This window comes from Shewanella litorisediminis (genome assembly GCF_016834455.1).
Taxonomy (GTDB): Bacteria; Pseudomonadota; Gammaproteobacteria; order Enterobacterales; family Shewanellaceae; genus Shewanella; species Shewanella litorisediminis.
The window spans coordinates 2,274,734-2,331,318 of the sequence record NZ_CP069213.1; the positions used below are offsets into that span (position 1 = coordinate 2,274,734).

Sequence of the window (56,585 nt, forward strand, 5' to 3'; positions counted from 1 at the left end):
TCCAATCTCGAGCCCAATATTCAGGTGCACAGGGTCGAATTGATGGGCGATCGCTCGATGACCCTGCGGTATGTGCCTTTCCACAATATTCCACTGGCTGATGATCATAAAGAGGTGTTAAAGCACCTTCACCGCCTGTGGGGCTTTACCGTGGTGCTTGAACAGGAAGAAAGTGATGGCACCATAAAAGAACTGGCGCGCTGTCCCCCAAGGGATGAAGAGGGTCACTCGGTCAAAATATAAAAAAACGCAGCCAGAAGGCTGCGTTTTTTTGCCATTACATGCATTAACCGTGGGGATCCTGATTAATATCTGCTGGCATGGCATCTTTAAGCTTTTGCCACATTTTGCCGCTGTTAATGCCATAGCTTCGCATCAGCGCCGGTACTTCACCGTAGGCGTGCCGCTTGGCCAGCTTTTCAAGCTCGATGTAAAAGTCCATTGCCAACTTTCTGGCCTCTGAGCTTGAAAAATAGTAACGCCCTACCCGGCTATAAAGCCCTTTAAAGCCGTTCAGGATCAGCACATAAAGCGGATTGCCTGACGAAAAGGCCAGAGTGTGATGCAAATCGTAATCAAACTCTGCGTACGCCTCAGCCGAATCTTCCATCCCATGGATCCGCGCAAGAATGTCCACCGCGGTTTCCGGATTATGACGCAGGGCGCCACGGAAATAGATGGCACTGACATTGGTTCGGGCCGATAACAGCTGGTCAACCAATACAGGAAACCCGGCCGGATTCAAATCCGCTATGGTTTCCAGAATATTCAGGCCGGACGTTTCCCAGAAATTGTTTACCCGGGTTGGCTTACCGTGCTGGATGGTGAGCCAACCATCACGTGCCAAACGCTGCAGGACTTCCCTTAATGTGGTACGGGTTACACCGATAAGCTCTGACAGCTCACGCTCGGCAGGAAGTATGGAGCCAGGGGGGAACTTATTTTCCCAAATGGAACGCACTATGTATTTCTCTGCGAAACTCGCAGGACCTTTGGCATTGATTATCATCAGCCCCAATTTCCAGTGGTTTAACCTCGTGTTGGGCACTGATCATACCAGAGCGGCAAAAAATGAAAACCTAAAGCGTGTGCTATTGAACAAGTTGAATTGGCCCAACATCACACTGCTGTTTAAAAAGACATCGAACGGTGTCGTTTATCTGCATTTTTTGTAATTAAGATCAGTTTTTTGCCACCTTCTGTTGTGGTTACCGGATTACTTTAGGTTAAGGTTTAGGCTAGACTGAAGTACGTGTCAGTACCGCTACACCAAACAATAATAAACCTCATTAATTATCAAGCATATGGAGAGGGGAAAATGCCATTGACTCTTGGGCAGTCACTGTTTGCCAACTTTCTGGGTAATTCGCCCAGATGGTACAAGTTCGCGATCCTGTCGTTTTTGGCGATAAATCCGATACTCTTTTACCTGAACCCCTTTATTGCCGGCTGGGTTTTGGTGATCCAATTTATTTTTACCCTGGCCATGGCGCTCAAATGCTATCCCCTGCAGCCTGGTGGTCTGCTGGCCATTGAAGCGGTCATTATCGGTATGACCACACCAACCCAGGTATTGCACGAAATTCAGGCCAACCTGGAAGTACTGCTGCTACTGGTGTTTATGGTGGCTGGCATCTACTTTATGAAACAGCTGCTGCTATACGCCTTCACCAAAATGCTGACCAAGGTACGTTCGAAAATCGTCGTATCCATGTTGTTTTGTATCGCATCGGCGTTTTTGTCAGCCTTCCTCGATGCCCTGACGGTTATCGCCGTGATTATCACTGTCGCTGTGGGTTTCTATTCTATCTACCACAAGGTGGCATCGGGTAAAGACTTCAGCTCAGATCACGACCACACCTCAGAGGCCCCCGAACAGCTCAACGAGAGCGAACTTGAGTCCTTCCGCGGGTTTCTGCGTAACCTCCTGATGCACGCCGGTGTGGGTACTGCCCTCGGTGGTGTGTGCACCATGGTAGGTGAGCCACAAAACCTGATTATCGCAGCCCAGGCAAACTGGCAGTTTGGGGAATTTGCCATTCGCATGTCGCCTGTGACTGTGCCTGTGTTTTTTGCCGGTATCCTGACCTGCTTTGTGGTTGAGAAATTTAAGTGGTTTGGTTACGGTGCCAAGTTGCCGGAAGCCGTACACAAGATCTTGAGCGAATACGACGCATACGAAGATGCCCGCCGCACGCCCAAAGATAAGGTTAAGTTGCTGGTACAGGCTCTGGTTGGGGTTTGGCTGATTGTAGGCCTCGCGTTCCACCTGGCGTCAGTTGGTCTAATTGGTCTGTCGGTAATCATCCTTAACACCGCTTTCAACGGCATTACCGACGAGCATGCGCTGGGTAAGGCCTTCGAGGAAGCCCTGCCTTTTACCGCATTGCTGGCGGTGTTCTTTGCCGTGGTGGGTGTCATTATCGACCAGCAACTGTTTGCGCCTGTGATCCAGTGGGCACTCAGCTACGAAGGCAATGTGCAGCTGGTTATCTTCTACATCGCCAACGGTCTGCTTTCCATGGTCAGTGACAACGTCTTCGTTGGAACTGTGTATATCAACGAAGTGAAAGCCGCACTGCTCAACGGACAAATTACCCGTGATCAGTTTGACCTGCTGGCCGTGGCCATCAACACAGGTACCAACCTGCCTTCTGTGGCGACCCCAAATGGTCAGGCAGCATTCCTGTTTTTGCTGACCTCGGCGCTTGCGCCGCTCATTCGCCTGTCCTACGGCCGAATGGTAATGATGGCGCTGCCTTACACCATAGTTCTGTCTATTGTCGGGATCCTGGCCATTGAATCCGGCTTCCTCACCGATATGACCCAATATTTCTACGACAGCCACCTGATTAACCATCACAGCGCAGCGGAAGCGGCCGGCAATGCGGTAGGTGGACATTAATTCTCTGGATTGACTGAACTTCACTGCTTAAGTAAAGTCAGAAATAGCCCGCACTCTCGTGTGCGGGCTTTTTTATGGACATTCCACTCATGGAGACCCTATGCAAAGCCTGATTTCGTTTGCCCACAGCCGTCTTTCCTGGGGCATTCTCGCCTTAAGCGCTCTCGCTCTGGAATCTGCCGCGCTCTATTTTCAGCACATCATGAAGCTCGATCCCTGCGTCATGTGTATTTATCAGCGAGTGGCCGTATTCGGCCTGCTTGCGGCAGGATTGATTGGCTTAGTGGCACCGGCAAACCGGTTAGTCCGGACCATTGGCGCGCTGCTGTGGGGGATTTCCGCCGCCTGGGGCCTTAAACTTGCGCTTGAGCTGGTTGACATGCAAAACAACCCAAATCCATTCTCGACCTGCTCGTTTTTGCCGGAATTTCCCACTTGGTTGCAATTACATGAGTGGCTGCCCAGCGTATTTATGCCCACCGGCATGTGCAGCGATATTCCCTGGCAGTTCGCCGGAGTCACCATGGGTGAATGGATGATAGTGGCGTTCGCCGTATATCTGCTTGCCTGGGCAGCTTTTATCGTACCGGTACTGAAAAAGTCGGCCTGACAGCCAACTTCATGAGCTTAGCAGGACATTAACAGCATCCTTCAACAAAAACGCCCCGAATGGGGCGTTTTTTCAATCAACATCCTTAAGCGGCCATAGCACGATATGATCTTCAAGGTATCTGACCTTGGTTTCGCATACGGCCTTACCTTTTACTGACATACCTGCCGCATGCATCGCCTCTTTTGAGCCGGTAATAAGCGGGTGCCAGCTGGGCAAATCTCTGCCTTGAAACAAGCGAACGTAGGCGCAGCTGTCCGGTAACCAGGTCAAACTCGCGATATTGTCAGCTGTAATGGCCGCGCAGCCCGGCACAAAGGTAAAGCGCTCGCTGTAATGACGACAACGGCACGCACCCCGATCGAGTAACTTACAGGCCGCATTGGTGTAATACAGCTCATCGGTTTCATCATCGATGATTTTATTGAGACAACATTTACCGCAACCGTCACAAAGTGACTCCCACTCTTCGGGACTCAAGGCTTCAAGACGCTTGGTTTTCCAAAATTCCATCACAGCAGACTACCGGCGTACATTAACAAACGCGGCATTATACCCTATTCACCCAGTTGAAACTTGATGCGATCCGAAAGATGCACCACCGCCAGCGCAAAATAGTCGCTGTCATGCCAACGTTTGAGGGCAAGATAGTTGTCATACACCAGATATACCCGTCCTTTCGGGCCATCGGGCATCACCATCTCAACCTGCATATCTGCCCTTGCCGGCAGATCCGTTCCATCAAAGCGCCTTACGCCAAGGGCCTGCCACTGAGAAAAAGACTTCTTGTTCCCCTTAGCGGCCTGAGAAACATCAAAGTCCGAAGGAATTTTAACCTGACGTCCCCAGGTTTCATCTTCCCGCCAACCGGCCTGCTGAAGTGAGTAAGCGAGCGTGGCAAATACATCGGCGGGATTGCTCCAAATATCGGCTTTTCCGTCATCGTCGCCATCTTTTGCCAAGGACAAAAAATCCTGGGGTAACAGCTGTGGCTGCCCCATATGGCCATCGGGGGTCGCCAGTAAGTTATCTGGCTGCCAGCTGCTGCTGTCGACTATCTTGAGGGCGGCAAAAAACTGCTCACGATAAAACGCTTCCCGGTCTTGCGTGAAGGCCTTTGAAGCGGTAACCGACAGCACGGGGTAAACGCCGGCATCTCGACCATAGCGCGAACCAAGTCCCCACAGAGCGACAATGAAACGGGGCTGAACCCCATATTTTTTGCCAATCCGATTCAGGGTTTCTGCATGCCCCTGATACTGAAATTTCGCTTCGTCTACCAAGGCATCGTTCAGCGTCAGTGGAAGATAAGTATCGAGATTGGTGGAAGGTTCTGCTGCAGGCTCACCCACATCACTTTTTGCGAGCCGAAACTCCTTAATCTTTGGAACAACAGCGTCTAAGGTTTGTGGACGAATTTTGTGCTGGCTGGCGGCCTCGTCTTTGAGTCCAGCCAGATAGTCGGCGAAACTGCCACTCTCGGCGCTTTGCGCCATAACAGTGGCAGACATCAGTGCCAACGCTGACAGGGAAGTACAGAATATTGACTTCACAGTTTCAAACGCCTCCTGATGAGTATGATGAGTCCTTTATCAATCCTCTATGCCTAAATCGCGGCGGTGTTGCGTCAGTAAATTATCTTTGGGTGGCGGCAATTGCAAATAATAGCCTTTTTCAGCGAGTTCGCTGCGCACTTTGTCGATATCGGCAATTCCAAGCTTCTCTTTTCTTTCCAGCGGTAACAGCATCACCAGCAAAGGTGTGCCAAACATCTGTAATAAAGGCTCTGGTACCTGGCTGAAATCATCCCTCTTGGGCACGAATAAATAGGTTTCTTGCTTACGGCTGCTTTTATAAACGGCACATATCATAGGTGGGTCAATTTCCGAAAATATCAAACTTGCCAGTGATTGGGGCACACTATAACATGGGCTCTTTAGAAAAAAATGCAGATCAGCGCGAGACTGATTAATTTCTGGAGCAGATTACGGGGATGCGAAAAGCAAGCCTTGAATTAAAGGGATCTTCTTTTACGCTGTCGGTATTGCATATCAATACCTCTGATTTGGACAGCATCACCTTGGACCTCGACAAAAAGCTGGCGCAAGCACCACAGTTTTTTATTGGGGCCCCTTTGGTACTGAATCTATCCGCCGTCGAAGACGGAAAATTGGATTTGGCAGCACTTCAAAACCTGCTGGTGTCACGCCAGCTGGTGATTGTTGGTGTGACCGGCGCCAATGACGCATTGTCTGAACAGGCCAAGGCCTGTGGACTGGCCTCGGTCAAAGCCGGCAAACAGACACAGATGCCCTCTCCCCCTCCCATGCCCAGAACCACCCGTATCGTGCGGCAAAACGTGCGTTCCGGGCAGCAGATCTACGTTCAAAACGGCGATTTGATCATCTTCGGTGCCGTCGGAAACGGCGCCGAGGTAATTGCCGATGGCAGTATTCATATTTACGGAGCACTCAGGGGCAAGGCGATGGCCGGTGCCAACGGCGCACGGGATGCAGTTATCCTGGCGAGCCACCTGGAGCCCGAACTCATTTCCATCGCGGGTCAATACTGGCTAACTGAGAATTTACAAAAGCACGGTGTTACCGCGAAAAGCGGCTGTGTGCGCCTCGATGGCGACTCACTAACAGTAGAAGCACTGCCATTGTGATGGGGCAGAATTAAGGGATAAAAATTAGCATGGCACAGATTATTGTTGTCACTTCAGGAAAAGGCGGCGTAGGTAAAACCACATCAAGTGCTGCCATTGCCACAGGTTTGGCCCTGCGCGGTCACAAAACCGTGGTGATAGACTTTGATATCGGTCTGCGTAACCTCGACCTTATCATGGGTTGCGAACGCCGGGTGGTTTACGATTTTGTTAACGTTATCAATGGTGAAGCAAATCTTAATCAGGCGATGATCAAAGATAAGCGCAGCGAAAACCTGTTTGTACTGCCCGCTTCCCAAACCCGCGACAAAGATGCCCTCACCCGTGAAGGCGTAGGCCGAGTGCTGGATGACCTTGCCAAAGACTTTGAATACATCGTCTGTGACTCCCCGGCAGGCATCGAAACAGGCGCGCTAATGGCGCTCTATTTCGCCGATATTGCCATTGTCACAACCAACCCGGAAGTGAGTTCAGTACGCGACTCAGACCGGATCCTTGGCATACTGCAAAGCAAATCACGTCGCGCCGAGCAAAATCTGGAACCCATCAAGGAATACCTGCTGCTGACCCGCTACTCCCCAACCCGGGTGAAAAACGGTGAAATGCTGAGCGTGGCCGACGTTGAAGATATTCTGGCCATCGATTTGCTTGGTGTGATCCCCGAGTCTCAGGCTGTACTCAAGGCATCAAACTCTGGTGTACCTGTGATTGTCGACCAGGAAAGTGATGCTGGTCAGGCCTACAGTGATACTGTTGCCCGTTTGTTGGGTGAAGAACTCCCACTTCGCTTCGTCACCGAAGAGAAGAAGGGCCTGTTGAAAAGGATCTTTGGTAGCTGATTATGTCTTTACTCGATTATTTCAGAAGCAACAAAAAAGCCAACTCAGCGTCCCTTGCCAAGGAACGCTTGCAGATCATCGTGGCACACCAACGCACTGAACGCGGCGCACCAGATTATTTTCCTCAAATGAAACAGGAAATTATCGAAGTGATCCGTAAGTACGTTTACATTTCGGAAGAACAGGTTTCTGTGCAACTGGAGCAAAATGACGACAACCTGTCGGTGCTCGAACTGAACGTCACCCTGCCGGAGCGTTAAAGGGGACACATTGTGCCCATCCTTTGGGCAGATGTCTTATCCGGCTAACAAAATGGCAGCCGGTGCCCCAAGAGGCTGAACTCTGTTTAACTGTGTAAAAAAAGCCGCCTTCGGGCGGCTTTTTTATGGTGATTTGCGACTAGCCCAAAGCCAGCAGTCAGGGCTCCAGCACCAGAGTTTGCAGCACCTCTGCAGCGAGTTGTCCACGCCAGCCTTGCAGCAGCAATGGCGTATCCTCAGAATCACTTTGCCAGCGATATTCCAGATACTCGTGGATGTGGCGTTTAGAACAAAAAAGCTCGCTCGGCAGCCCTTCCCTTTCACAAATATCAGTAAGCGCAGCTTTTATGCTTTTGAACGCCTGTTTGTAAGCGGGTTTAAGTGCAATCACATCGATGGCATCTGGTGGATTATCCACATCGGCTTTTTGCAATACCTTCAAGATCTCTTTGCCGTGAATGCGTTTTTCATGCTCGGAGAGATCGTTGATTTTTAACAAATCACTTAAGGAACGGGGTGGCTTTTTCGCGAGGGCAATCAAGGCATGATCTTTAATCACAAAGCCAAGCGCCAGGTCACGGTCAAGCGCGCGCTCCAAGCGCCAGGCAGCCAGAACTTCAAGGTACGCCAATTGCTTTGGGGTCAGTTGAAACGCATTCTTTACCTTGAGGTACGCCGTTGCTGCTTCCGGCTGCTGTAAACGCCCTTCTGTCAAACGGGCACCTTCTTCCAGCACCCAATCGAAGCGCCCGAGCGCTTTGAGCTTTTGTTCAAGCTGGGGATACAACTGATACAGGTAGAAGACATCATTGGCGGCGTACTGCAGCTGGGCATCCGTCAGTGGCCGTTTAATCCAATCGGTGCGGGATTCACCTTTGTCCAGGGTTTGTCCCAAACATTCTTCCACCAGCTTGGCATAGCCAAGTCCATGGCCCATACCGCAGAGCGCCGCGGCAATTTGGGTATCAAACAAGGGGGTGGGTTGTACCCGGCCATAGCGGGCAAACACTTCAAGATCTTCCGAGCAGGAATGCACCAGCTTCAGGATATTTGGGTTGGACAACAGCGCCCAAAAGCCAGATAAATCCTGGATATCCAATGGGTCTATCAGTGCCAGAGTATTTCCATCATATACCTGAATGAGGCCCAGTTTGGCGTAATAGGTACGGGTCCGCACAAATTCGGTGTCAAGTACCAGTAAACGGCTTTGGCTGTATTGGCCGACCAGAGCTGTCAGCGCCTCATCGTCCTTTACGTAGTGAAACTCCAGCAAACCTCTCTCCCCTCATCTTGGCTCGTAGCAATAAAAAACCGGCTTTACGCCGGTTTTTCTATCACGCCTTATTAAGCTCTTCGTTTCTAAGCTCCCGGCGCAATATCTTACCCACGTTGGTCTTAGGTAATTCGTCCCTGAATTCTACCAGCTTGGGAACCTTATAGCCCGTTAAATGATGCTTGCAGTGCTTGATAATATCGCTTTCGGTCAAAGATTTGTCTTTGGCAACCACAAAGACTTTAACCGCTTCACCGCTGGCTTCATTGGGCACACCGATGGCTGCCACTTCAATGACTTTCGGGTGCATGGCAATCACATCTTCCACTTCGTTGGGGAACACGTTAAAGCCGGATACCAGAATCATGTCTTTCTTGCGATCGACGATGTAAAAGAAACCCTGCTCATCCATATAGCCAATATCACCGGTGGCAAGCCAGCCGTCCGCGTCGATAACTTTGGCCGTCTCTTCTGGACGTTGCCAGTAACCTTTCATCACCTGGGGACCTTTGGCAAAAAGCTCACCGGTTTCACCCTGTGCCAGAACCTTGCCTTCATCGTCTCGTACCTGAATTAAGGTCGAAGGTGCAGGGAATCCGATAGAGCCGTTATAACCTTCCAGGTTATAGGGGCAGCAGGTCACCAGCGGAGAGGCTTCTGTCAGACCATAACCTTCCAGCAGTCGGGTTTTGGTGATGTTTTGCCACTTGTCTGCCACAGCGCACTGCACTGCCATACCACCACCAATGGAGAGCTTAAGCCGTGAAAAGTCCAGCTGAGTAAACTCTTCGTTGTTCACCAGGGCATTGAACAGGGTGTTTACCCCGGTTAACGCAGTAAAAGGATACTTGCGCAAGTCCGCTACAAAGGCAGGAATGTCGCGTGGATTGGTGATGAGGAGGTTTTGTGCTCCTTTGTGCAGGAAAAGCAAACAGTTCACTGTTAACGCAAAGATGTGATATAGCGGCAATGCAGTGACCACGAGCTCTTTGCCATCGGCCAGCAGGGGCGCATAGGCACCGTTTGCCTGTAATACGTTGGCAACCACATTGCCATGGCTCAGCATGGCCCCCTTGGAGACGCCTGTAGTACCACCCGTATACTGTAAAAATGCCAGGGATTCTCTGTCGAGCTCTTGTTTAACGTACTGCATGCGCCGGCCTTTTTGCAGCGCACTCCGGAAAGAAATGGCGTGTGGCAAGTCGTACTTGGGCACCAGCTTTTTGATGTACTTCACCACAAAGTTCACCAAGGTGCGCTTGGGTGCGCTCAGCAGATCCCCAAGACCCGTGATAATGACGCTTTCCACCGGCGTTTCGTCAACCACTTCTTCAAGGGTTCGGGCAAAATTGGATACCACCACGATGGTTTTGGCACCGGAATCAATAAGCTGGTGCTTAAGTTCACGGGGCGTGTAAAGCGGATTAACGTTGACCACCACCAGTCCTGCTCGCAGTACACCAAAAAGTGCAATCGGGTATTGCAGCAGGTTGGGCATCATCAGCGCGACCCTGTCGCCCTTCTTGAGGCCAAGCTCGTTTTGCAGGTAGGCAGCAAAGGCGCGGCTGCGCTCTTCGAGTTTACGATAGGTCAGCACAGCACCCATGTTAATAAAGGCAGGTTGATCGGCGTAATCCCTCACTGCCTGCTCAAACATATCGACCAAACTGTCAAATCTGCCCGCATCAATTTCAGCAGGCACATCGTGTGGCAAATGATTAATCCAAGGTTTGTCCACAAAAGTCTCCTAAAACCCCGGGGTAACGGTGACGCTAATCCAGGCGTCAAAGGACCACCGATACGGTTGTTTTAACTTGTTATTATTACTTACGCTCGAAAATCATACGGGCGTTTAAATTTTTGACAATCATCACATAATTGCGCATAAAAGCCCAGCCCCTTTTTAAGGCTTATCCGCAGGTGCTCAGAAAGTGGCGAATGGCATCGGCGGCACCGTCCGGATCCGTCATATGAAGATGGTGATCGCCTTTGATGGTTTGCACTTGCAGCTGCCGATAAAGAGGACGTGCATGCTCCAATGCCTCGTGCAGCTTAGCAAATCCCTGCTCTCCCATCAGTAACAGCGTCGGCATTTCCAGATCCCGGATAAAGGCTTCAGCGTGGGCCGGTGTCAGTCGCAGCGGCGAATCTAGCTTGAGTCTGGGATCGGTTTTGTTATACCAGCCAGGCATTTCCCCATCGCTGCGATACTCAAAATTGCGTGCGAGTATCAATTCACATGCTGCCTTATTAAGCCCGGTCAGTCTGTGTCTTGCTTCGATAACAGCCTCCAGACTGGAATAGGCTTTTGGCTTATCGCCGCCGGCATTTTTAGCGTTTAAGGACCAGTGAGATGCAAAACTGTCTGCCAAACGCTGCTGACACTTTCCTGGCCTCTCTGAAAGTGGCCCCAGCGCCTCTATCAAAACCAGCTTTTCACAGGCATCCGGATGAGCTGCCACATAGGCACTGGCCACTATGCCACCCAATGAATGGCCAATAATGGCTTTGGGGCTATCCCCCCGCGCCTTTAAAAACTGTAATACTGCATGTAAATCAAATAAGTAATCTATCCAATGCAGAGGATAGTGCCCGGCCCTGTGTTCAGACATTCCATGCCCCGGCCAGTCGATAGCCATCAACCTGACGTCATTCAACGAGGCCGCAAGCGGCGCAAAACTCTGGGCGTTATCAAGCCAGCCATGCAGTGCCAGCACCAGTGGCTTGTTTTGTCCTTCAGCCGCAGTTTGTGTGCTGTCTTGCTTTATGCCGTCCCTCGCCATACAGCCATGTTCCCACCCTGCCAACCGAATATGGGGCAAAGGGAACTCCAGCTCGTGAAATACACTCTTCATAAAAAGCTCTCGCTGCGTCATTTCAGCCTCGTACTCTGACCCATCACCAACCTACAGTGAAAAATGCCGACACCGGAGAGGTTCCGGTATCGGCATTCTGTGACATGGGCGCTGATCTAAAAGCGTCTTCAGGGGGGAAGCGCCCTTTCAGCCGTTCAATAAATCAACGCTCTGCAGGTTTGACAAACTTCAGGGTCATACGGTCGCTTTCGCCGATGGCCAGGTAACGTTCTTTATCTTTATCACCCAGACGAAATGAGGGCGGCAGAGTCCAGACGCCATCAGCATAGTCTTTGCTGTCTTTTGGATTCGCGTTCACTTCACTCTTTTCTGCCAACACAAAACCCGCGGCCTTGGCCAAACGTATCACTTCATCTTCTTCCATGTAGCCTGATTTGAGGCTCATGCCTGGGTTGGCTCTGTGCTCAACCACACCGAAAACGCCACCGGGCTTTAATACGTCGAACGCTGAGGCAACCACAGTCTCGGCTTGCCCAGCCATAGCCCAGTTATGCATATTACGGAATGTCAGCACCACGTCGGCACTGCCACTCTCCCCCAATGAGGTTTTATGTGGAGGGTCGAAGGTAACGGTTTTGGCATTGCCCACCTTATCCGCGTGGGTTTCCAGCCAGTCTTCCAGCGCTTTGCCCAAACGAATACGATACGCAGGGCTCTTGGCTTCCGGAGCGGGGCTGGTTTCAAAGTTTGCCGCTATGTACTGACCTTTCTCATTGAGCAATGGCGCCAGGATTTCAGTGTACCAGCCACCACCGGGCCAGAACTCCACCACAGTCAGATTGTCTTTTACCCCGAAAAAGTTCAGCGTCTCAACCGGATGACGATACTGATCGCGCTCAACATTGGCGGGCGTGCGCAAACTGTTGGCTGCCGCTTCTTCCAATGTCATTCCATGTGCCACACCTGTTAATCCGGCCCATGATACCAGGCCCGCCACCAGTAACTTATTCATCATGTTCTCCTTGAAATACCTCGAAATACGCCACAAATACAGACATCGAAGCTAACAAGGCTTCATGAGCATTCCAAGAGGAATTCATATTTTGTTGCAATTAATCAGGGCATTGACCCGGCGCCAACAAAGCCAGAGACACCCTGCCGCCAGCGCCAGCCACAATGCTATCCACAGTGCGGGCGGTATCCAAATCAAGTTGCTCAGGAGCACCGCATCCCCCTGCCCTTCAAGCCCCCAGAGATAAGTCGGACTGTTAAGTGCATTCAGCAGCACAATCAGTGCAATCAGCCTTAGCAGCATAACCAGCCAGGGGGCACTGGCGAGCTTCAGGGGAAGAAAAAACAGCCCTGCAAGAACCAATAAAATTCCCATTGTCAGCACATCGCGGGCGTAAAACAGCAAGACCACCAACACCATCACCCCGAGTAAAGCGAAGGCCGGTCGGATCCCCTTCGGCCAGGTTGCCATCATAAACAGGGTGAGCCCCCATAACGCCGCACCGGCATAACCGCTGAAACCAATGACTACAGGCATGCCACCGCCGGAAAAACACAACCCGGCGCCATTGGGAAACAGTTGTATGTGGCTTACGATCCCACCGGTCACGAGGGTAGCCAGCGCATGGGACAGCTCATGGAAAAAGCTTTCCAGCCACTTAAACGGGATGCCAAGATACGGGATATGGGTAATAAAGGCCGCGAAGGCCAGCTCCAACAGGAATACCCCCCGCCCTGGATGAGAAGCGCCAGCAGAATGTGGGGGAGTGACATTGGAGGTTTTGGCGTCAGGCATAGAGATCTATGCCGACCATGGCACGGATTTGCTCCCGGCGCTCACCATGCTGGGTCAACAAATACTCTGCGATTGCACCACGACTTTTGGGCGTCTCGTCATAGTTAAGCTGTTGATTAGGAACGAATCCACTCTCCCAGGACGCCATCAGCGATTTAGCCTGCGCCCCTGTTACACTGGGAAGCTGTTCGACTGCTTCATCGGCATTTGGCGACAACGCAGCAGGCAAAGTGCGTGGCGTCAGGGCGCTTGCCCCAAAAAACGCAATCTGTGCAGCGTTAATCACCATATCAGCGAGTCCTCAGTTTATTCGCGGCCTGGCAGTTTCTTCCAGGCCACTGTATCGCGAAGATACACGGGTGCCAAATCATCCACACTGGTGTGCAGTCCTTCGGCGATACCCCGTTTTGCCAGTATCAGCATAGCCTCAGCGGCGGGAAACTTCACCTCGGTGCTGAGCTCAAGGCCATGGCCCAGAGCCAGAAGCTCAGGATAGGCATCAAACCCCGTACCACAGGCAAGCCTTACACCATCAGATACCTTCACCATGGAAGGCGGCAATACGGCTTCTTCGCCCACCAGGGTCGCCACGCCATCCTGCATCCGGTACTCGCCCACATACACTTCCGACATGCGCGCATCAATGGCACAGAGCACCCGGGTTTCACCGCTCTTTTCCATCGCTTCCTGTGCCATGGCAGCCAGGGTTGAAATACCAATCACCGGCAACTCACGGCCAAGTGCCAGCCCCTGAGTCATGCTGGTGCAGATGCGAATACCGGTGAAGCTGCCGGGGCCTCGGCCGTAGGCAATGATGTTGACATCGGCGATGCTGAGCCCGGCCTCGGTCAAGAGCCCATCAATCATCGGCAGCAGGCGCTGGCTGTGCTCACGGGGGGCATCGGCCATATCGGCGTAAGTTGCACCTTTGGCTAAAAGCGCGGCGGAGCACGCTTCGGTACAGGTATCGAGCGCGAGGATCACCGGATTATCCGGCAGTGCAATAGGCTGCGTCATGGGTTATGAGTTTCCAAAATCGTTGGCCACGGCAGGGTGGCCCTATCGGCAATTGGGGTGATTTTACCCGATAACACGCCGACCATAAAACGGCTAACGTCAGCAGTCGGATTAAATTCAGTCAATTGCCGCCAAAAAGGCACATGCCGCGTCCAAATCACGGGTGCGGGCCATTGGCGGCAACGACTGCAAAAACGCCTGGCCATAGGGCCGATTAACCAAACGGTTATCACAAATAACCAGTACGCCGCGATCGGTTTCATCGCGGATAAGCCGGCCAGCCCCCTGTTTCAGCGCAATCACCGCCTGGGGCAGCGAAATTTCCAGGAAGGGATCGCCTCCTCTGGCCTCAACGCGGCTCGCGCGTGCTTTATAGAGACTGTCATCGGGCGAGGCAAAGGGCAGCTTATCGATAATCACACACGACAATAGCTTGCCACGCACGTCTACCCCTTCCCAAAAGCTGCCGGTGCCAAGCAGCACGGCTTCACCCAATTGCCTGAATTTGGATAGCAATTGCTGCTTTCCCCCCTGCCCCTGCACCAACAGCGGATAGTGGCAGCGGCCGACCAGAGCGCGCGCCACCGCCTCCATCATCCGGTGGCTGGTAAAAAGGATAAAAGTGCGCCCCTTGGCGGCTTTAATCAGCTTTAAGCACACCTCCGTAAGCTGGCGCACCATGGCATCCTGATTGACCACACTGCCAAGACGGCGGGGCACACATAACAGGGATTGCCTTGGATAATCAAAGGGACTGTCCAGCAGCACCTCTTTGCAGATGGCTGATTTGGCACTGACAGCTTTGGATTGAGTGCGAAGGGACTTAGCACGGTCGACTGTTGAAGGTGGTGCAGCAGTCAGCCCAAGCTCCCGGGTAAAATACTGAAGACTTCGTTCAACCTGCAGGGTAGCCGAAGTGAACACCCAGGCGGTATCGGCACCAAAGAGTGCGCTGCAGGCCTTGGCGATATCGATGGGGGAAATGCGCAGCATCAGGTGGCGCTCACCGATATCGATGCCATAGGCTGAGCCCGGATCATCACAGTCCACAAATCGTTCAAGCTTGTGCTTGAGCTCCGGCAGCTTGACGGCAAAATCATCGAGCGGCTCGCTGCGGCCAACATTGGCAAGCAGCAAGGCTTCAAGCGCGGATAACTCAGCAAGCAGCTCGCCTGCCGCCATCGCCGCCGCCTTATCTTTAAGCAGCTGCCTGAAATCACTGCTGCCTGCATCCACCAGGCAATTTTGCCAGGCATCCAACTTTACCCGGGCGCGCTGTGGCAGCAACTTAAGCCCCTGGGTATCACCAAGCTCCCCTTCTGTGAGCCGCTCTATACCATCAAGCAGACGGCGCAAACTGCCGGTGGAAAGCTGCGAGCCGAAGTACTGGACAGCGATATCCGGCAGCAGATGCGCTTCATCGAAAATCACCGCATCCACATCGGGCAAAAGCTCTGCAAAGCCAGTGTCCTTCAAAACCCTGTCAGCAAAAAACAGGTGATGGTTCACCACAATCAAGCGGGCATTCATGGCGCGGGCGCGGGCTTTGCGGGTAAAACAGTCCTCATAAAAGGCACAGCGCTGGCCGGTGCAACTATCCTGGGTGCTGGCCACCAGACTGATGGCGCGGGCATCTTCAGCAACTCCGGTGAGGTTGCCAAGGTCACCATCTTCGGTGGTTTGCGCAAACTGATTGAGCTTAAGTAAATCATCCAACAGCTTCTCGTCGTGACTGAAAGCGGCATCCATCTGCGCCGCCATCAGCCGCTGGCACAAATAGTTACTTCGGCCTTTTAACAGGCTGACCGGCACCTTGAGCTTAAGCATCTCAAGCAGTGCGGGCAGGTCTTTATAAAAGAGCTGCTCCTGCAAATTTTTACTGCCAGTACTGATAATCACCTGCTTACCACTTAAGAGCGCAGGCACAAGATAGGCAAAGGTTTTTCCAACCCCTGTACCGGCCTCAAGCACCAGCTTATGGGTGTTAATCAAGCAGGATGCCACTTCCTCAGCCATCTGCTGCTGCACCTCACGGCGCCGATACCCCCGAATAAAACGCGACAACAGCCCACCCTCATCGAAGACGGCCTGGGTGCGTACTATCAGGTTGTTGGCTGCGGACTTGGAAGACAAACTTGCTCCGGCAATTGGGTCATTAACCTTTTGGTTTTGTGCATTATGCCGATTTCACTGCCCGTCACAAGGGCAGCATAGAACACGCTTCAAATCAGACCTATATCACATGAATATTCATGCAAAGCTGAACTTTTTTAATATTGACAAAAAACGGCCTTGCAAAGCGCCCGGAAAGCCATTAGTGTAAAAAGCGTCCGATAAATTCGGCCAAACAGCAAATGTAACGAGCGCACGGCGCCAGACACAGGATTAACGACACATGTTCCAGCTTTCGACTGCCAAGCACCATCACCACCATCATAAGCGGTAGCCTTCGGAAGCTCACTGCCGAAGGTGCATTCCTTCTGGCGGTCATGATCTAAAGTTTCAGGACAACCCCCGGAAGGAATTCCGGGGGTTTTTCTTTGCACCAAAGTTTTTGATTTTAAACATTACTTTAGATACCAGGATATTTCGCCATGACTGCCAGACTGAGAATCGCCATCCAAAAATCCGGACGTTTGTCCACCGAGTCCCAGCAGCTGCTGAAAAGCTGTGGGGTAAAATTCAATGTGAATGAACAGCGACTTATCGCCCATGCCGACAATATGCCGGTAGATATTTTACGGGTGCGGGATGATGACATCCCCGGGCTGGTAATGGACGGTGTAGTCGATTTGGGCATTGTCGGCGAAAACGTGCTGGAAGAAGAGCAGCTTGAGCGCGAGTGCCTCGGCAACGCCTCCGATGTCGTTAAGCTCAGACAACTGGACTTCGGTGCCTGTCGCCTGTCACTCGCCGTACCAACGGAATTTGTCTATGGCGACGCAAGCTCACTGGAAGGCCTCAGGATAGCTACCTCCTACCCCAACCTGCTTCGACGATTTATGCAAAATAAGGGCATATCCTATCAAGACTGCCAATTAAAAGGCTCAGTGGAAGTTGCTCCGCGCGCAGGCCTTGCCGATGGCATTTGCGATCTGGTGTCTACCGGCGCCACCCTCGAAGCCAACGGCCTGTATGAAACCGAAGTTATTTTCCGCTCCATGGCCTGTATCATTCAATCCACCACGCCACAAAGCGACGCTAAACAGGCGCTTATCAATAAAATCCTCTCCCGGGTCAATGGTGTTATCCGCGCCCGTGAGAGCAAATACATCCTGCTGCACGCCCCAACTGAAACGCTGGAGCAAATCGTCGCCCTGCTGCCCGGCGCCGAAAACCCTACGGTGCTGCCACTCAATGACGAAACAAATCGCGTTGCCATTCACGCAGTCAGCACCGAAGACCTGTTCTGGGACACCATGGAAGAACTGACAGCACTCGGTGCCAGTTCGATTCTGGTGATGCCAATCGAAAAGATGATGGGGTAAGCGATGGAAACCTTGGTCTGGAACACCTTAAGCGATGATGCCAAGCGACGGGCGCTATCTCGCTCACCTCTGGTGGGTGACGACAGCCTGGCGGCATCGGTGAGTGACATTCTCGAAAACGTAAAACGCCGCGGCGACAGCGCCCTGATTGAGTACGCAGCGCGCTTCGATAATACCGAAATCGACACGCTGGCACTGGGTGCAGACGTTATCGCCGCAGCCTGCGAGCGGGTCAGTCCAGAGCTTAAAGACGCCATCAACGCCGCCCGCGCCAACATAGCCCGCTTTCACAGCGCGCAGCAGTTCAGTGAAATCAGCCTGGAAACCCAGTCAGGTGTCCGCTGCGAGCTTAAAAGCGAAGCCATTGAAAAGGTGGGACTCTATATTCCCGGCGGCAGCGCGCCTCTTATCAGTTCAGTGCTGATGCTGGCGGTGCCTGCGGCTATCGCAGGCTGCAACAAGCGGGTACTGGTCAGCCCGCCACCCATTGATGACGCCATCCTCTATGCAGCCCGCGTGTGCGGCATTACCGACGTATTCCAGATAGGTGGCGCCCAGGCGATTGCGGCGCTCGCCTACGGCACTGAGAGTGTGCCTCGGGTGGATAAAATTTTTGGCCCGGGCAACCGTTATGTAACTGAAGCCAAGGCCCAGGTGGCGCGGGATACCCAGGCAGCTGTCACCATCGATATGCCAGCGGGGCCTTCCGAAGTGCTGGTGATTGCCGATGATGCCGCAAACCCCGAGTTTATTGCCGCCGACCTCTTGTCTCAGGCCGAGCACGGCAGTGACTCCCAGGTGATTTTTGTTACCGACTCCAGCGCCCAGGCCGCGGCAGTGGAAGCGGCGCTTGGGCGCCAACTTGCCTTGCTGCCACGCAGAGAAACCGCAGAAGGCGCGCTCTCATGCAGCCGCATTATTATTACTGACACCCTGGATAAGGCGGCAATGGTGTCAAACCTCTATGCCCCAGAGCACCTGATTATTCAAACCAGGGAGCCAAGGGCGTTGCTGCCACGAATTCGTGCGGCAGGGTCAGTCTTTTTGGGCGCCTATACACCGGAATCGGTTGGCGATTATGCCTCCGGGACCAACCACGTGCTGCCCACCTATGGGTACAGCAAAACCGTTTCCAGCTTGTCGCTGGCCGATTTTTGCCGCCGCTTTACGGTGCAGGAATTAAGCGCCGAAGGACTTAAGGGGCTGGGTCAAACCGTGATGACACTGGCTGCGGCCGAATCTCTGGATGCCCACAAAAATGCCGTAAAAGTTCGGCTTGATGCCATCGCACAAGAGGAGAACCGCCAATGACATCTCAGGTAAATGCAGTACCAGCGGATAGCCTGGCTGCTCGCCTTGCCCGCCGCGAGCTTTTAAACCTCGAACCCTACCAGAGCGCTCGGCGCATCGGCGGCAGCGGCGAAATGTGGGTGAACGCCAACGAGTCGCCCTTTAACCGCACCGGCATTAATGGCGCCAACCGCTACCCGGAGTGCCAACCACCGGGGCTGATTGCCGCCTATTCTGCCTACGCCGGAGTTACGCCCAATGAGCTGGTATGCGGCCGGGGCGCCGATGAGGCCATTGAACTGCTTATCCGCACCTTTTGTGTGCCCGGCAAAGACAGCATAGGGATTTTCAGCCCGACCTATGGCATGTACGCCATCAGCGCAGCCACCTTTAATGTGGCGGTCAATACCCTGCCCCTGGCAGAAGATTTCAGCCTGCCCGGGGACATCTCATCCTTAAGTGGCAGCAAATTGGTGTTTGTCTGCAACCCCAATAACCCAACCGGCACCCTGCTGCCCCTTTGTGAAATTGCGCGGGTGGCAAAAACCTTCCCCAATGCGCTGGTAGTGGTGGATGAAGCCTATATCGAATTTGCCCGCAATGCCGACGGCTCACCCGCCCAAAGTGCCACAGGTCTGATGGCAGAATTTGAGAATCTGGTGGTGCTGCGCACCCTCTCCAAGGCCTTTGGCCTGGCGGGGGCTCGCTGCGGTTTTTTGCTGGCGAGGCCTTCGGTATGCGAGCTGGTGATGCGGGTGATTGCGCCCTATCCAGTGCCTGTGCCTGTGTCTGTAATCGCCGAAAAAGCCCTTTCGCCAGAGGGCATAGCCCAAATGCGCGCCGATGTGGTACTTCTTAATAAGCAGGGCGCGAGACTCACGGCAGCGCTCAGCGACGCAGGCCTTACCGTCCTGCCAAGCGGCGGCAACTATGTGCTCGCTTTTAGCAGCAAGATTGAAAATCTGGCTGCCAGCCTTACCAGCGCAGGCATAGTCGCCAGGCGCTACAGCCACCCAAGGCTTAAAGATGCCATCCGCATCAGCTACACCAGCGAGCAAGAAACGGATTCCATTATCGAGGCCATCGGCCGTATCGACAGCAAATAATCATAAGGACATAGTACCCATGACCCAGAAAATGCTTTTTATCGACCGTGATGGCACTTTGATTGAAGAGCCGGTAACGGATAAACAGGTCGATAGCCTCAGTAAACTGGTGTTTGAGCCGAACGCTATTCCCGCGCTGCTGCAGCTGCAAAAAGCCGGTTATCGGCTGATCATGGTCAGTAATCAGGACGGCCTCGGCACCCCATCCTTCCCTCAGGAAGATTTTGATGCGCCGCACAACCTGATGATGCAGGTATTTGAGAGTCAGGGCGTTAAGTTTGATGAGGTGCTGATTTGCCCGCACTTCAACGATGAAAACTGCAGCTGCCGCAAACCCAAGCTCGGGTTGGTTAAATCCTTCCTCACCGAAGGACGGGTAGATTTCACGGCCTCGGCGGTGATTGGCGATCGCGACACCGATGTGGAGCTTGGCAATGCCATGGGCATCAAGAGCTTTAAATATCAGCGTGAAACCCTCGGCTGGAATGCCATCGCTGACGCCCTGCTGTCCAAAGGTCGCTGCGCTACCGTGGTGCGCACCACCCGCGAAACCGACATCCGGGTTACTGTTGATCTAGATACCCCGGGCAGTAATCAAATCGACACCGGCATCGGCTTTTTCGACCACATGCTGGATCAAATTGCCACCCACGGCAATTTCAGCCTCAACCTCAAGGTAGATGGCGACCTTGAAATTGACGATCACCACAGCGTCGAAGACACGGCGCTGGCCTTGGGTGATGCCCTGCGCCAGGCTCTCGGTGACAAGCGCGGCATCGGCCGTTTCGGCTTTGCCCTGCCCATGGATGAAGCCTCGGGCCAGTGTTTGATGGATATCTCGGGTCGGCCTTTTATCAAGTTTGATGCCACATTCAGCCGCGATACCGTGGGGGAAATGGCCACCGAAATGGTACCGCACTTCTTCCGCTCATTTGCCGATGGCCTGCGCTGTACCTTACACATTGGCTGCGAAGGCGATAACGATCACCATAAGGTGGAGGCCCTGTTCAAGGTGCTGGGGCGCACCCTGCGTCAGGCCGTTGCCATCGAGGGTGATGCCCTGCCATCCTCAAAGGGCGTGCTTTGATGAGAGAAGGAATGCTTTGATGATAGAGTACGGTATATCGGCCGAATCTGCGGCCGAAGCGGCCGCAAGCGCTGATTTGGTGATAATAGACACCGGCTGCGCCAATCTAAGCTCGGTGAAGTTTGCCTTCGAACGCCTTGGCGCCAGAGTGCTGGTGAGCCGCGACAGCGAAGTACTTCGCGCCGCGCCCCGGCTGGTGCTGCCGGGCGTTGGCACAGCTGCCGCCGCCATGGATGCCCTCAGAGCCAGAGAGCTTGATAAACTTATCCCAACCCTGCGCCAGCCGGTGCTCGGTGTATGCCTTGGGATGCAGCTTTTGATGACCCGCTCCCACGAGCGCGGCGCCAAGGGCGAAGATATTGATTGCCTGGATATTATCCCCGGGGAAATCCGTGAGTTGGATGCAGGCAGCCAACCTTTACCCCACATGGGCTGGAATCAGCTTAAGGTATCCAGCCACCCGCTCTTTGCCGGCATTGAGCCTGGCGAGTGGGTGTACTTTGTGCACTCCTTCTGCGCGGGCGTATCCCCTGCCACCATCGCCAGCTGCGAATACGGCGAAATCTTCAGCGCGGCCATCGCCAGAGACAATTTTATGGGGGTGCAGTTCCATCCGGAAAAAAGCGCCGCCACCGGCGCCAAAATCCTGAAAAACTTTTTGGGACTCACACTGGCCGATTTGGGACTTAATGTGAATACGCAAGTGCAAGCACCTGTTGGCACCTTGGAGCAATCATGATCATTCCTGCTATTGACCTTATTGATGGTCAGGTGGTGCGCCTGTTTCAGGGCGATTACGCCAAAAAGACCGAATTTTCGCTGGACCCCAAAGCCCAGCTACAGACATATCAGCAAGATGGCGCAGCGCTCTTGCATCTGGTGGATTTGACCGGCGCCAAAGACCCGGAAAAACGGCAAACGGCGTTAATTAAAGAGATGGCCGCCAGTCTGTCCACACCGCTGCAGGTTGGCGGCGGCATTCGCAGCGCCGCCGATGTGGATGCCCTGCTGGACGCAGGCGTTGCCCGGGTTGTGATCGGCTCGTTGGCGGTCAAGTCACCTGAGGTGGTGCTGAGCCTTTTTGATAAATATGGCGGCGATGCCATCTGTCTTGCCCTCGATGTGAATATCGATGCCGACGGCAACAAGATGGTGGCCGTTCACGGCTGGCAACAGGGCGGCGGAAAGTCGCTGGAATCCCTGGTGGATACCTTTATGCCCGCAGGCCTTAAACATGCGCTGGTGACTGATATCAGCCGCGACGGCACCATGACCGGCGCCAATACCGCGCTTTACCGTGAACTGGCTGAGCGTTTTGGCGATGTGCAGTGGCAGGCAAGCGGTGGCGTCGCCACCCTCGAAGATGTAAAAGCCGTCAAGGCATCCGGTGCCAGCGGCATCATTATCGGTAAGGCGCTGCTCACTGGCGTCTTTACCGCAAAGGAGGCAATTGCATGTTGGCCAAACGCATAGTGCCTTGCCTGGATGTGAAAGATGGCAAAGTGGTTAAAGGGGTGCAGTTTCGTAACCACGAAATTGTGGGCGACATAGTGCCCCTTGCCGCCCGCTACGCTGAAGAAGGCGCCGATGAGCTGGTGTTTTACGATATCAGTGCCAGCGCCAAAGGCGCCGTGGTCGATAAATCCTGGGTAAGCCGTATCGCCGAGCGTATCGACATCCCCTTTTGTGTGGCAGGCGGTATTAAAACCGCCGCCCAGGCACGGGAAATCCTTGCCTTCGGCGCCGATAAGATTTCCATCAACTCACCTGCACTGTCGGATCCCAGTCTTATTCGCAGGCTGCACGATGAATTCGGTCGTCAATGTGTGGTGGTGGGTATCGACAGCTTTTACGATATCGAGAGCGGTAATTACACCGTAAAGCAATATACCGGCGATGAAGCCGCCACCAAAGATACCCGCTGGCATACCCTGGATTGGGTTGAAGAAGTGCAGCGCCAGGGCTGCGGCGAGATAGTGCTGAACGTGATGAATCAGGATGGCGTGCGCCAGGGCTATGATATTGAGCAGCTTTTAAAGGTGCGCACCGTCTGCGACGTCCCCCTTATCGCCTCTGGCGGCGCCGGCACCATGGCACACTTTGCCGAGGTATTTACCGATGCACGGGTCGATGCGGCGCTAGCTGCCAGCGTGTTTCACAAAGGCATTATCAATATTGGTGAGCTTAAACAATTCCTTGCGTCACAGGGAATTGCCATCAGGTTAACGGAGTAATGGCACATGGCTGACGAAACCCTTTTAAACCGTCTCGATTGGGACAAACAGGATGGGCTTATTCCCGCCATCGTGCAAAACCATCTGAGTGGCAAGGTGCTGATGCAAGGCTATATGGACAAGGCTGCGCTGGAACAAACCCTGCAAACCGGCATGGTCACCTTTTTCAGTCGCAGCAAACAGCGGCTGTGGACCAAGGGCGAGTCGTCCGGCAATGTGCTCAGTCTTGTCAGCATTGCTGCCGATTGTGATAACGACAGCCTCTTGGTACAGGTTCTGCCCAAGGGCCCCACCTGTCACACTGGCACTGAGTCCTGCTGGCAGGATGGCAGCCACAGCTTTATTGCCGGACTCGAGAGCTTAATTCAGGGCAGGAAAAAAGCCTGTGACGCGGGCGAAGGTGGCAGCAGCTACACGGCGTCACTCTTTGCCAGTGGCACCAAACGTATGGCGCAAAAAGTGGGTGAAGAAGGCCTGGAAACGGCGCTCGCCGCCGCAATCCACGATAAAAAAGAGCTGGTTGATGAAGCGTCGGATCTGCTGTTTCACCTGATGGTACTCTTGGAAGATCAGGGACTGTCACTTGCTGACATCAGCCATAATCTCTACGAGCGCCATCAGGCCCGTAAGTAACATTCAGACCAGGTAACCTGATGAGATAGTAAGTAAAAATGGGGCCATGGCCCCATTTTTATACCGCTTACTCACGATTTAATCGTTACGCTGCTTATGCTGCTTTTCACGGTACATTTGGGTGTCGGCCTGCTTAAGCAGCACATCCAGCTCCAGGGGACTCTGCCCGTCAAATCGGGCACAACCGCAGCTGAATTCGATTTGATAACCGATAGCACGGCTGATGTTATGGGCGGCCAGCGTCTGCCTGAGGCGATGAATAATGCCAATGGCCGGTGACAGCATTTTATCGTGGCTGATCACCGCCGCAAACTCATCCCCGCCAAGCCTTGCGACCACGTCATATTCTCGAAATGATTCCAACAGCAGACCGGCAAAAGCCTTTAATGCCTCATTGCCTTCCTGATGACCGAATCTATCGTTGATGTCTTTGAAATGGTCAAGGTCAAAAAACATCAGTGTCGCATCCTGCTGATAACGCTCACATTTGAGCAAGCACTGCCGACCGAGTCTCTCAAACCCACGAAGATTGGATAACCCAGTCAGAGGATCGAGCGTCGCCGTTTGATGAGACTCCAGTTCCGACACCACCATCTGACCGAGATCCTGCAGATCTTTTAAAGACTCTTCATCAAAGTGCCTCGGCCGTGTGTCCAGAATACAGAGGGTACCAACCCTGAAACCATTACTCAGGGTTAACGGGTATCCCGCATAAAAGCGGATGTGCGGCGTTTCGGTTACCAGGGGGTTATCAACAAATCTGGGATCTTCGAAGGTATCCTCAACAACAAAGATATCTGACTGCAGAATCGTATGGCTGCAAAAAGAGATGTCTCTCGCGGTTTGACAGGCATCCAAACCTACGCAGGACTTGAACCACTGGCGGTCTTTATCCACCAAACTGATAAGACAGATGGGCACGTCGAAAAGACGCCTTGCCAAACGGGTTATCCTGTCGAAACGCTCTTCCGTTTTGGTGTCCAGTATCTCCAATCGATACAGGGCGTTGAGCCTCTCGGTCTCGTCGACCGGGATGGACGCTTTCAGCATGTTAAACTCTCAGCGGGTGCGTATTGCTTGATTATAGCCAGCAGCAACACGCATGAATACCCTCTGTTATCAATCGTAAATCGAAGGCTCACCGGGAGGCCGGGTCCGCAGCAACTTCAAAAACCACATGTATTGCTCTGGATAAGCGCTAATCACCTGCTCCACCGCACGATTAAGGGCCAGGGCTTCGTTTTCCTTGCCCCTCATGGTGTCTTCTTCAATGGCTGGCAGCACGGTTAGTTCAAATCGATGTGCCTTGTCATCGTATCCAATAACCACAGGCATTACCTGCGCATTGCCCGCCGCAGCGAGACGCCCGACCACCGGTAAGGTTGCCTTGGTCGTGGCGAAAAGCGGGGCAAACACACTTTGATCCGGCCCCAAGTCCTCATCCGGCAGATAGAAAAAGCTGTTACCCTGGCGCATTTCACTGATAAGCACCCTAAGACCAGCTTCACGCATGTAAACATGTCCGCCCAGCCGACTGCGAATGCGATTGGAAAACCAGTTAAACAGCTCGTTTCTGTGAGCCTTGGCCATGGTGACCATGGGTAAATCGAGATTCAATCGAAGGCCGGCATAATCGATGCCCCACACATGGGGCATGATAAATATCACCGGCTGACCGGCTTCCCTGGCCGCTTGAACATGCTCAAAGCCGTGAAGATTCACCCGACGGCGCAAATGTTCTTTACTGCCAAACAAGAGTTCTGCCTGACCAATGAGGATCATGACGAAATGCGCGACGTTTTCACGGACAAGGGCGTCTACTTCAGCCTCTGATTTGTCAGGAAAACAAGTACGTATATTAGCCTTAGCAACTCTGATGGGCTTCTTGGCAATGGAGAGTACCAACTTGGACAAGGCTCTGGCAAAAGGGTCACGCAACCACGCTGGCAAGGCCCCGAAAAAGAGCAAAACGCCAATGGCAATCCAGGTTCCCCAAAGTTTGGGATGCAGCAGTCCCCAGTAAAATCGTCTGTCGAAATAACGCATCGTCTTAACTTAGAATCTCTTTAAACCACACAAACAGGAAAGCCACTCAGATGAGTGGCCTTCCCTAAGTGTATTCCGGTGTTACTTTTCGGAGTTGGATGACTCGACGCGGCTTTTCAGCTTCTGGCCGGGGCGGAATGTCACCACACGACGGGCAGAAATCGGGATATCCTCACCGGTTTTTGGGTTGCGGCCAGGTCGTTGGTTTTTGTCCCTGAGGTCAAAATTACCAAAACCGGACAGCTTGACCTGCTCACCACTTTCGAGAGCGCTTCGGATTTCTTCGAAAAACGTCTCTACCATCTCTTTCGCGACCCGCTTGTTAATGCCAAGCGTTTCAAAAAGATGCTCTGCCATTTCGGCTTTGGTAAGTGCCATACTTTAATCCCTCAACGATGCGTTGAACTCGGACTTGAGCGCTGAAACCACAGTATCTACTGCTTCTGCGATCTCTTTTTCTTCAAGTGTGCGAGTGTTGTCTTGTAACGTCAGTGCAATTGCCAGGCTCTTTTTACCAGGCTCAACACCTTTACCCTGGTATACATCGAACAAGTTTACGCCAACCAACTGATTTTCGCCAACTTTTCTTATAACTTTTATCACATCTGCCGCAGCAACGCTTTCATCAACGACCAATGCGATATCCCGGCGGTTAGCGGGGAACTTGGAAATCACCTGAGCTTCCGGCAATTTCGCATGTAACACTGCATCCAGTTCCAGCTCAAATACGATGGTTTTACCATTGAGCCCAAATGGCTTCTCAAGGCTTGGATGGACGGCACCTATATAACCGATGACGCGATCATTCCTTAGAATTTCAGCACATTGGCCTGGGTGAAGCGCCGAATGTGTCGCTCTTCTAAAACTAAATTCGGATCCTGAAACTGTCAAGCCAATAATTGCCTCCAAATCGCCCTTAAGATCGAAGAAATCAACGGTTTTGCTCTCCATTGACCAATGTTCTTCGTTCTGAAGGCCTGCAATCACGGCGCCCAGCATAGGTTGCTGCCTCACGCCGGATTCTGCACTGGCATCAGGCACAAAGCGCAATCCTGTCTCAAACAGGCGCACACGGCCCTGCTGACGCGCCTGGTTGTAGCCAACTGCGGTGAGCAATCCGGTGAACATAGACAGACGCATGGCAGACATTTCACTGGAAATCGGGTTAGGCAGGATCATTGCCTGTTCACCCGGATGCACCAATTGCTGCAACTTGGGATCCACGAAACTGTAAGTCACTGCTTCCTGGAAGCCGCGGGCAACCAGGAAGCTACGCACTTTCTTCAGGCTGATATCGGCTTCCTGATGGGTTGACATCCGCAAGTGAGCCATGGGCGCCTTGTTGGGGATGTTGTTGTAACCGTAGATACGGGCAACTTCTTCAATCAGGTCTTCTTCGATGGCCATGTCGAAACGATAGGTCGCGGTGGTCACCTGCCACTCGCCCTCACCTGCTGTTACGGCAAAGCCCAGGCGGGTCAGGATTTCAACGACGTCACTGTCGGGTACATGGTGACCAAGGATTTTGTCGAGCTTACTGCGACGCAGCAGGATCTCTTTGGCTTTTGGCAGATGCTCATCGGATTTGGCTTCAACCACAGCGCCAGCTTCACCGCCACAGATATCCAGCACCAAACGGGAGGCACGGTCCATCACCTTATGCTGCAGCTCTGGGTCTACACCGCGCTCAAATCGGTGTGATGAGTCTGTGTGCAGGCCAAGTTTACGGGCTTTACCCATGATGGCCAAAGGAGCAAAGAAGGCACACTCGAGCAGGATGTCCTGGGTGGTTTCACCCACACCTGAGAACTCGCCACCAAACACACCGGCAAGTGCCAGAGGCTTGCTGTTGTCGGCAATCACCAGGGTGTCGTTTGGTACTGTGATCTCACTGCCGTCCAGCAGAGTGAGCTTTTCTTCACCATCGCCCAAACGCACTTCAATCTTGCCGTCGATTTTGGCGAGATCAAAGGCGTGCATCGGCTGACCAAATTCAATCAACACATAATTGGTGATATCCACGATAGGATCGATTGAACGGATGCCACTGCGGCGCAGCTTTTCTTTCATCCATTCAGGCGTCGGTGCTTTTACGTTCACATTACGCACGATACGGCCAAGATATCTTGGGCAGGCAGCAGGGGCTGACAGCTGAATATCGATAGTGTCGTCAATGCTGGCCACTGCAGGAGCCCAGCTTGGCTCTGTCACTTCGGCGCGGTTAAGCACGCCCACTTCGCGGGCAAGGCCTGCCATACCGAGGCAGTCGGCACGGTTGGAAGTCAGGTCAACATCAATAACGGCATCGTTCAGGTCGAGGTATTCACGGATATCTGTGCCAATGGGCGCATCCAGTGGCAATTCAATAATGCCATCGCTTTCGATATCGATACCCAGCTCGCTGTAGGAACACAGCATGCCTTCAGAAGGCTGGCCACGGAGCTTGGCTTTTTTGATTTTGAAGTCACCGGGCAGCACGGCGCCCACAGTGGCTACGGCCACTTTAAGACCCAAACGGCAGTTTGGCGCACCGCAAACGATGTCGAGCAGGGCGTCACCACCCACATTTACCTTGGTTACGCGCAGCTTGTCGGCATCGGGATGCTGACCACATTCCACTACTTCGCCCACAAACACGCCGCTGAAGTCGGCTGCGACCGCATCGATGCCGTCCACTTCCAGGCCAGCCATGGTGATTTGATGGCTCAAGTCTTCACGGCTGATGGCAGGATTCACCCATTCACGAAGCCAGGATTCACTGAATTTCATTACTAATTTGCTCCGTTATTTGAATTGCTTAAGGAAACGCAGGTCGTTTTCGAAGAATGCGCGCAAATCGTTTACGCCGTAACGCAGCATGGTCAAACGCTCAACACCCATACCAAAAGCAAAACCGGAATATTTCTCAGGGTCGATACCCACGCTGCGCAGTACGTTGGGGTGTACCATGCCGCAGCCAAGCACTTCGAGCCACTTGCCATTTTTGCCCATCACATCCACTTCCGCCGAAGGCTCGGTGAATGGGAAATAAGATGGACGGAAACGTACCTGCAGGTCTTCTTCAAAGAAGTTGCGCAGGAAGTCGTGCAGAATGCCTTTAAGCTCTGCAAAGTTCACGTTTTCATCTACCAGCAGACCTTCTACCTGATGGAACATCGGGGTATGGGTCATGTCATAGTCGTTACGGTATACGCGGCCTGGAGAGATGATCCGAAGCGGCGGCTTTTCCGTTTCCATGGTACGAATTTGCACGCCCGATGTTTGGGTGCGCAGCATAACCTTGGGATTGAAATAAAAGGTATCGTGATCGGCACGGGCTGGGTGGTGCTCGGAAATGTTCAGTGCATCGAAGTTGTGGAAGTCATCTTCGATTTCTGGACCATGCTTCACCGTAAAACCCAGCTCGCCAAAGAAGGATTCGATTCGTTCAATAGTACGGGTCACTGGGTGCAGGCCGCCATTGTCCAGAGTGCGCCCCGGCAGCGTTACGTCGATTTGCTCTGCGGCCAGTTTGGTTTCCAGTTCACGGGCTTTAAACAGTTCCATCTGTTCACCGAGTTTCGCCTGAACGCTCTGCTTGGCATCATTTACTGCCTGACCGAACTTGGGCTTCTCTTCTGCGCTCAGGGTGCCCATCAGTTTCATTAAGTCGGTGATCCGGCCTTTTTTGCCGAGATAGTCCACCCGGATATCGTCCAGAACCTTCAGATCTGTCGCCTGTTCGATGGCGGCCAGAGCCTGTTCCACAATCTCTGTTAATTGCTGCATCTTCTCTTCCACTGCTCTCGTACCTGCCGTTTTGTGCAGGCTGTTCACGACATGTCGACGTGCTTGCCGCGTAAATTTGTCAAAATAAACAAAAGAGTGAAATTTTACGGCAGGCATCTTTATTTGACTAGGGATAAATCTGCCGAAATGTTGAAAAACCCCCGCCATTTCCGCTGCATTTTCCAGCACATTCGAGGAATTTTCATACGAGGTTCGTATTTTCCCTACAGGGTGACTGGCGGGGCATGTTGACGAGATGTAAAATTGTCGCTGTGCTCTATGCTGAGAATACATAACAGGGGCAACGCCCTGAACAAAAAGTATTCATTTACAAGCATAATTCGGCTGCAATAATAAAGTTCGGTCATCAAGAACCGATAAACATAGGGTCACATGCAGCCCCGCTCCGAGGTAATTCATGAAAGAAGTGAAGTTTCGCTGGGTAGATCAATATCTCATCCACATGACTCTCAAAACCAAGTTTGCCATTTTGGCCATTGTCCCGGTGCTGATGGTGCTGTCACTGGCACTGGTACTCAACATCAAATTCAACGAGACCTTGCTCGAAACCCACTTGGCACAAAGCCGTAACCACACCAATGATGTCAATCAACTGGTGTCGCAGGCGCTCAACTATATTCCGGCTGAGCAGCAAGGGGCATTTTTGCAAAGTCTTTCCGGTAACACTCAGGTAGTGCCCGTCAGTAATTTGGGCAACAAGGCCCAGCAGTTGGCCCGCAGTGGCGGCGGCAGCGACGAAGCCAATTCCAGCGGCCGTTACCAATCTGTCAGTGCCATCAGTGACAAGCAATTGGTCGCGGTCAGCACACTCGATGCCAAGGCGGTATCGCTGGAATCCGGTAACGACACTTGGTTTGTCATGGGTGCTATTGCGCTGGTGCTCTTTATCATCTTTATTTTCAGCTACTACATCTCCACCTTTGTTGGTGGCGCACTTTATACCACGGTAATGGCCCTCAAACGTGCCGCCGATGGCGACCTGACAGGCAGGCTCAACTTCTTCCAGGTAAAAGATGAGTTCAGTATTCTGGCCATCAGCATTGACTCCCTGGTTGAACGTCAACATAACCTGGTGAAAAACATCAACGACGCCACCCGCCAAATCCGTACCGTGGTGGAGTCATTCCGCACCAATGCCCGGGACGGTCAGGCCCTCGCTGCAAGTCAACGTGCTCATCTCGATTCTCTCGCCACCGCCATGGAGCAAATGACCGCTGCTGTGCGGGAAGTGGCCAGCAATGCCGAGCACTCTTCCCAGGAGACTCAGGAAGCCAATCAGCAAGTGGCTGCTGGCTCCAAGGATATTGCAACCACAGTCAGTGCCATCGGACAGCTGTCCAGCGAAATCGCCAGAGCATCCGATGCGGTAACCGTACTCAATGAAAACGCGAGCCGCATCGATGAGGTGGTCACTACCATTAACGCCATTTCCGAGCAAACCAATCTGCTGGCGCTTAACGCCGCCATTGAAGCGGCCCGCGCCGGTGAGCAGGGACGTGGTTTTGCCGTGGTGGCCGATGAAGTGCGTACCCTCGCTGGCCGCACTCAGGCCGCCACCGTGGAAATCAAGTCCATGATTGAGGCGCTGCAGTCCGGCTCCCGTAACCTGACGCAGGTCATGGCGCGTACCGTCGAACAGGCCGAAGAAGGCAAAAAGCACGTGATAAAAACCGGCGAAGATCTCGACAGCATCGCCCACCACAGTGCCAAGGTATTTGAAATGAGTGTGCTGATTGCCACCTCAGCCGAAGAGCAATCTGCGGTTGCCAACGAAATTGCCGGCAACCTGATGGAAATCCGTAACCAGTCCCACGATGTGGAGCAATCTGCAAACCAATCGGTGTCAGGCTGTGATGAACTCCACGCCACGGCCGAAAAGCTGGACAAGCTTTTGGTCGGCTTAAAACTCTGACAAACGAAAAGGCACCCTCCCGGGTGCCTTTTAACTTTAAGCTAATGGCAAATAACAAATTATCCGTTAGACTGGCTGCTGAGAGTGTCATTTTCAGCCCAAAGGATCCGGCCTGCCATGAATCGTTCCAAGGCCTATGTATCAAATACATTGCACCCAAGATGGCGTAATAGTTTGCCGTTTCGGGTGGGATTACTGCAAAGCCTGATAGCCACACTGCTTTTGCTGGCCACCCTGTGGATTCTTCTTGGCAGCCAAAAAGAAGAACGACTGACACAGGAAATGAATCTCAACCTCTCTCAGGGACAGTTGATCCAGGCCAGGTTGCGGGATTTGACGGCCCAGCTCGACACCCTGGTGGTCGCCATTGCCGACGTTGCAGGCACCCAAAGAAACGATATTGCCACCATTGAAAGAACCATTCCCAGCCTGCTCTCGTTGCCCAACCACAAAGAAGTGGTCGCAAGTGGTGGGATCTGGCCAGAGAAAGGTCATCCGCTTGGACAGGAAACCGAGATCAGAAGCCTTTTCTGGGTCAGAGACTTGCTTGGTCAATTACGTAAGAACGAGGGTTACAACCAAAGCAGCGGTCATTACTTCGATGAACTCTGGTACAAGCCCATTAGACTGTTTCCGGCCGGCCGGGTGTTCTGGTCCCCTTCCTACATAGACCCCCATACCCAAGAGTCCATGGTCACCGCATCAGTGCCCATCTGGCAGGAGCATGAATTCCAGGGCGTGGCGACCATCGATGTGAGCCTTTCGAGCCTCAGCAGCTATCTTGCCGAGTCCCGCAAGGAATTGGGGGGCTATGTCATCCTCCTGGATCAGTTTAATCAGGTATTGTCGGCCCCTCTGGCCGGCGCCGAGCAAAGTTTACCCGGACATGCGACCTTGCCCGACTTGGTCGCACTCGCCCGGCGCTATCCTCAGCTGTCGGCATTGCTCGCTTTAGTGGACGATGCCGACAGACAATTCATCAATGACGCGCAGACACATCAGGTCATCACTCAGGAACAGCTTTTGACCATGGTCCCCGGCAACTTCCCCCAGGGGAAAAAAATGTACGAGGCCATCATCAACACCAGCGCCCTTGCCATGCCCCAATCACCTGCATTATTGGGAACCCTGGCCATCGACGCTGACCCGCTGATTGCAGCGCCGACACTGGTGTCTGTGTATCGGATGCCAGGCACATTTTGGAAGGTCATTACGGTAACACCCAAAAGCTCGTTTAAAAATGAAGCCTTACTTCTGGTTGAGCGCGCAGGCTTTTATTTGCTGCTGGCACAGGTGGTGGCACTGCTGCTGATGATTTATGTACAACATTGGCTTTATATCAAACCGCTTGCACGCTTGGTGTCTGCGTTAAAAGCGGAAGATGCAGCCCATCTGGAGCTGCAAGCGAGTCAGCGTGAGGATGAAATCGGGGTTTTGGCCAGCGCGCTTGTCGCCCGCACCCGCCAGCTGGAAATCGCCATGGCAAGTCTCGATGCATCAAATCTGGCGCTGGAGCAACAGCTGGAAGTTCAGCAGGAGGCGCAGCAGGATTTACTCGCCCACAAGGAACAGCTCAGTGCCCTGCTGAAGTCTTCCCCCAACCTCATTTTTATCAAGGATACGGCCGGACGCTACCTGATGGTGAACGATAAGTTTTGTGAAACCATAGGTCTTGACCGACACAGGATCCTGGGGGCAACCGACAGGCAGCTATTTTCATCCGATCTTGCCCAGATCTATGGCGAGAGCGATCAGCGGGTAATGAGCCAGGATGCTCCCCTGCAATTCGAAGAGACACTGCCGACACGTTTGGGAGAAGTTCGTTTTCAAATGACCAAGTTTGCCATCCGGGATGACGACGACAATCTCAGGGGAACCGGAGCCATCGCCTTTGATATTCAAAATCGCAAGCGCATTGAAAACGAACTGTTGGAGCGAACGGCGGCACTCGAACGCAGTCTTAGCCTCTGCGGCAGTGAAAACGCCAAAATCCAACAACAACTGCAGCAGGCAGAATTCGAGCTTTCACAAAAAACACAGAGCATGGAAGATACCAAAGCCAAAGACGAGGCGTGGGTTATCGAGAGGCGGTTATTTAAAAACTGGCTCAGGGACTTGGTAAGCCTGATAGCCCGTGAGCAGGAAATCCTGCTGGCGAAGGCTTGCACTCTGGATGCTGCGCCCATGGAAAAGCTAAAGGATGCGCTGAGTGAACACGCTGAGCGGCTAAGATTACTTGAACTCTTAACCGGCAAACATAAGCCCAGCCAACGCGTTGTTCCCATGGATGTGCTGCAGCAATTGACGCAGCTGTTTCAATCGGAAATTGCAGGACGTGACATCCAAATTCAGCTGGAGGGGGGGCGTAAATTCAGCGTGCGCCTTGAAACATGGCAGTTAACGCTGTTGATATTCAGCTTATTAAAACTCCTGTGCACTCAAGTCGATAACACACCACAGGGCAACATTGTCAGGGTGTGTGTCGACGAGACAGGACATGATTGCCGCATTCGGTTCGACCGACAGGGGGTGAGCCCTGAACTTATCACGCCCGAACTTAACGCACTTAGCGCTTGGCTTGAACGCCAGTATGGTGGCTCACTGACGCTGTGTCATTCGCTGACCGTGGCCACCATAGTGGATTGCAGGTTACCCATTGGCGATTAGCGACTCACATCAACAACGTAGTGCCCCTGAAGCCAGTTACGGCCGATAAGCAGTTTATGGCTCATCTGGCTTCTGTCTTTTAAGTTTACCTTCACCTTGAACTCTTTACCGGGCTCACCGAGGGTGAGCTCTACCATATAGCGAACTTCACTTCCCTGAGCATTTCGAATGAGAGACGTCTCTGTGATACGGCTATGGATCCGCCGCGTTTCGCCTTTTTCATTACCCGTGGTAAAGCTTATCCGCTTGCCAACGTTGGCCTCCATGTCGGTGGGGTTTTCGTCTTCAATTTGGATGTCGATTGCATGCAGACTGTTTTCGACGGCACCGGTATCGATGCGGGTATCGAAGGTGATATCACCTTCCACCAAGTGGATGGGCGCACGCTCACCGATAACGTTTTTCTCGGCAACATCGACCAGGTAGTGGCCTTCCAGCCAATTGCGTCCCAGCAGCAGTTTGTAATCCATGTGCCCACGATCTCTGAGGTTCACCCTTATGTTGCGCAGGTCCTGCTCGTATTGCAGCTCAAGTTCGACTGTATAACGGCTCTCTGTACCCTGAGAGTTGGACACTGTGGTGACCTTGACTATCCTGGCCTCAATAGTTTTGCTGACTCCACCCCGTCCTTCTGTGGTGAAGCGTACCCGTTTTCCGATGTTGTCTTTCATCGATTCCGCTTCGCCGCCGAGCACCTCGATATCAACGGCATGGATTGAACTGATAGAGGCGCCGGTATCCACCCGGGCAACAAAGTTTAGCCCTGAGCCGGGCTGATGAATGTCTACACTCTGCCCCACGACAGGTTTGCCTGAAGAAGCGCAAGATAACAATAACAACGAAACTGCAATCCAAGCTCTAAACATAAACAACATCCTGAAAAACAATTAATTACATATGGTTACTGCCAAAACTGAACCTAAAGTACCATAACGTAAGCGCGGGAGATTGCCAATTAAAAACGGGGTGTTCAGCGATTTTGAGACAGCCAAACCCTGGCGGTTTGACCCTCATCCAAGTGGAAGACACGTACGGGACATGGCATAAATAAGCCAATGAGTTCGCCCATACGGCGAAAGGAAGGACGATTGGTAAGAATGGCAATACGCCTGAAGTCATCGAGATGGAAGAGCCCAAGCAGCACGTCTTGCCAGAGCGACAACAGACGCACACCGCGGCATCCATCATCAATTTCGTACCACACCCGCACCGAGGCATGATCTTTCAGCGCTTGTTCGAGCGCGGGTATCAAAACGCTGCTGTAGTCATCCGCCTCAATCATCCCTGATGCCTCAACAGCAATGGTATCGTGTTCAAATCCTGGTTTGAGTCTTATCATGTTCACCCCATCACAGTGTGAACCACGACGGCGCTTCAGGCGGTCAGCTTGACAATTTCCTGGTCGAATAAGTTTTTGATAAGCCCAGAAAAGTCAGCAATAAAGTGCGTTTGTTCCGGCGTGGCTTTTTTATTTCCAACATGGGCCAGGATTTCTTCGAGATCGTAAACGATGGCGTCGATTTCCCGGATGACCATATTACGTTGGGCAAAACTCAATTCGGGATTTTGACCGCAGACCATGATTATCTGCGCGGACAACTGCTCTTCAAAGAGCTCCATCACTGTCTCATCAGCCAACCCCTTTCCCTCGGGCGCTTCGAAAAGCCCCAAGTTTTCAGTCAGGTACTGTATGAGATGCACGTAACCTTCTTTATCAGTGACCATGTCAAATCCCGTATTGCATTTCTGTCGGGCCCGGGCCCGCATTTTTATTATGGAACAAGTTGCATTCTTCTTCCTTAAAGCATGCGAATCCTGTTATTTCTCAAGTGTTAGCACGAATGAAACCGGCACAGCACTGCTGATGGCCGACAACCCTGCCACTTCACGCAGCTTTTCAATACCTGCGGTTAATCCAAAATTGGCTGCATTGACGATTAACATGGCACTGCTGCTGACCATCAGGGTGTTATCAGACACCCGTGCCACTGTCACTTCGACGTTGAGCTTATCGGTTTTACCATGCAATTCCAAAGTCGCCGGAATTTCCGCTTTCGTGATATCGCCAGGCTTCAGGGCGCTAACCAGTGATGGTTCTATCTTGGCAGAAAGCGTTAACGAGGGAAATTGTTCCACTTCAAATAACATGCTTTTCATGCGCTCATCACGAATTTCAATACCAGTATCGACAGACGCCAGCGGAATACTGAGGCTGAAATCACCTTGTTCAGACAGTTTACCTTCAAGGGTTTTAAATTTGTGCACTTCAGCAACATCACCCTTCTTCACTGAAATAAAGCTGACATTGGAATTGGCGGCATTCAATTGCCAATCGGCCATGGCACCCGATGCAGATACCAGCAGGGCTGCGCCCAACAAAGTACGGATAAACATCACTTGTCTCCTTGTGTTTCGTTGCGTTCAGGCCATTCCTGAATTGCTAAATTAGTGACAACACAAACAATAAACCAAACGGCCACTATAACTCTAGCTGCAAATTCCCATCGGGGTTGTCAATTGGCTGAAATATCTGCTTGTTAAAGTTCAGATACTTTGGTCAATTGCCTATAAGGGCGACATGTCAGGGGCAGCGTATTGGTGCAGTCACATGACTTAAAGACGAGAGAGGATTTGGCTGGTTGAGCCGCGATAATGATAGGGATGCGTTTGTCCATTACCGCGCCATCAATACTCACCGAAGACGTGCCCTGAAAAAAGGCCAGAAAGTCAGTTTTACCCTTACCCAAGGCCAAAGGGGCTTTCTGGCAGATAATGTGAGCCTGTTTCGTTCAAATCACGGAGCCAACCGCTCAATGGCCCAACCCTCAGCTGATTTTTCATAGATAAAGCGGTCGTGTAGTCTGTGTTCTCCTCCCTGCCAGAATTCTATGCTGGAAGGACGCACCAGATAGCCTCCCCAGAAGGACGGTAAAGGCACCTCCCCCGCGGAAAATTTCTGCTTCATTTCCATAAACTTGGCTTCCAGTACCTGCCGTGCACTGAGTTTGGATGACTGGGCAGACACCCAGGCAGCAATTTGGCTCTCTTTTGGACGGGTGACAAAGTACTTAAGCACCTCTGCCGTTGAAAGGGGTTCGGCAATGCCTGTCACAGCGACCTGTCGCTCCAATGGATGCCAGGGAAACAGCAGACTGATGTGGGCATTTTGCTTCAGCTGAGTGGCCTTACGGCTGCCCAAATTGGTAAAGAACACAAAACCCTGTTCATCAAAGCGCTTGAGCAGCACTATCCGTTGATAGGGTTGCCCCTGGTCGTCGACTGTCGCCACACACATGGCAGTCGGGTCGGTAAGTTCAGCCGCCTTGGCCTGCTCCATCCAGCGTTCAAAGAGTGCCATGGGGTCTTCGGGCAATTCGCTGCGCCTGAGGCCGCCTTTAGTGTATTCACGGCGAATGTCGCTAAGATCTGTCATGGTAAATCCTTATTGGCCCAGTATCGTTTGAGGCATTCTAGCCGCTTGACGCGCAACAAAAAAGCCGACTGTGATGTCGGCTTTTGTTTTTATGCGGCCAAAAGATGGCGCATTGGCTATGCCCGTTTATTAGTTTGGCCCATTAAACATTCCATGGCCGCAATTTTACATTGGCTCTGGGATCAGCACTTCATGACAGAGCTGCTGATAGTGACTGAAGTCCACGTTATACCCCTGCGCCATGGATAACGCACAGCTTCCCAGACACAGGTGCGCCGGGTAATTTTCGGTATGGCGCCTGGCGTTGAAGCCAATCTCATCCCAACTGCCCGGGTTGAGTATCCCCAGCAAGCGGGAGAAAATTTGCCGATACTCCCCCTCCAGTGGCAAGTTGGTTTCAAAGCTCACGTAAGAGCTGTTTTCCTGCGGCGTAATATGAATGGTCATGTAGCGATCGCCACGGATGCCATTGATGGAATAGCCAAAAGGCTCAAACAAAAAGTCATCAAACACAAAGCCCGGCAACATGGCTTCCAGTTGCAGCAGGCTGCGGATTTCAGCTGCGCTCTGATGTTCACCGCGTAAGTAATCAGCGGCCTCACCACGAATGTGGTACATCAAAAGCTCACTGGTATGGTCATCTGCGGCCGCTTCGTAGGGCTTGTTGCTGGTGAAAATGTAATGATGATGGGAATCCAGATGCCCTATTCTGAAGGCATCTCCGGGCAAGAGCGCACGGATGGCGGTCAAATCGTCAGTAAAGGCACTGCTTTGCAAGTGGGAAAGGTACTCGTTTTTACGTTGGTAGCTGGCAAACGCAATCTTGTCGGCACCGACTTCAGAAATAAAACGAACAACCGCTTTGGCGAGTGTTGTGGTGCCGCAGGTCAGCATCAGGAATCTGTCGTTCCAGACAAACAAACTCGATTCGCTGAGCAAGTAGGCATCGCAGTGTTCATTGTTGATACTGGAGAGAATTTCTGCATTGGCGCAGGCTACCATCTCGTTCCAGAATTCACGCCCCAGTGCTCTGAGTGAGCCGAATCCGGGGGTGACTATAACTTCTATTTTTTTTTCTGAACCTTCAAAAAACATTTTTCTCTACCTGAGGGCCGGGAGGGCTTGCACCCTGGTTCCCCGGCCTGGCTTCACCTTGCCTTAGTATGGGTTAAAAATCTTCCAGGTAGGTGTACCCCTTGAGGCCAACCTGGAGTTCTTCGAGGATCATCGCGCGCTCGTCTTCTGCAATGTGAGAGTTCACCAGTTCCTCGTAAGTGCGCATAAAGGACACGGCATCGAGGTTCACATAACGCAGTACATCGGCCACGGTATCACCGGCAAGCACAGACTCAATATTGGTCTGGCCTTCTTCGTCGATACGCACCACAGCGGAGTTGGTATCACCGAAGAGGTTGTGCAGGTCGCCGAGGATTTCCTGATAAGCACCCACCAGGAAGAAACCAATGAGATATGGGTCTTCAGCAGACCAGTTTGGCACCGGCAGTGTGGTTTCAATGCCCTGACCGTCTACGTATTGATCAACAATACCGTCAGAGTCGCAGGTGATGTCCAGCATCACAGCGCGACGTTCAGGCACCTTGTCCAGGCCCGACAGCGGCAACACAGGGAATACCTGGTCGATACCCCAGGCATCCGGCAACGACTGGAACAGAGAAAAGTTCACAAAGAATCTGTCAGCCAGCTTCTCGTTCAGTTCATCGATGATCGGGCGCTGATAACGGTTACGGGCATTCATCAACCCCTGCAACTCATGGCACACCGCCAGGTTACACTGCTCGGCCCAGGCACGGTCTTCAAGACTCAGCTGTCCCAGTGCAAACAGCGACTGGGCTTCGGCCAGATCAGACTGGGTGTCGTGGAAGATTTCAATCAGGGCGCGCTGGTCGAGGCGTGAGCTGATTTCGTTCCAGCTGCGCCACATGTTGTGCAGCAGCTGAGGCGCGTCTTCTTCCGGCGCAGGAATGTCTTCCGGGCTGTAGGACTCTGTGCCAATCACATCGGTGATGAGCACCGCGTGGTGGGCAGTCAGGTAACGGCCAGACTCAGAAATAATGCGCGGCATTGGCTGCTCGTTCTGGTTACACACGTCGGTGAGCACAGACACGATATTGTTGGCGTATTCGGCCAGCGCATAGTTCATGGAGTTGTTTGACTGGCTGCGGGTACCATCGTAATCCACGGCCAGGCCGCCGCCCACGTCAAAGCAGTTCACCTTGGCACCCAGCTTACGCAGTTCACAGTAAAAACGTGCGGCTTCACCCACGCCGTGGCGAATGTCACGAATGTTGGCGATTTGCGAGCCCAGGTGGAAGTGCAGCAGCTGCAAAGATTCCAGCATGTCTTCGTCTTTCAGACGTTCGACCACTTTCAGGATTTGTGCGGCAGACAGACCGAACTTCGACTTTTCACCGCCGCTCGCCTGCCACTTGCCCTTGCCCTGGAAGGCCAAACGGGCACGCAGACCCAAACGTGGTGTCACACCCAGCTTCTTGGACTCATCCAGCACCATCTGCAGCTCGGACATTTTCTCGAGCACTATGTACACGCTGTGGCCGAGCTTCTCACCAATCAGCGCCAGACGAATATATTCTTTATCTTTGTAACCGTTACACACGATAACAGAGCTGGCCTTTTGGGCCATGGCGAGTACAGCCATCAGCTCTGGCTTACTGCCGGCCTCAAGACCCAGCTGCGGTACGGTTTTACTGACCTGGCTCGCGAGAATTTCTTCCACCACGGTTTGCTGCTGGTTTACCTTAATGGGGTACACCAACAGGTAATCAGATTGATAGTCGTATTTCTGAATGGCCTGGTTGAACATCTGGCACAGGTGGTCGACTCTGTGGTGCAGAATTTGCGGGAAACGCACCAGTACAGGCAAGCTTACGCCGGCTTTTACCATATCCTTGGCAAGCGCGTTCAATCCTATTTTGAAGGTGGGATTCTTAGGATCCGGGGAGACTGTCACCTCACCCTCGTCGCTGATCCCATAAAAACCCTGACTCCAGTGGGCAACGTTGTACCCGGCGCGGGCGTCGTCAATTGACCATTCGTTCATCTCAATTGTGCCTATTAATAGTGAGATATTAAGCGGTCACGGTCATCGCTGACCGGATCGCCTGTTCGACGTATTTTGGCAAGGCAAAGCTTGCCTGATGCAAAGCCGGCGTGTAGTAACGGGTACTGATCCCAGCCTCGTTGAAACGCGCCTCGAGGGTTGCAAGGTCAAGCTTGCGTGCCTCTGGATTGTCGGTGGCCCAGGCAAATGCCATGGCTCCACCAATGTACGTTGGGACTGCGGCCATGTAAAACCAGCATTCCCGGGTATAAGTGCTCATGCGGCGCACCGTATCCTGCAGGGACTCTACCTGCATAAAGGGCACCCCATTTTGGGCGACAAAGATGCCGTTTTCATTAAGACATCTTTTGCAACCCGCATAAAAATCTGAACTGAACAGCACTTCGCCTGGACCCACAGGGTCAGTACAGTCAGAGATAATCACATCAAAACGCTCGTTGCAGCTGGCAACAAAGTCAATACCATCAGCAATAACCAGTTCGACACGGGGATCGTCGTACGCGCCGGCAGAGTGATTGGGCAGCCAGGTTTTACACATGTCCACCACGGCGCCATCAATCTCCACCATCACGATACGCTCAATCCCCCTGTGTTTCACCACTTCGCGCAGCATACCGCCATCGCCACCGCCGATGATGAGCAGGCTTTTTACCCGGCCATGTGCCAATACCGGCACGTGGGTCAGCATTTCGTGATAGACAAACTCATCGGCTTCGGTGGTTTGAATGGCGCCATTAAGTGCCATCACCCGGCCAAAGCGGGCATTTTCAAAAATCGATAAATGCCATTGACTGGTTTTTTGCTCAAAGAGCACCTTGTCTATCTCGAAATATTGACCATAGCCGCTATGCAGCGTCTCGAAATATAGCTTGTTGTCTTGCATTGTTCTGTATCCGATTGCGTCGGTAAGAAAAGTGTAGAATACCCATACCCTTGCACTCCAATGGAAAGACGGGATGGGAAGCCGTAAGGTCTTGTCAGACCGGCTTATTTGGGACTATTGGCCTCTTCACGGCCAGAATTGATGCGGATAAGGGTAAGGTGTTTCACATCTGTGTCGATGGCCACCAGGTCCTGAGTCAGGCAAGAAGCCAGCTTGAGGCAATGTGCAGAAAGCAAATGATAGTGCATTAGCCAACTCCCCCTTCCATTAAGCCGTACCCCTTGCGTTATTAGGATGTGCAAGGTGACACGGTCTTTGACTCATCCAAAATACCCAGACCGATAAAGTGACCTGTAAACAGGCGATAACCTTTGGGAAGAACCCCAAAAACGGCGCAATTAAACCCTGCATACTTCAAGAATGCAAGCAAGAATTCGCATTTGTTCAATGAGTTGCAAGATATACTACAAAGCGAACTTTACCTCTCAAAGGGGGTTTACAAAAATGGGCAGAATATCAAGCAGTAACACAACTTTTTGATTCACCATTTCTGTGAGTGTGTTCAATATTTTTAAATAGCAGAATCGTGTTTTTAGACACCCAAAAACCTTGATAAAAACGCGGTATTTGCCCGTCGAGGACCAGCTGAGCAAATCCTGTCCCAGTAGCGGTCTAAACTGAGGTTAATCGGCTCGGTTTGGGGTATAATCCTCGCCGTAATGCCCATTCATCTGAAATCAGGTACTCAATGATCCAATTAGGAAAGACTTGCCGGTTGGCGGTTGTTAAACAAGTTAATTTTGGTTTTTATCTCAACGCCGGTGACTTTGGCCAGGTGCTGTTACCCAATAAATTTGCACCGGACAACCTGCAAGTAGGCGATGAGCTCGACGTATTCCTGTACCTGGACTCTGAAGACACTCCCATTGCCACCACTCAAAAGCCGTTGGCCCAAGTGGGTGAGTTTGCCAATCTTAAAATAGTGTCAGTGAGCCGGGTCGGCGCATTCCTCGATTGGGGACTGGACAAAGACTTGCTGCTGCCCTTTGCCGAACAGACCCGTCCACCGGAAGAAGGCAAGTATCAGTTGGTGCACCTGCACATCAACCGCGCCGACGACAGAATAGTCGCCTCTGCAAAGCTGGATAAGTTTCTGGACAAGACGCCAGCTTCTTACAAGCCAGGCCAGGAAGTGAAACTGACCATCGCCGGACGCACAGACCTGGGTTATAAGGCAATTATCAACAACAGCCACTGGGGTCTTATCCATCAAAGCGATGTGTTCAAGCCACTGTGTGCGGGCAATAAGCTCAAGGGTTACATCAAGCAGGTACGCCACGACGGTAAAATCGATCTGGTGCTCAACAAAGGTACCCGAGATGAGTTGGATGCCCACTCCGGCGTTATCCTGAAAAAACTGCAGGCCGCCGGTGGATTTTTGCCATTGGGTGACAAGACTGATGCCGACGTGATTTACGCTGAGCTGGGCATGAGCAAAAAAGCCTTTAAAAAGAGCATTGGAGGCCTCTTTAAAGAGGGCAAACTCCGAATAGCCGACGACGGACTCTATCTGAGCTGATGGATATAAAACGGTGGCCTTGCCACCGTTTTTTTATTGGCGAATTGGTAACAAAGTACGTTGCCTATGGGCACAAGCAGCCGGCTCTGATATAACAGATTCAGGAAGTTAAAGGAGTTTTCAATGTTGCTTGATGCCATCGAAGCCAGAATTATCGGCTGTTTATTGGAAAAAGAAGTTACCACACCGGATCAATATCCCCTTTCCCTCAATGCCCTCACCCTGGCTTGCAATCAAAAAAGCAGCCGGGATCCCGTGATGGACCTGTCTGAAACACAGGTGCAGGCAGGCATTGATGAACTCGCCAAAAAACGCTTGATAAGCGAACAATCCGGCTTTGGCAGCCGCGTCGTAAAATATAAGCACCGGTTTTGTAATACTGAGTTTTCTGATCTTCAGCTTTCCAGTGCGCAGGTTGCCGTAGTCAGTCTGTTGCTGCTCAGGGGCCCCCAGACTCCCGGCGAGCTGAGAACCCGTGCCGGACGACAGCATGAGTTCAAAGACATCGGCGAAGTCGAAGCTACCCTCACGGCACTGGCATCGAGGGAATCGCCATTGGTGGTTCAACTCCCCAGAGATCCAGGTAAACGGGAATCAAGATTCAGTCTGACGATAGTCGAATCCTCTGAGAGTCCGGCGTTGGTTCCCTCCCAAGTCGACGAAAGAGACGATAGCCGCATTGCTGCCCTTGAAGAGCGAGTCGCGCAATTGGAAGCGCACCTGGATGCACTCTTAAATCAAACACACTAATCAGTGATAACAGGACGTTAGCATGTCTCAACCTCAGCTTGCCCATCCGGGACCTTTGATGCATGTCTGGCTAATCGCCAGACAGGAAGTCATTAAAGGTTTTTTCAATCTTCGGGGTCTGATAGCCCTGGTCGCTTATTGCCTGGTATGGGGACTTATTCTCTACTACCCCATCCGCAGCGCCGCCAAATACCTTGCCGATCCCCATATGCGCCAAATGTTGACGGAAATGCTCGGCATGGTCAGTCCTAAGCATTTGCTCTCATGGGATGTCCCTGAGCTGTCACTATTTTGGGTCATTAGCCTCTACTGGTTCCCGCTGTTTGCCATTTTGAGCAGTGCAGATCAGTTTGCCTCAGACAAAAGCCGCAAAACCTTCCGCTTTTTGGTACAGCGCACCGGCCGGGATGCCTTATTTTTTGGCCGTGTGTTCGGGCAATTATTATTGCAAAGTGCCTATATCATCACTGCCGGATTGGCCACGCTGATACTGACGCTGTTTCGTGAGCCGGAACTCGCAGCCACTGCGATTTCTGACGGTGTTCTGGTACTGTTGAACCTGCTGATTGTTATCACCCCCTACATAGCACTGATGGCCTTGCTGTCGCTTTATGCCAACAGTGCCCGCCAGGCAACCCTGTTCGCCGTGCTGGTATGGTGCGTGCTCAAAATTCTTGCGGCCCTTGCCGCCTATTACCTGCCTTCGCTGCCAAGCCTGGATTGGCTGTTGCCGGGGAGCCAGATTGACTTGATAGTGGATAACACACCGCTCGGTGCCCTGCTCCACGCGCCACTGCCCTTGATTCAAGCTGCGGTGCTGCTCGCCTTGGGCTTGATATACATGAAAAGGAGCGCACTGTGAGCCTTTTAGTATCCCGAAACCTGACCAAACGTTACGGCAGTAAAATTGCGCTGGATGCTGTATCGCTGCAAGTAGAAGCCGGCGCCCCTGTTGCGCTGGTTGGCCCAAACGGCGCCGGTAAAACAACCCTGATGAGTCTGATGTGTGGTTACATCCAGCCTGACGGTGGCAGCCTCGAAATCCTTGGTCACCCTCCCGGCAGCCGTCAATTGCTGGGAAAAGTCTGCGCCCTGCCGCAGGATGCCTTGCTGGATCCCAACTTCAGCGTGGGCGAGCAGCTGACCTTTTTTGCATCGCTGCAAGGATTCTCAGGCAAAGAAGCCCGCAGGGAGGCTGAGCGGGTATTGGAGCTCGTTCAACTGAGAGAAGCGACGCCTCACAAACCCACAGCCCTCAGCCATGGCATGGGCAAGCGTGTCGCCATAGCACAGGCCTTGATAGGCACCCCTCAACTGGTGCTTTTGGATGAACCCACCGCCGGATTGGATCCGGCAAACGCCCGAGCCGTGAGGGAATTGATAGCCCATACCAGCGAACAAACCACATTCCTGATTTCATCACACAACCTCGAAGAACTTGAGCGTCTGTGTGACACTGTGCTGTATCTGGATAAAGGCAAACTCAGTCAGTCCCTGTCGATGAAGTCACAGACTACTGAGCGCTTTTTGACGTTAAGCCTCCAAGAGGTTGCAGCGGAAGGACTCGGTGACAAGCTGAGCACACTGCCAGGGGTTCAAAGCGTGAAACGTCAGCATAACGGCCGTGAATTTATTATCGGCTTTGAGCCAACGTCACAAGAGTACGGTCTTGAAAAGGCGGCGCTGGACTTACTGGCAACAGAAGGCATTCGGTATCGGCAACTGCTGAATGGCAAGAGTTTGGAAGACAAACTCTTTTCCTGAACGCCCTATATGAAAAAGCACCCTTTGAGGGTGCTTTTTCATACTTTTCTGCGGCTACTGAGAATGACAAACCTACAACGCCGCTGTCACTTACTGCACCACATCAATAAGCTAACCGGCCCCGGATTGAATCAGCCCTAATTCGGCGCCAAAGACAACGACAGACTCAGCGATTCTGAAAGTCCAGCCTGCCCGCAACGCTGCCGGCCCAAACAATCAGTCCACACAAACAGGCCATGCACCCGCTCCAAGTAAACAGAGTCTCTTGCGACGCCTTGTCTTGGCTGCATCAGGTATCATCCATGAGCGTCCCGTTAATCATAATGGCGACACTTTCCCGCACTCACAGCCAGATCTTACTCCAGATAGAGGCGCGCACGACAATTTCAGCAACAAGCACAATGGCAAAAGCTAAATTCGAGGCAACAAAAAAGCCGTGGCATTGGCCACGGCTTTTATACATCTCTTGGGAGAATTAACCGATTACGGTTACGTTCTCAGCCTGAGGACCTTTCTGACCCTGGGTCACGGTGAAAGACACCTTCTGACCTTCGTCCAGAGTCTTGAAACCGTCAGTGTTGATGGCGCGGAAGTGAACAAACACATCTGGGCCAGCTTCCTGAGCGATAAAACCAAAGCCTTTATCAGCGTTGAACCACTTAACTACACCAGTCACTTGAGACATATCGGTATCCTGTAACATTAAATATTTAAACAATTGCCAATTATGGCGGTGGAGCGGGAAAAGCCGGTATTACTTAATGTTTACAGGACAAACTGGTCGTGCGGAACACAAAATAAATCCAACCTTCAAGCTTCATCGACTATACTCCATCCTAGACATAAGTCAACAAACCTTTGTGTCTGGCGCTCTGATTTTTTACTTAAATTTCTGTAATTTGGCGTCAGCGCTGTTCAAATACCGTACAGACAGCGTCTAAAGACTCAGCCAAGCCATTATATTTTCAAGTTTTACAGCATCCGGCGCTGTAAGTTGATCCGAAAATCCAGCTCGCAACTGAATGGCTCGCTCGCAAGCTGCCTGCGCGCCTCCGGGGTGAATTTCCAGGCGTAGGGTGTCATCTCCAGAAACGCGAGTATCAGCTCTGGCGTGTCCATATCAAGCTGCCATTGCAAGCGCTCTGAGCTCACCAGTTCAAATCCATCGATTTGCTCTTCTTTATCCTCGTGCAGCCTGGGCGTGTCGTAGATGCGCTTCTTAACAGCAAAGTGGTGCATGGGGCCTGCGGAGGCTGTCAGTAAATAGCCGCCCGGTTTGACCAAACGCTTCAGTTCCTCTGCTTTTGACGGCGCGTAAATTCGCATTATCAGATCGAAAAAAGCCGTTTCAAAGGGTGTTTCAAAGCTGCTTGCCACGCAAAAATGAATTTGCTGATATCTTTTGGCGGCCGATTTCAGCGCCGCACGGGAGATGTCGAGTCCATAGAACTGGGGCTGAATACCAGCCTTTGCCAATCCCTGCTGCAAACGATGGGTGTAATAGCCTTCACCGCATCCCAGATCCAGGATCCTGTTGGGTTTTACAGGTAACCCAAGCACCAGTTCGCCCAATCTGTCACTCAGCTTTTGATAGGCGCCCGATTCCAAAAACAGGCGTCGCGCCTTCATCATCTCTTTATTGTCACCGGGATCTTTTGAACGCTTTTTCTGCACCGGCAACAGATTGATATAGCCCTCTTTTGCCCTATCGAACCCATGTCCCTTTGGGCACACCATGGTCGCCTCGCCGGCACACAAAGGCGCTTTACACAAAGGGCAAAGATAAGTCGGCTGAACGTTCAGGGGCACCATTAATCTTCCTCTGCGATGGCCAGCACCATGGCATTAACCTCTGGCGTGGATAAGAGTTCATAGCATTCAAGCAATCGCTTGAGTTTATCTATGTCGTGTCCAAAATCGTTGGCGCTGTTGCCAAGTTTTGGACGCTCCTGCGATTGAGCGTACTGACGAAGTAACCATTGCCGACGTTGACTCAGCATAGGTTCTATTCGCATAGCTTCGGCCGCAAGCCCTGGATGACTGTCAACTCCAGAAAGATAGGAAACCAGTTCAAGCCTCGCCTGTTCAAGCTCGGTAATCAATAACGCCAGAGCTGCACTGCTGGCGTCATATTCAGGCTCCCTGGCAAGAACTGCTTTGGCATTTTGAAGCACCAAGGGGTCTTCGCACAGGTGCAAATCAGTTTCGAGGGCCACCAGGCTGAATTCCCCCTCGCTTCCCAAACGAAAACCCATCAGCGCAGGCTCATTGGGATCCAATGTCAGAGTGATAAGTAAGCCTCTTCGAAGCCGTTCCAACAAACGTGCAGGGGTGCGGCTGCTGTTGGCGTAGACTCTGAGTCCCTGACCAGGGCCCCGACGCAGTTGTCCGGTTGTTGTTTGGCTCACCACATCTTCCGCAAGAGACTTAAGATCGCTTCCCGAACACAGACCCGATTGTTCAGTCTTCGCAGTATTCAATAGGGGGTAAGGACTTAGGCTGAAACCTGCCTGTAATCTCAGTAAAATCTCAGCTTCGGCTCCCGCTCTGGTCACCACAACCTCGATGAGCGGCGCACGCATCGCCTGCATCAGTACAAAATCACTGACGTCATGGGTGAGGCTTAGTAAAAAACGCGAAGACTGTTGCCCCGGTTCGATGCTCAGGAGTTCCGGCAGCCGATAATATTGATTGAACATGAGAAAATCCTTCCAATGGTGGGATATTTTACCTCCGTATCTCATCCATGGTCATCCGCAATTTACATAAGGCTCCCAACAAATCGCCCTGGCTGACGTATATTTATCCAACAAGGCGGTCTGAAAACCGCTAAGAGATGAATATGGCGCGTCAAGTGATAAGATAAGCGCTTATATTGTCACGGACAGAGCTAATTTCCCGATGGAAAACTATATTCAGCCCACTATTTTTTGGCACGATTATGAAACGTTCGGAGCCAGCCCGGCCAAGGACAGGCCAGCACAATTTGCCGGTATCAGAACCGATCTGGACCTGAATATTATCGAAGAGCCTGTCACCTTTTACTGCCGTTTAAGCCCCGATTACTTGCCCTCACCCGAGGCCATTCTTATCACCGGCATTACACCGCAACTGGCAAATCGACAGGGTATACCCGAAACCGAATTTATGGGCCGTATTCAGGCCATTTTCAGTCGCCCCAATACCTGTGTTGCAGGCTACAATTCGCTGCGCTTCGATGATGAGGTCAGTCGCTACGGTTTCTATCGCAACTTTATTGACCCCTATGCCCGTGAGTGGCAACAGGGCAATTCCCGCTGGGATATCATCGACTTGGTGCGCGCCTGTTATGCACTGCGCCCAGAAGGGATCAACTGGCCCGAAAAAGAAGACGGCAGCCCCAGCTTTAAACTCGAGCATCTGACTGCAGCCAATGGCCTGGGGCACGACAAGGCCCACGACGCCATGTCCGATGTCTATGCCACTATCGCACTGGCGCGGCTTATCAAGGAAAAGCAGCCCAAGCTTTATGACTACTATTTCCGTTTAAGGCGCAAACAAGCCGTCGCCGAGCAAATTGACGTGCTCGCCATGCAGCCCCTGGTACACATCAGTTCAAAGATTCCGGCAACCCAAGGCTGTGCCACCCTGATAGCTCCGGTCGCGCATCATATGCGCAATAAAAATGCGGTCATTTGCGTGAATCTCGCCATGGACATTCAGCCACTTATCGATTTGGATGTGGATGCGCTGCGTGCAAGGCTTTATACCAAACGGGAAGATCTAGCCAGTGATGAGCTGCCGGTGCCGGTTAAGCAAATTCATTTGAACAAGTGCCCCTTTATCGCCACAGCCAAAACCCTGGAAGATGCCAATGCCGAGCGCCTGGGTATAGACAAAGCATTTGCCCGGGAACAATACAAGCGATTGAAACAGCATCCGGAAATTCGCGAAAAGCTCACTGCACTGTTTGAGGATGAACCACAACAGCAAAGTGCGGATCCCGATTATATGCTTTACAGTGGCGGATTCTTCAGCCCTGCTGACCGCGCCAAGATGGATATTATCCGCGCCACGGCCCCGGAGCATTTGGCGGCTCTTGAGCTGCAATTCGATGATTCTCGCCTGCCGGAAATGCTGTTTCGTTATCGGGCGCGCAACTACCCGCTCACCTTGTCCTATGATGAAAACCTGCGGTGGCGCGAGTTTTGCCAAGGTCGCCTCAACGACCCTGACTATGTTATCCGGCTGGAAAACCTGTTGGAAGAAACCGCCAAGGATGAAAAAAAGCAAAAACTACTTGGGGCTTTATGCCAATATCTGCAGTCACTTTAAGATCAACTCACCTGAATTTGGGAGTCGCCTCCCATTTTCGCTGTAACAGAATGACTAAACTGTCAGTCAGCAAAATTAACAATGAAGGAAAACGGCCATGCAAGACAGATTTGTCCGCCGGATTAACGAATTACCCAAGGCTCTGGCCGATGCGCTTATCCCTATGCTGGGAGAGCAGTTCTGCGGTCATTTGGACGCCCTGCAGGTAAAGAATCTTTGCGATATCTCAGGCCTCGACAGTCATGGGCTGGGACTCGCTCTGCTGCCTGTTGCAGCGGCGCTTGCGAAACCACCGGTGAGTGACTTCTACGTGGGCGCCATTGCCGTGGGCAGCGGTGGTGATTTTTACATGGGCGGCAATCTCGAGCTTCAGGGCGAAGCCCTGTTCCACTCTGTTCACGCCGAACAAAGTGCCATCAGCCATGCCTGGCTTTCAGGCGAGACCCAAATAAGCGACATCATAGTCAACGCCAGCCCCTGTGGGCACTGCCGCCAGTTTATGAATGAGCTTGTTGAAGGACAGGCGATCCGCATTCACCTGCCCGGACAAGACACAGCGCCATTGAACCACTATCTGCCCTATGCCTTTGGTCCAGCGGATTTGAATATCAGTACGCCGTTGCTGACCAAGCAACAAACCGAGCTTGAACTCGAAAGCGACGATCCCTTGCTGATAGAAGCGCTTGATCATGCAGGTTTATCTTACGCGCCTTACAGCCAGTGCCACGCCGCTGTTGTGCTTCAAACAGCTGATGGCGCAAGCTTCTGCGGCCGCTACGCCGAAAATGCCGCGTTCAACCCATCCATGTTGCCAATGCAAATGGCCTTGTCGGCCCTTGTCAGACACAACAGAGATTTCAGCGATATCAAGCGCGCCGTGCTGCTGGAGTCCTCACTGGGTAAGATTTCCCTGGTGGGCGCCACCATGGATGCCCTCCATGCTGTTGTGGCAGTTGAGCTCGAACACTTGGTGGTGGACCCGGTATAAACCTGGTTCAATCGCTGTGAAAAAGCCCGCATTAAGCGGGCTTTCTGTTTTATCCGGTAAGGCTACTTCACTGAACTAACTGACGGTGGATTAAACCTCGATTTATTTTCGGCTTTTTTCCAGCCTCGCCATCAGGCTTGAGGTATCCCAGCGGTTGCCACCCATGCCCTGCACTTCTGAGTAGAACTGATCCACCAGGGCCGTCAGCGGCAGATGTGAGCCATTGCGGCGGGCTTCTTCAAGGGCAATACCCAAATCTTTGCGCATCCAGTCAATGGCAAAGCCAAAGTTGTACTCGCCAGCCCACATGGACTTGTAGCGGTTTTCCATCTGCCAGCTTTGGGCGGCCCCTTTGCTGATGACTTCAACCACTTTTTCGCCATCAAGGCCGGCGCTGCGGGCAAAATGCAGTGCTTCGGCAAGCCCCTGCACCACACCGGCGATACAAATTTGGTTCACCATCTTGGTGAGCTGACCGGCACCAGTTTCGCCCAGCCGCTCGGCGCAGCGGGCATAGCTCATGATGACGTCTTTTACCTGATTAAACACAGCTTCGTCACCGCCTGCCATCACAGTCAGTACGCCGTTTTCGGCGCCAGCCTGGCCACCTGATACGGGCGCATCAATAAAGCCGAAACCTTGAGCGCTCAGTGCTGCACCAATCTCACGGGCGATGTCAGCAGAAGCCGTAGTGTGGTCAACCAGCACGGCACCGGCCTTAAGGCCGTGGATGACACCGTCATCACCGAGCACAACCAGGTGCAAATCTTTATCGTTGCCCACGCAGGTAAATACGATGTCCTGATCCTCAGCCGCGAGCTTTGGTGTCGCCGCCATGGCGCCGCCAAACTGCTTCACCCAGGCTTCAGCCTTGGCGGTTGTGCGGTTATACACAGTCACCTGGTGACCGGCCTTAACCAAATGTCCGGCCATGGGATATCCCATCACCCCCAGTCCGAGAAATGCCACTTTTGCCATTGTTCTTCCTTTCGTGTCTCGCGCTCAGCGTGTTTTGAATAATGATTTTACTGCCGGGTACAGGCGTTGATGTCGCTTCGACAATTGCAGATAGCGCGCGACATTGGCGGGCTCAGGCTCAAAACGACCGGCCGATTTTGCCATATTTTGCCTGGCGCTGGCGAGGTTTGGATAGTCGCCCATGGCAACGGCGGCGCACATGGCCGCGCCCAAGCCTGAGCCTTCCCGCACGGTTAAACGCTCTGTGGGGCAATTAAAGATATCGGCGGCAAGCTGCATCACCAGATCCGACTGGCTGCCACCGCCGCTCACCCTAATAACTTTTATCGGCATTCCCGCCTTTGCCACGAGCCGCCTGCTACCGCGCTCAAGGGTCATGAGCACCCCTTCAATCAAGGCACGGTAGAGGTGAGCCCGGGTGTGCTCCGGACGAAAACCTGCCACTATGCCGCTGGCTTCGGGGCCGGGGTAAATTACCCCCTGGGCCCAATAGGGGCAAAGCATTAACCCATCTGCACCGGCAGGGATGTCGGCGATAGCTTTCATCACATAGGCTTCAGGACTGAGCCCCAAGGCTTTGGCCTCCGCTTTATCGCTGGCACCAAATTCATCCAGCGCCCACGACAGTAACCAAAAACCGCGCTCAAGCTGCACCTCGGGCATAAAACTACCCGATTCGAGCCCCGGGAAAGCCGGCGCATAGCGAAACACTTCAAAATACCGCTTAGAGCCCAATGTCACTGTCGCGGCGCTGCCAAGGCTCAATGAGAGCACGCCGGACTCGCCAGCCCCATTGGCATAGGCTTCACAGGCCTTGTCCGCCCCGGCACTGACCAGCGCGGTGCTAGGCTTAAGGCCGGTAAGCTCGGCAAAACCTTCTGTGATAGTGCCGATGTGCCTTGCAGCATCAATGAGTGGCAGCATCTGCGATGGTCTGCAACCAAGGGCTTGCCAACGCCAGCTGCTGGGCGAGGCAAAGGTGTGCTTTCGGTAGTCAAAGGGCAGATAGGCCACCTGAGACGCGGTCGAGTCCTGCAATGTTCCGCCCAAGCGGCTCAGCAGATAACCACTCAGGAGACCAATTTTGTCAGAACTATCAACTTTGCCGGGAGAAAGCTCACGGATCAGATTAACTTTGGCGGCCCGGCGCAAATACTCGATGCGCCCTGTCATACCGCTTACCCAAAAGCCGAGCCGATAAAACCAGCTCATAGGCGACAGCATCCCTTCCACCATGCGTCTGTCAGACCACATAAACACATCCGATTTGGCCTTGCCGCGATTATCCATCAGCAGGGTGCAGGCCCTTTGGGTGCTGAGGGTGACGGCAACAATTTGCTCTGGACTCAAGCCGTGTTCAGCAAAGAGCTTGCGACAGGCAACCACCAATTGGCCGTAGCAGTAATCACCGTCCTGCACTGCGGCTTTAGCGCCCTGCCCGGTTTTACAGTTCTCATTGGGAACAGACGCTGAGGCAATGGAATTACCACAACGGTCAAACACCAGAGCGCGGGTGCTTTGGGTACCATAATCAAGGGCGAGGTAATAGGCGGTTTGAGACATAAGTGCTGTGCCCTTTTGCGGGCATATGGTTGATTTTATGAGTGGCCTGAACGCGAGCGTTCGTACTCAGGCCACGAGACAGGCAAACTTCAGGGCGTAACGTGAGCCGCCATTTCGGTACCGATTTTCTTACGCATTTCCATTAGCCTTATCGCCGATTCGCGAAGCGCCTTATCTTCTTCACTTTGTGGGATCCACTCAGGCACAGGTGTTGGGTTACCGGCATCATCCACCGCCACCATGATCACAATGCAGTGAGTCGTAAGCTGACGCTCAGAGACCTTGGGGTCCCCTGCCCGCACATCAATCCCTATGTGCATTGAGCTGTTGCCGGTGTATATCACCTTGGCGCTGACCTCAACAATATTGCCCACATGGATGGGTTTGACGAAGCGAATGCCACCGGCGTAGGCCGTAATGCAATATTTGCCGCTCCACCCTGCGGCGCAGGCGTAAGCGGCAAGGTCAATCCACTTCATCACGGCGCCGCCGTGAACCTTACCACCGAAATTTACATCGGCTGGCTCTGCGAGAAAACGTAAGGTCAGGTGCCTGTCTTGTCCGGCCATTGTGTAACCCTATCTTGTTAAAGTGATTTAAGCTTACGCCAAAAGCGTGAGCGCGTGAATGCACCCGGAAAAAGAAAAGGCGCCAGAACAAATAGTCATGGCGCCTTAATCGGGCAGTCAAAGTACCCGGGTCACATCTTTTTCAGCAGCAATGAGCCGTTGGTACCACCAAAGCCGAACGAGTTACACAGGGCATACTCGAAGCTGGTCTGACGGGCTTCGTGGGGCACGAAATCGAGATCGCAGCCTTCATCCGGGTTATCCAGGTTGATGGTAGGCGGTACGGCACCGTCTTTGAGCGCCAGAATGGTGAAAATGGCTTCAACTGCACCGGCAGCGCCAAGCAGGTGGCCTGTCATCGACTTGGTGGAGCTCACCATCAGCTTGTAGGCGTGATCACCAAATACCGACTTCACCGCAGCCGCTTCGGCCTTGTCGCCGGCAGGTGTCGAGGTGCCGTGGGCATTGATGTAGCCAATGGACTCCAGCGCCAGACCACTGTCTTTCAGGGCGTTGGTCATGGCAAGCGCCGCACCGGCGCCATCTTCCGGGGGTGACGTCATGTGGAAAGCATCACCACTCATACCAAAACCAACCAGTTCGGCGTAAATCTTGGCGCCACGGGCCTTGGCATGCTCGTACTCTTCCATCACCAGCACACCGGCGCCGTCACCAATTACAAAGCCATCTCGGTCACGATCCCATGGGCGGCTGGCCGCTTGTGGGTCGTCGTTACGGGTCGACAGTGCCTTGGCGGCGTTGAAACCACCCACTCCCAGCGGACAGGTCACGTCTTCGGCACCACCGGCAACCATCACGTCTGCATCACCGTAAGCGATGGTACGTGCGGCAAAACCGATATTGTGCACGCCTGTGGTACAGGCGGTGGTCACGGCGAAGTTGGGGCCGCGCATGCCGTACATGATAGAGAGGTGGCCGGCAATCATGTTGATGATGGTGCTGGGTACGAAGAAGGGAGAAATCTTACGTGGGCCACCGGCCATGAGCGCCGAATGCCCTGCTTCAATCAGCCACATACCGCCCATACCGGCACCGATTGCTGTACCGACGCGGGTGGGATCTTCTTTGTCCATCTCCAGACCCGAATCACGGAGAGCCTGAATACCAGCGGCCATGCCGTACTGGATAAAGAGGTCCATCTTACGGGCATCTTTTTTGGACAGATATTGCTCAACGTCAAAATCTTTTACCGACGCGCTGAAGCGGGTCGCAAATTCACTGGCGTCAAATTTGGTGATGGGAGCCACACCACTCTGACCGGCGAGCAGCGCCTTCCAGGTGGAATCAACATCATTACCGACCGGGGTTACCAGTCCCAGACCGGTTATCACTACGCGACGTTTTGTCACAGGAGTCACCTTTTATAACTGTATTTGAGGCCGTAAAGCCCAAATTGCGCCGGATTGTGCCTGATAGCAACGAAAATGAAGGCTGGTACAACCAGCGGGAAATTCCGGCGCCCAAACAAAAACAGGCGGCCTAATTAGCCGCCTGTTTTCTGGAATTCAGTATTACTGATTCTTGGAAACGTAGTCGATCGCTGCCTGAACAGTGGTGATCTTCTCAGCTTCTTCATCAGGGATCTCGGTGTCAAACTCTTCTTCCAGAGCCATTACCAACTCAACAGTGTCCAGAGAATCGGCACCCAGATCGTCTACGAAAGAGGCAGATGGTTTAACGTCTTCTTCTTTAACGCCCAGTTGCTCAACGATGATTTTCTTTACACGTTCTTCGATGTTGCTCATTAGTTTTCTTTCCTATTCAAATTACGCACTTGCGTAAGATTGCGAGTAGTTTATTCGATCTGGCTGACATTGCAAGTCCCGATTTTGTGGTCTAACCACAAAACCAAATCTTATCAGCAGCTAACTACCCAAACGCGACAGTTCCCTGCCATTCGCCCTTAAACCATGTACATTCCGCCGTTTACATGCAGGGTTTCACCCGTGATGTAAGCGGCGGCGTCCGAGGCCAAGAATAGGACAGCATTGGCAATTTCCTGCGCCTGTCCCAATCTTTCCATCGGCACCTGCGACATGATGCCTTGCTGCTGCTCAGGCGTCAGCTCGTCGGTCATGTCAGTCTGGATAAATCCAGGAGCAATAGCATTAACCGTAATTTGACGAGATGCAACCTCTCTGGCGAGAGATTTTGTAAATCCAATCAAACCGGCTTTTGCTGCTGAGTAGTTTACCT

At 52.6% G+C, this 56,585-nt stretch carries 58 protein-coding genes (2 of these 58 running past the window's edge); 23 read left to right on the top strand and 35 right to left on the bottom strand.

Going from position 1 to position 56,585, the window contains the following annotated elements; translation table 11 throughout:
- Window positions 1-243, top strand: the 3' portion of a protein-coding gene (locus JQC75_RS09840; RefSeq protein WP_203323951.1) for a SpoVR family protein. 1,281 nt of this gene lie to the left of the window's left edge; only the last 243 of its 1,524 coding nucleotides appear in the window; its start codon lies off the left edge, out of view; it ends in the stop codon at window positions 241-243.
- A 43-nt stretch (window positions 244-286) separates the two neighbouring features.
- Here the strand turns inward: JQC75_RS09840 and fadR are convergent, their stop codons facing one another.
- Window positions 287-1,009 carry a fatty acid metabolism transcriptional regulator FadR gene (gene fadR / locus JQC75_RS09845; RefSeq protein ID WP_203323952.1) on the bottom strand — a complete coding sequence of 241 codons (723 nt, stop codon included), beginning with the start codon at window positions 1,007-1,009 and terminating at the stop codon, window positions 287-289.
- Between the two features lie 309 nt (window positions 1,010-1,318).
- On the opposite strand from fadR, the gene nhaB reads away from it, so the two are divergent.
- Complete coding sequence (gene nhaB / locus JQC75_RS09850; protein ID WP_203323953.1) at window positions 1,319-2,905, top strand: sodium/proton antiporter NhaB; 1,587 nt, start codon at window positions 1,319-1,321, stop codon at window positions 2,903-2,905.
- Window positions 2,906-3,005: 100 nt separating this feature from the next.
- Complete coding sequence (gene dsbB / locus JQC75_RS09855) at window positions 3,006-3,515, top strand: disulfide bond formation protein DsbB (protein WP_203323954.1); 510 nt, start codon at window positions 3,006-3,008, stop codon at window positions 3,513-3,515.
- A 72-nt stretch (window positions 3,516-3,587) separates the two neighbouring features.
- Here dsbB and JQC75_RS09860 read toward each other — a convergent pair whose 3' ends face one another.
- Genes JQC75_RS09860 through JQC75_RS09870 form a run of 3 tightly spaced genes read right to left on the bottom strand, consistent with a single transcriptional unit; the run spans window position 3,588 to window position 5,386 of the window.
- Entirely contained in the window at window positions 3,588-4,028 is a 441-nt protein-coding gene (locus JQC75_RS09860) for a YcgN family cysteine cluster protein (protein ID WP_203323955.1), read from the bottom strand.
- A 44-nt stretch (window positions 4,029-4,072) separates the two neighbouring features.
- Window positions 4,073-5,068 carry a lytic murein transglycosylase gene (locus JQC75_RS09865; protein ID WP_203323956.1) on the bottom strand — a complete coding sequence of 332 codons (996 nt, stop codon included), beginning with the start codon at window positions 5,066-5,068 and terminating at the stop codon, window positions 4,073-4,075.
- Window positions 5,069-5,107: 39 nt separating this feature from the next.
- On the bottom strand, window positions 5,108-5,386 hold the full coding sequence (locus JQC75_RS09870) for a YcgL domain-containing protein (RefSeq protein WP_203327191.1): 279 nt from the start codon (window positions 5,384-5,386) through the stop codon (window positions 5,108-5,110).
- A 122-nt stretch (window positions 5,387-5,508) separates the two neighbouring features.
- Here JQC75_RS09870 and minC point away from each other — a divergent pair, with 122 nt between their 5' ends.
- Genes minC through minE form a run of 3 tightly spaced genes read left to right on the top strand, consistent with a single transcriptional unit; the run spans window position 5,509 to window position 7,282 of the window.
- Window positions 5,509-6,183, top strand: a complete 675-nt coding sequence (minC, locus tag JQC75_RS09875) for a septum site-determining protein MinC (RefSeq protein ID WP_203323957.1) — start codon at window positions 5,509-5,511, stop codon at window positions 6,181-6,183.
- A gap of 29 nt (window positions 6,184-6,212) precedes the next feature.
- A complete protein-coding gene (gene minD, locus JQC75_RS09880; RefSeq protein WP_011760044.1) occupies window positions 6,213-7,022 on the top strand; it encodes a septum site-determining protein MinD in 810 nt (269 codons plus the stop codon).
- A gap of 2 nt (window positions 7,023-7,024) precedes the next feature.
- Complete coding sequence (gene minE, locus JQC75_RS09885) at window positions 7,025-7,282, top strand: cell division topological specificity factor MinE (protein WP_203323958.1); 258 nt, start codon at window positions 7,025-7,027, stop codon at window positions 7,280-7,282.
- Window positions 7,283-7,439: 157 nt separating this feature from the next.
- Here minE and rnd read toward each other — a convergent pair whose 3' ends face one another.
- The 8 genes from rnd to JQC75_RS09925 all read right to left on the bottom strand — a co-directional run bounded on the left by rnd (window position 7,440) and on the right by JQC75_RS09925 (window position 16,328).
- Entirely contained in the window at window positions 7,440-8,555 is a 1,116-nt protein-coding gene (rnd, locus tag JQC75_RS09890) for a ribonuclease D (RefSeq protein WP_203323959.1), read from the bottom strand.
- A gap of 61 nt (window positions 8,556-8,616) precedes the next feature.
- Window positions 8,617-10,293, bottom strand: a complete 1,677-nt coding sequence (gene fadD, locus JQC75_RS09895; RefSeq protein ID WP_203323960.1) for a long-chain-fatty-acid--CoA ligase FadD — start codon at window positions 10,291-10,293, stop codon at window positions 8,617-8,619.
- Between the two features lie 172 nt (window positions 10,294-10,465).
- Window positions 10,466-11,410 carry an alpha/beta fold hydrolase gene (locus JQC75_RS09900; RefSeq protein WP_203323961.1) on the bottom strand — a complete coding sequence of 315 codons (945 nt, stop codon included), beginning with the start codon at window positions 11,408-11,410 and terminating at the stop codon, window positions 10,466-10,468.
- Window positions 11,411-11,573: 163 nt separating this feature from the next.
- A complete protein-coding gene (locus JQC75_RS09905) occupies window positions 11,574-12,386 on the bottom strand; it encodes a class I SAM-dependent methyltransferase (RefSeq protein WP_203323962.1) in 813 nt (270 codons plus the stop codon).
- 81 nt (window positions 12,387-12,467) lie between these two features.
- Window positions 12,468-13,178, bottom strand: coding sequence for a M50 family metallopeptidase (locus tag JQC75_RS09910; RefSeq protein ID WP_203323963.1), 711 nt, complete (start codon window positions 13,176-13,178; stop codon window positions 12,468-12,470).
- Complete coding sequence (locus JQC75_RS09915; RefSeq protein ID WP_203323964.1) at window positions 13,171-13,467, bottom strand: hypothetical protein; 297 nt, start codon at window positions 13,465-13,467, stop codon at window positions 13,171-13,173. Before JQC75_RS09915 ends, JQC75_RS09910 begins: the two co-directional genes overlap by 8 nt.
- 17 nt (window positions 13,468-13,484) lie before the next feature.
- Complete coding sequence (tsaB, locus tag JQC75_RS09920; protein ID WP_203323965.1) at window positions 13,485-14,195, bottom strand: tRNA (adenosine(37)-N6)-threonylcarbamoyltransferase complex dimerization subunit type 1 TsaB; 711 nt, start codon at window positions 14,193-14,195, stop codon at window positions 13,485-13,487.
- 117 nt (window positions 14,196-14,312) lie between these two features.
- The gene (locus JQC75_RS09925) at window positions 14,313-16,328 is read right to left on the bottom strand and encodes a DNA repair helicase YoaA (RefSeq protein ID WP_380798265.1); all 2,016 of its coding nucleotides are present in this window, start codon (window positions 16,326-16,328) and stop codon (window positions 14,313-14,315) included.
- A 461-nt stretch (window positions 16,329-16,789) separates the two neighbouring features.
- Here JQC75_RS09925 and hisG point away from each other — a divergent pair, with 461 nt between their 5' ends.
- The 8 genes from hisG to hisIE are packed head-to-tail and all read left to right on the top strand — an operon-like array spanning window position 16,790 to window position 24,033.
- The gene (hisG, locus tag JQC75_RS09930; protein WP_203323966.1) at window positions 16,790-17,683 is read left to right on the top strand and encodes an ATP phosphoribosyltransferase; all 894 of its coding nucleotides are present in this window, start codon (window positions 16,790-16,792) and stop codon (window positions 17,681-17,683) included.
- Window positions 17,684-17,686: 3 nt separating this feature from the next.
- Window positions 17,687-18,994 carry a histidinol dehydrogenase gene (gene hisD, locus JQC75_RS09935; RefSeq protein ID WP_203323967.1) on the top strand — a complete coding sequence of 436 codons (1,308 nt, stop codon included), beginning with the start codon at window positions 17,687-17,689 and terminating at the stop codon, window positions 18,992-18,994.
- Window positions 18,991-20,079 carry a histidinol-phosphate transaminase gene (gene hisC, locus JQC75_RS09940; protein ID WP_203323968.1) on the top strand — a complete coding sequence of 363 codons (1,089 nt, stop codon included), beginning with the start codon at window positions 18,991-18,993 and terminating at the stop codon, window positions 20,077-20,079. The genes hisD and hisC overlap by 4 nt, the downstream gene beginning before the upstream one ends.
- Window positions 20,080-20,098: 19 nt before the next feature.
- Window positions 20,099-21,166: a bifunctional histidinol-phosphatase/imidazoleglycerol-phosphate dehydratase HisB gene (hisB, locus tag JQC75_RS09945; RefSeq protein ID WP_203323969.1), complete on the top strand. Its 1,068-nt coding sequence runs from the start codon at window positions 20,099-20,101 to the stop codon at window positions 21,164-21,166.
- A 19-nt stretch (window positions 21,167-21,185) separates the two neighbouring features.
- Window positions 21,186-21,905 carry an imidazole glycerol phosphate synthase subunit HisH gene (gene hisH, locus JQC75_RS09950; protein WP_203323970.1) on the top strand — a complete coding sequence of 240 codons (720 nt, stop codon included), beginning with the start codon at window positions 21,186-21,188 and terminating at the stop codon, window positions 21,903-21,905.
- Entirely contained in the window at window positions 21,902-22,639 is a 738-nt protein-coding gene (gene hisA, locus JQC75_RS09955; protein WP_203323971.1) for a 1-(5-phosphoribosyl)-5-[(5-phosphoribosylamino)methylideneamino]imidazole-4-carboxamide isomerase, read from the top strand. Before hisH ends, hisA begins: the two co-directional genes overlap by 4 nt.
- Entirely contained in the window at window positions 22,621-23,400 is a 780-nt protein-coding gene (gene hisF, locus JQC75_RS09960) for an imidazole glycerol phosphate synthase subunit HisF (protein WP_203323972.1), read from the top strand. The genes hisA and hisF overlap by 19 nt, the downstream gene beginning before the upstream one ends.
- Before the next feature lie 6 nt (window positions 23,401-23,406).
- On the top strand, window positions 23,407-24,033 hold the full coding sequence (gene hisIE / locus JQC75_RS09965; RefSeq protein ID WP_203323973.1) for a bifunctional phosphoribosyl-AMP cyclohydrolase/phosphoribosyl-ATP diphosphatase HisIE: 627 nt from the start codon (window positions 23,407-23,409) through the stop codon (window positions 24,031-24,033).
- Between the two features lie 78 nt (window positions 24,034-24,111).
- Here the strand turns inward: hisIE and JQC75_RS09970 are convergent, their stop codons facing one another.
- The 5 genes from JQC75_RS09970 to pheS form a co-directional block, all read right to left on the bottom strand.
- Entirely contained in the window at window positions 24,112-25,083 is a 972-nt protein-coding gene (locus JQC75_RS09970) for a sensor domain-containing diguanylate cyclase (RefSeq protein WP_203323974.1), read from the bottom strand.
- 69 nt (window positions 25,084-25,152) lie between these two features.
- A complete protein-coding gene (lpxM, locus tag JQC75_RS09975; protein ID WP_203323975.1) occupies window positions 25,153-26,079 on the bottom strand; it encodes a lauroyl-Kdo(2)-lipid IV(A) myristoyltransferase in 927 nt (308 codons plus the stop codon).
- Window positions 26,080-26,160: 81 nt separating this feature from the next.
- Window positions 26,161-26,457, bottom strand: a complete 297-nt coding sequence (gene ihfA / locus JQC75_RS09980) for an integration host factor subunit alpha (protein WP_011760064.1) — start codon at window positions 26,455-26,457, stop codon at window positions 26,161-26,163.
- A 3-nt stretch (window positions 26,458-26,460) separates the two neighbouring features.
- Window positions 26,461-28,848 (bottom strand): phenylalanine--tRNA ligase subunit beta, encoded by a 2,388-nt coding sequence (gene pheT / locus JQC75_RS09985; RefSeq protein ID WP_203323976.1) that lies wholly within the window; start codon window positions 28,846-28,848, stop codon window positions 26,461-26,463.
- Window positions 28,849-28,863: 15 nt separating this feature from the next.
- Window positions 28,864-29,847, bottom strand: a complete 984-nt coding sequence (pheS, locus tag JQC75_RS09990) for a phenylalanine--tRNA ligase subunit alpha (protein WP_203323977.1) — start codon at window positions 29,845-29,847, stop codon at window positions 28,864-28,866.
- A gap of 418 nt (window positions 29,848-30,265) precedes the next feature.
- On the opposite strand from pheS, the gene JQC75_RS09995 reads away from it, so the two are divergent.
- A complete protein-coding gene (locus JQC75_RS09995) occupies window positions 30,266-31,780 on the top strand; it encodes a methyl-accepting chemotaxis protein (RefSeq protein ID WP_203323978.1) in 1,515 nt (504 codons plus the stop codon).
- A gap of 117 nt (window positions 31,781-31,897) precedes the next feature.
- Window positions 31,898-34,447, top strand: coding sequence for a PAS domain-containing protein (locus JQC75_RS10000; RefSeq protein ID WP_203323979.1), 2,550 nt, complete (start codon window positions 31,898-31,900; stop codon window positions 34,445-34,447).
- On the opposite strand, the gene JQC75_RS10005 is transcribed toward JQC75_RS10000, so the two are convergent.
- The 4 genes from JQC75_RS10005 to JQC75_RS10020 form a co-directional block, all read right to left on the bottom strand.
- Complete coding sequence (locus tag JQC75_RS10005) at window positions 34,444-35,313, bottom strand: putative ATP-dependent zinc protease (RefSeq protein WP_203323980.1); 870 nt, start codon at window positions 35,311-35,313, stop codon at window positions 34,444-34,446. The genes JQC75_RS10000 and JQC75_RS10005 overlap by 4 nt on opposite strands.
- 104 nt (window positions 35,314-35,417) lie before the next feature.
- A complete protein-coding gene (locus tag JQC75_RS10010) occupies window positions 35,418-35,786 on the bottom strand; it encodes a SpoIIAA family protein (protein WP_203323981.1) in 369 nt (122 codons plus the stop codon).
- Between the two features lie 35 nt (window positions 35,787-35,821).
- Window positions 35,822-36,172 (bottom strand): DUF3802 family protein, encoded by a 351-nt coding sequence (locus tag JQC75_RS10015; RefSeq protein WP_011760071.1) that lies wholly within the window; start codon window positions 36,170-36,172, stop codon window positions 35,822-35,824.
- A 93-nt stretch (window positions 36,173-36,265) separates the two neighbouring features.
- Window positions 36,266-36,841, bottom strand: coding sequence for a YceI family protein (locus JQC75_RS10020; protein ID WP_203323982.1), 576 nt, complete (start codon window positions 36,839-36,841; stop codon window positions 36,266-36,268).
- Window positions 36,842-37,086: 245 nt separating this feature from the next.
- Between JQC75_RS10020 and JQC75_RS10025 the strand changes: the two genes are divergently transcribed.
- Window positions 37,087-37,290, top strand: a complete 204-nt coding sequence (locus JQC75_RS10025; RefSeq protein ID WP_203323983.1) for a cold-shock protein — start codon at window positions 37,087-37,089, stop codon at window positions 37,288-37,290.
- On the opposite strand, the gene pdxH is transcribed toward JQC75_RS10025, so the two are convergent.
- From pdxH to JQC75_RS10050, 5 genes are all read right to left on the bottom strand, one after another.
- Complete coding sequence (gene pdxH, locus JQC75_RS10030; RefSeq protein WP_203323984.1) at window positions 37,242-37,880, bottom strand: pyridoxamine 5'-phosphate oxidase; 639 nt, start codon at window positions 37,878-37,880, stop codon at window positions 37,242-37,244. The genes JQC75_RS10025 and pdxH overlap by 49 nt on opposite strands.
- 165 nt (window positions 37,881-38,045) lie before the next feature.
- Window positions 38,046-38,975, bottom strand: coding sequence for an adenosylmethionine decarboxylase (locus JQC75_RS10035; protein WP_203323985.1), 930 nt, complete (start codon window positions 38,973-38,975; stop codon window positions 38,046-38,048).
- 73 nt (window positions 38,976-39,048) lie between these two features.
- On the bottom strand, window positions 39,049-40,959 hold the full coding sequence (gene speA, locus JQC75_RS10040) for a biosynthetic arginine decarboxylase (RefSeq protein ID WP_203323986.1): 1,911 nt from the start codon (window positions 40,957-40,959) through the stop codon (window positions 39,049-39,051).
- Between the two features lie 28 nt (window positions 40,960-40,987).
- Complete coding sequence (gene speE / locus JQC75_RS10045) at window positions 40,988-41,863, bottom strand: polyamine aminopropyltransferase (protein WP_203323987.1); 876 nt, start codon at window positions 41,861-41,863, stop codon at window positions 40,988-40,990.
- Between the two features lie 104 nt (window positions 41,864-41,967).
- Window positions 41,968-42,111 carry a hypothetical protein gene (locus JQC75_RS10050; protein ID WP_203323988.1) on the bottom strand — a complete coding sequence of 48 codons (144 nt, stop codon included), beginning with the start codon at window positions 42,109-42,111 and terminating at the stop codon, window positions 41,968-41,970.
- Between the two features lie 500 nt (window positions 42,112-42,611).
- Here JQC75_RS10050 and JQC75_RS10055 point away from each other — a divergent pair, with 500 nt between their 5' ends.
- The 4 genes from JQC75_RS10055 (at window position 42,612) to JQC75_RS10070 (ending at window position 45,956) form a co-directional block, all read left to right on the top strand.
- Window positions 42,612-43,442, top strand: coding sequence for a CvfB family protein (locus JQC75_RS10055; protein ID WP_203323989.1), 831 nt, complete (start codon window positions 42,612-42,614; stop codon window positions 43,440-43,442).
- 123 nt (window positions 43,443-43,565) lie between these two features.
- On the top strand, window positions 43,566-44,192 hold the full coding sequence (locus JQC75_RS10060; protein WP_203323990.1) for a YceH family protein: 627 nt from the start codon (window positions 43,566-43,568) through the stop codon (window positions 44,190-44,192).
- 22 nt (window positions 44,193-44,214) lie between these two features.
- On the top strand, window positions 44,215-45,054 hold the full coding sequence (locus JQC75_RS10065; protein ID WP_203323991.1) for an ABC transporter permease subunit: 840 nt from the start codon (window positions 44,215-44,217) through the stop codon (window positions 45,052-45,054).
- Entirely contained in the window at window positions 45,051-45,956 is a 906-nt protein-coding gene (locus JQC75_RS10070; protein WP_203323992.1) for an ABC transporter ATP-binding protein, read from the top strand. Before JQC75_RS10065 ends, JQC75_RS10070 begins: the two co-directional genes overlap by 4 nt.
- 475 nt (window positions 45,957-46,431) lie before the next feature.
- Here JQC75_RS10070 and JQC75_RS10075 read toward each other — a convergent pair whose 3' ends face one another.
- The 3 genes from JQC75_RS10075 to JQC75_RS10085 form a co-directional block, all read right to left on the bottom strand.
- Window positions 46,432-46,641 (bottom strand): cold-shock protein, encoded by a 210-nt coding sequence (locus tag JQC75_RS10075; RefSeq protein ID WP_011760083.1) that lies wholly within the window; start codon window positions 46,639-46,641, stop codon window positions 46,432-46,434.
- Between the two features lie 287 nt (window positions 46,642-46,928).
- Window positions 46,929-47,768 (bottom strand): 23S rRNA (guanine(745)-N(1))-methyltransferase, encoded by an 840-nt coding sequence (gene rlmA / locus JQC75_RS10080; RefSeq protein WP_203323993.1) that lies wholly within the window; start codon window positions 47,766-47,768, stop codon window positions 46,929-46,931.
- Window positions 47,768-48,655: a hypothetical protein gene (locus JQC75_RS10085; protein WP_203323994.1), complete on the bottom strand. Its 888-nt coding sequence runs from the start codon at window positions 48,653-48,655 to the stop codon at window positions 47,768-47,770. The genes rlmA and JQC75_RS10085 overlap by 1 nt, the downstream gene beginning before the upstream one ends.
- Before the next feature lie 202 nt (window positions 48,656-48,857).
- On the opposite strand from JQC75_RS10085, the gene sbcB reads away from it, so the two are divergent.
- Entirely contained in the window at window positions 48,858-50,270 is a 1,413-nt protein-coding gene (gene sbcB / locus JQC75_RS10090; protein WP_203323995.1) for an exodeoxyribonuclease I, read from the top strand.
- A 97-nt stretch (window positions 50,271-50,367) separates the two neighbouring features.
- Window positions 50,368-51,258 carry a cytidine deaminase gene (gene cdd, locus JQC75_RS10095; RefSeq protein ID WP_203323996.1) on the top strand — a complete coding sequence of 297 codons (891 nt, stop codon included), beginning with the start codon at window positions 50,368-50,370 and terminating at the stop codon, window positions 51,256-51,258.
- Window positions 51,259-51,360: 102 nt separating this feature from the next.
- On the opposite strand, the gene JQC75_RS10100 is transcribed toward cdd, so the two are convergent.
- The 6 genes from JQC75_RS10100 to fabG form a co-directional block, all read right to left on the bottom strand.
- A complete protein-coding gene (locus JQC75_RS10100; RefSeq protein WP_203323997.1) occupies window positions 51,361-52,236 on the bottom strand; it encodes an NAD(P)-dependent oxidoreductase in 876 nt (291 codons plus the stop codon).
- A 24-nt stretch (window positions 52,237-52,260) separates the two neighbouring features.
- A complete protein-coding gene (locus tag JQC75_RS10105; RefSeq protein WP_203323998.1) occupies window positions 52,261-53,799 on the bottom strand; it encodes an FGGY-family carbohydrate kinase in 1,539 nt (512 codons plus the stop codon).
- Between the two features lie 89 nt (window positions 53,800-53,888).
- Window positions 53,889-54,368, bottom strand: coding sequence for an acyl-CoA thioesterase (locus JQC75_RS10110; RefSeq protein WP_203323999.1), 480 nt, complete (start codon window positions 54,366-54,368; stop codon window positions 53,889-53,891).
- Window positions 54,369-54,499: 131 nt separating this feature from the next.
- Window positions 54,500-55,738, bottom strand: a complete 1,239-nt coding sequence (gene fabF, locus JQC75_RS10115) for a beta-ketoacyl-ACP synthase II (protein ID WP_203324000.1) — start codon at window positions 55,736-55,738, stop codon at window positions 54,500-54,502.
- Window positions 55,739-55,900: 162 nt separating this feature from the next.
- Window positions 55,901-56,134, bottom strand: a complete 234-nt coding sequence (acpP, locus tag JQC75_RS10120) for an acyl carrier protein (RefSeq protein WP_011760092.1) — start codon at window positions 56,132-56,134, stop codon at window positions 55,901-55,903.
- Window positions 56,135-56,292: 158 nt separating this feature from the next.
- Window positions 56,293-56,585: the 3' portion of a 3-oxoacyl-ACP reductase FabG gene (fabG, locus tag JQC75_RS10125; RefSeq protein ID WP_203324001.1), read on the bottom strand. Its footprint extends 454 nt past the window's final position; only the last 293 of its 747 coding nucleotides appear in the window; its start codon lies off the right edge, out of view; its stop codon occupies window positions 56,293-56,295.

What these genes read in the sequence shown, in the direction of transcription:
- fadR (WP_203323952.1), bottom strand. Translation starts at nt 1,009, where the DNA reads ATGATAATCAATGCCAAAGGTCCTGCGAGTTTCGCAGAGAAATACATA.
- nhaB (WP_203323953.1), top strand. Translation starts at nt 1,319, where the DNA reads ATGCCATTGACTCTTGGGCAGTCACTGTTTGCCAACTTTCTGGGTAAT.
- dsbB (WP_203323954.1), top strand. Translation starts at nt 3,006, where the DNA reads ATGCAAAGCCTGATTTCGTTTGCCCACAGCCGTCTTTCCTGGGGCATT.
- JQC75_RS09860 (WP_203323955.1), bottom strand. Translation starts at nt 4,028, where the DNA reads ATGGAATTTTGGAAAACCAAGCGTCTTGAAGCCTTGAGTCCCGAAGAG.
- JQC75_RS09870 (WP_203327191.1), bottom strand. Translation starts at nt 5,386, where the DNA reads ATGATATGTGCCGTTTATAAAAGCAGCCGTAAGCAAGAAACCTATTTA.
- minC (WP_203323957.1), top strand. Translation starts at nt 5,509, where the DNA reads ATGCGAAAAGCAAGCCTTGAATTAAAGGGATCTTCTTTTACGCTGTCG.
- minD (WP_011760044.1), top strand. Translation starts at nt 6,213, where the DNA reads ATGGCACAGATTATTGTTGTCACTTCAGGAAAAGGCGGCGTAGGTAAA.
- minE (WP_203323958.1), top strand. Translation starts at nt 7,025, where the DNA reads ATGTCTTTACTCGATTATTTCAGAAGCAACAAAAAAGCCAACTCAGCG.
- JQC75_RS09900 (WP_203323961.1), bottom strand. Translation starts at nt 11,410, where the DNA reads ATGAAGAGTGTATTTCACGAGCTGGAGTTCCCTTTGCCCCATATTCGG.
- JQC75_RS09905 (WP_203323962.1), bottom strand. Translation starts at nt 12,386, where the DNA reads ATGATGAATAAGTTACTGGTGGCGGGCCTGGTATCATGGGCCGGATTA.
- JQC75_RS09910 (WP_203323963.1), bottom strand. Translation starts at nt 13,178, where the DNA reads ATGCCTGACGCCAAAACCTCCAATGTCACTCCCCCACATTCTGCTGGC.
- JQC75_RS09915 (WP_203323964.1), bottom strand. Translation starts at nt 13,467, where the DNA reads ATGGTGATTAACGCTGCACAGATTGCGTTTTTTGGGGCAAGCGCCCTG.
- tsaB (WP_203323965.1), bottom strand. Translation starts at nt 14,195, where the DNA reads ATGACGCAGCCTATTGCACTGCCGGATAATCCGGTGATCCTCGCGCTC.
- hisG (WP_203323966.1), top strand. Translation starts at nt 16,790, where the DNA reads ATGACTGCCAGACTGAGAATCGCCATCCAAAAATCCGGACGTTTGTCC.
- hisD (WP_203323967.1), top strand. Translation starts at nt 17,687, where the DNA reads ATGGAAACCTTGGTCTGGAACACCTTAAGCGATGATGCCAAGCGACGG.
- hisC (WP_203323968.1), top strand. Translation starts at nt 18,991, where the DNA reads ATGACATCTCAGGTAAATGCAGTACCAGCGGATAGCCTGGCTGCTCGC.
- hisB (WP_203323969.1), top strand. Translation starts at nt 20,099, where the DNA reads ATGACCCAGAAAATGCTTTTTATCGACCGTGATGGCACTTTGATTGAA.
- hisH (WP_203323970.1), top strand. Translation starts at nt 21,186, where the DNA reads ATGATAGAGTACGGTATATCGGCCGAATCTGCGGCCGAAGCGGCCGCA.
- hisA (WP_203323971.1), top strand. Translation starts at nt 21,902, where the DNA reads ATGATCATTCCTGCTATTGACCTTATTGATGGTCAGGTGGTGCGCCTG.
- hisF (WP_203323972.1), top strand. Translation starts at nt 22,621, where the DNA reads ATGTTGGCCAAACGCATAGTGCCTTGCCTGGATGTGAAAGATGGCAAA.
- hisIE (WP_203323973.1), top strand. Translation starts at nt 23,407, where the DNA reads ATGGCTGACGAAACCCTTTTAAACCGTCTCGATTGGGACAAACAGGAT.
- JQC75_RS09970 (WP_203323974.1), bottom strand. Translation starts at nt 25,083, where the DNA reads ATGCTGAAAGCGTCCATCCCGGTCGACGAGACCGAGAGGCTCAACGCC.
- lpxM (WP_203323975.1), bottom strand. Translation starts at nt 26,079, where the DNA reads ATGCGTTATTTCGACAGACGATTTTACTGGGGACTGCTGCATCCCAAA.
- ihfA (WP_011760064.1), bottom strand. Translation starts at nt 26,457, where the DNA reads ATGGCACTTACCAAAGCCGAAATGGCAGAGCATCTTTTTGAAACGCTT.
- pheT (WP_203323976.1), bottom strand. Translation starts at nt 28,848, where the DNA reads ATGAAATTCAGTGAATCCTGGCTTCGTGAATGGGTGAATCCTGCCATC.
- pheS (WP_203323977.1), bottom strand. Translation starts at nt 29,847, where the DNA reads ATGCAGCAATTAACAGAGATTGTGGAACAGGCTCTGGCCGCCATCGAA.
- JQC75_RS09995 (WP_203323978.1), top strand. Translation starts at nt 30,266, where the DNA reads ATGAAAGAAGTGAAGTTTCGCTGGGTAGATCAATATCTCATCCACATG.
- JQC75_RS10000 (WP_203323979.1), top strand. Translation starts at nt 31,898, where the DNA reads ATGAATCGTTCCAAGGCCTATGTATCAAATACATTGCACCCAAGATGG.
- JQC75_RS10005 (WP_203323980.1), bottom strand. Translation starts at nt 35,313, where the DNA reads ATGTTTAGAGCTTGGATTGCAGTTTCGTTGTTATTGTTATCTTGCGCT.
- JQC75_RS10010 (WP_203323981.1), bottom strand. Translation starts at nt 35,786, where the DNA reads ATGATAAGACTCAAACCAGGATTTGAACACGATACCATTGCTGTTGAG.
- JQC75_RS10015 (WP_011760071.1), bottom strand. Translation starts at nt 36,172, where the DNA reads ATGGTCACTGATAAAGAAGGTTACGTGCATCTCATACAGTACCTGACT.
- JQC75_RS10020 (WP_203323982.1), bottom strand. Translation starts at nt 36,841, where the DNA reads ATGTTTATCCGTACTTTGTTGGGCGCAGCCCTGCTGGTATCTGCATCG.
- pdxH (WP_203323984.1), bottom strand. Translation starts at nt 37,880, where the DNA reads ATGACAGATCTTAGCGACATTCGCCGTGAATACACTAAAGGCGGCCTC.
- JQC75_RS10035 (WP_203323985.1), bottom strand. Translation starts at nt 38,975, where the DNA reads ATGTTTTTTGAAGGTTCAGAAAAAAAAATAGAAGTTATAGTCACCCCC.
- speA (WP_203323986.1), bottom strand. Translation starts at nt 40,959, where the DNA reads ATGAACGAATGGTCAATTGACGACGCCCGCGCCGGGTACAACGTTGCC.
- speE (WP_203323987.1), bottom strand. Translation starts at nt 41,863, where the DNA reads ATGCAAGACAACAAGCTATATTTCGAGACGCTGCATAGCGGCTATGGT.
- JQC75_RS10050 (WP_203323988.1), bottom strand. Translation starts at nt 42,111, where the DNA reads ATGCACTATCATTTGCTTTCTGCACATTGCCTCAAGCTGGCTTCTTGC.
- JQC75_RS10055 (WP_203323989.1), top strand. Translation starts at nt 42,612, where the DNA reads ATGATCCAATTAGGAAAGACTTGCCGGTTGGCGGTTGTTAAACAAGTT.
- JQC75_RS10060 (WP_203323990.1), top strand. Translation starts at nt 43,566, where the DNA reads ATGTTGCTTGATGCCATCGAAGCCAGAATTATCGGCTGTTTATTGGAA.
- JQC75_RS10065 (WP_203323991.1), top strand. Translation starts at nt 44,215, where the DNA reads ATGTCTCAACCTCAGCTTGCCCATCCGGGACCTTTGATGCATGTCTGG.
- JQC75_RS10075 (WP_011760083.1), bottom strand. Translation starts at nt 46,641, where the DNA reads ATGTCTCAAGTGACTGGTGTAGTTAAGTGGTTCAACGCTGATAAAGGC.
- rlmA (WP_203323993.1), bottom strand. Translation starts at nt 47,768, where the DNA reads ATGGTGCCCCTGAACGTTCAGCCGACTTATCTTTGCCCTTTGTGTAAA.
- JQC75_RS10085 (WP_203323994.1), bottom strand. Translation starts at nt 48,655, where the DNA reads ATGTTCAATCAATATTATCGGCTGCCGGAACTCCTGAGCATCGAACCG.
- sbcB (WP_203323995.1), top strand. Translation starts at nt 48,858, where the DNA reads ATGGAAAACTATATTCAGCCCACTATTTTTTGGCACGATTATGAAACG.
- cdd (WP_203323996.1), top strand. Translation starts at nt 50,368, where the DNA reads ATGCAAGACAGATTTGTCCGCCGGATTAACGAATTACCCAAGGCTCTG.
- JQC75_RS10100 (WP_203323997.1), bottom strand. Translation starts at nt 52,236, where the DNA reads ATGGCAAAAGTGGCATTTCTCGGACTGGGGGTGATGGGATATCCCATG.
- JQC75_RS10105 (WP_203323998.1), bottom strand. Translation starts at nt 53,799, where the DNA reads ATGTCTCAAACCGCCTATTACCTCGCCCTTGATTATGGTACCCAAAGC.
- JQC75_RS10110 (WP_203323999.1), bottom strand. Translation starts at nt 54,368, where the DNA reads ATGGCCGGACAAGACAGGCACCTGACCTTACGTTTTCTCGCAGAGCCA.
- acpP (WP_011760092.1), bottom strand. Translation starts at nt 56,134, where the DNA reads ATGAGCAACATCGAAGAACGTGTAAAGAAAATCATCGTTGAGCAACTG.